The organism is Pseudomonas sp. NPDC088368, from assembly GCF_044753445.1.
In the GTDB taxonomy this organism is placed as follows: domain Bacteria; phylum Pseudomonadota; class Gammaproteobacteria; order Pseudomonadales; family Pseudomonadaceae; genus Aquipseudomonas; species Aquipseudomonas bambusae.
In genome coordinates this window covers 201268-257117 of sequence record NZ_JBIVNG010000008.1, presented here as the reverse complement: position 1 = coordinate 257117, position 55850 = coordinate 201268, and the positions used below count along the sequence as shown (strand labels likewise).

At 57.9% G+C, this 55850-nt stretch carries 52 protein-coding genes and 2 pseudogenes (2 of these 54 only partly in view); 27 read left to right on the top strand and 27 right to left on the bottom strand.

Features of this window, described 5'->3' with window-relative positions; genetic code table 11:
• Nucleotides 1-79: the final stretch of a ProQ/FinO family protein gene (locus ACIQAL_RS19245; protein ID WP_401148328.1), read on the top strand. It extends 431 nt beyond the left edge of the window; the window shows 79 of its 510 coding nt (coding positions 432-510); its start codon lies off the left edge, out of view; it ends in the stop codon at nt 77-79.
• 345 nt (nt 80-424) lie between these two features.
• Here ACIQAL_RS19245 and ACIQAL_RS19240 read toward each other — a convergent pair whose 3' ends face one another.
• Nucleotides 425-1309: a LysR family transcriptional regulator gene (locus ACIQAL_RS19240; protein ID WP_401148326.1), complete on the bottom strand. Its 885-nt coding sequence runs from the start codon at nt 1307-1309 to the stop codon at nt 425-427.
• 80 nt (nt 1310-1389) lie between these two features.
• On the opposite strand from ACIQAL_RS19240, the gene ACIQAL_RS19235 reads away from it, so the two are divergent.
• The 3 genes from ACIQAL_RS19235 to ACIQAL_RS19225 all read left to right on the top strand — a co-directional run bounded on the left by ACIQAL_RS19235 (nt 1390) and on the right by ACIQAL_RS19225 (nt 3703).
• Complete coding sequence (locus ACIQAL_RS19235; protein ID WP_401148325.1) at nt 1390-2100, top strand: SDR family NAD(P)-dependent oxidoreductase; 711 nt, start codon at nt 1390-1392, stop codon at nt 2098-2100.
• Nucleotides 2101-2152: 52 nt separating this feature from the next.
• Complete coding sequence (locus tag ACIQAL_RS19230; protein WP_401148324.1) at nt 2153-2407, top strand: 4-oxalocrotonate tautomerase family protein; 255 nt, start codon at nt 2153-2155, stop codon at nt 2405-2407.
• Between the two features lie 288 nt (nt 2408-2695).
• Complete coding sequence (locus ACIQAL_RS19225; protein WP_401148597.1) at nt 2696-3703, top strand: ATP-binding protein; 1008 nt, start codon at nt 2696-2698, stop codon at nt 3701-3703.
• 615 nt (nt 3704-4318) lie between these two features.
• Here ACIQAL_RS19225 and ACIQAL_RS19220 read toward each other — a convergent pair.
• Nucleotides 4319-4777, bottom strand: a complete 459-nt coding sequence (locus ACIQAL_RS19220; protein ID WP_401148321.1) for a winged helix-turn-helix transcriptional regulator — start codon at nt 4775-4777, stop codon at nt 4319-4321.
• Nucleotides 4778-4883: 106 nt separating this feature from the next.
• On the opposite strand from ACIQAL_RS19220, the gene ACIQAL_RS19215 reads away from it, so the two are divergent.
• Both ACIQAL_RS19215 and ACIQAL_RS19210 read left to right on the top strand, forming a co-directional pair.
• Nucleotides 4884-5822 carry an NADP-dependent oxidoreductase gene (locus ACIQAL_RS19215; protein WP_401148319.1) on the top strand — a complete coding sequence of 313 codons (939 nt, stop codon included), beginning with the start codon at nt 4884-4886 and terminating at the stop codon, nt 5820-5822.
• On the top strand, nt 5819-6202 hold the full coding sequence (locus ACIQAL_RS19210; RefSeq protein WP_401148317.1) for a hypothetical protein: 384 nt from the start codon (nt 5819-5821) through the stop codon (nt 6200-6202). The genes ACIQAL_RS19215 and ACIQAL_RS19210 overlap by 4 nt, the downstream gene beginning before the upstream one ends.
• 163 nt (nt 6203-6365) lie before the next feature.
• On the opposite strand, the pseudogene ACIQAL_RS19205 reads toward ACIQAL_RS19210, so the two are convergent.
• Nucleotides 6366-6906: pseudogene (locus ACIQAL_RS19205) on the bottom strand (SOS response-associated peptidase); the annotation flags it as partial.
• 99 nt (nt 6907-7005) lie between these two features.
• Here ACIQAL_RS19205 and ACIQAL_RS19200 point away from each other — a divergent pair.
• Genes ACIQAL_RS19200 through ACIQAL_RS19190 form a run of 3 tightly spaced genes read left to right on the top strand, consistent with a single transcriptional unit; the run spans nt 7006 to nt 8954 of the window.
• Complete coding sequence (locus tag ACIQAL_RS19200; protein ID WP_401148315.1) at nt 7006-7437, top strand: LexA family protein; 432 nt, start codon at nt 7006-7008, stop codon at nt 7435-7437.
• Complete coding sequence (gene umuC, locus ACIQAL_RS19195) at nt 7424-8704, top strand: translesion error-prone DNA polymerase V subunit UmuC (protein ID WP_401148312.1); 1281 nt, start codon at nt 7424-7426, stop codon at nt 8702-8704. The genes ACIQAL_RS19200 and umuC overlap by 14 nt, the downstream gene beginning before the upstream one ends.
• A 10-nt stretch (nt 8705-8714) precedes the next feature.
• Nucleotides 8715-8954 (top strand): hypothetical protein, encoded by a 240-nt coding sequence (locus tag ACIQAL_RS19190; protein WP_401148311.1) that lies wholly within the window; start codon nt 8715-8717, stop codon nt 8952-8954.
• 271 nt (nt 8955-9225) lie between these two features.
• Here the strand turns inward: ACIQAL_RS19190 and ACIQAL_RS19185 are convergent, their stop codons facing one another.
• Both ACIQAL_RS19185 and ACIQAL_RS19180 read right to left on the bottom strand, forming a co-directional pair.
• Nucleotides 9226-10125: an abortive infection family protein gene (locus tag ACIQAL_RS19185; protein ID WP_401148309.1), complete on the bottom strand. Its 900-nt coding sequence runs from the start codon at nt 10123-10125 to the stop codon at nt 9226-9228.
• Entirely contained in the window at nt 10122-11117 is a 996-nt protein-coding gene (locus ACIQAL_RS19180; protein ID WP_401148307.1) for a methyltransferase domain-containing protein, read from the bottom strand. The genes ACIQAL_RS19185 and ACIQAL_RS19180 overlap by 4 nt, the downstream gene beginning before the upstream one ends.
• 713 nt (nt 11118-11830) lie before the next feature.
• On the opposite strand from ACIQAL_RS19180, the gene ACIQAL_RS19175 reads away from it, so the two are divergent.
• Nucleotides 11831-13633: a patatin-like phospholipase family protein gene (locus ACIQAL_RS19175; protein ID WP_401148304.1), complete on the top strand. Its 1803-nt coding sequence runs from the start codon at nt 11831-11833 to the stop codon at nt 13631-13633.
• A complete protein-coding gene (locus ACIQAL_RS19170; protein WP_401148303.1) occupies nt 13624-14268 on the top strand; it encodes a hypothetical protein in 645 nt (214 codons plus the stop codon). The genes ACIQAL_RS19175 and ACIQAL_RS19170 overlap by 10 nt, the downstream gene beginning before the upstream one ends.
• A gap of 289 nt (nt 14269-14557) precedes the next feature.
• Here ACIQAL_RS19170 and ACIQAL_RS19165 read toward each other — a convergent pair whose 3' ends face one another.
• The gene (locus ACIQAL_RS19165; protein WP_401148301.1) at nt 14558-15013 is read right to left on the bottom strand and encodes an NADPH-dependent FMN reductase; all 456 of its coding nucleotides are present in this window, start codon (nt 15011-15013) and stop codon (nt 14558-14560) included.
• 69 nt (nt 15014-15082) lie between these two features.
• Between ACIQAL_RS19165 and ACIQAL_RS19160 the strand changes: the two genes are divergently transcribed.
• Nucleotides 15083-15577, top strand: a complete 495-nt coding sequence (locus ACIQAL_RS19160; protein WP_401148298.1) for a DUF1543 domain-containing protein — start codon at nt 15083-15085, stop codon at nt 15575-15577.
• Between the two features lie 235 nt (nt 15578-15812).
• Here ACIQAL_RS19160 and ACIQAL_RS19155 read toward each other — a convergent pair whose 3' ends face one another.
• Entirely contained in the window at nt 15813-16019 is a 207-nt protein-coding gene (locus tag ACIQAL_RS19155) for a hypothetical protein (RefSeq protein WP_401148296.1), read from the bottom strand.
• Nucleotides 16020-16700: 681 nt separating this feature from the next.
• Here ACIQAL_RS19155 and ACIQAL_RS19150 point away from each other — a divergent pair.
• Together ACIQAL_RS19150 and ACIQAL_RS19145 are read left to right on the top strand one after the other, a co-directional pair.
• Nucleotides 16701-17033 carry a hypothetical protein gene (locus ACIQAL_RS19150; protein ID WP_401148294.1) on the top strand — a complete coding sequence of 111 codons (333 nt, stop codon included), beginning with the start codon at nt 16701-16703 and terminating at the stop codon, nt 17031-17033.
• A gap of 86 nt (nt 17034-17119) precedes the next feature.
• Entirely contained in the window at nt 17120-17629 is a 510-nt protein-coding gene (locus ACIQAL_RS19145) for a ProQ/FinO family protein (RefSeq protein WP_401148595.1), read from the top strand.
• 215 nt (nt 17630-17844) lie between these two features.
• On the opposite strand, the gene ACIQAL_RS19140 is transcribed toward ACIQAL_RS19145, so the two are convergent.
• Nucleotides 17845-18144: a helix-turn-helix domain-containing protein gene (locus ACIQAL_RS19140; protein WP_401148592.1), complete on the bottom strand. Its 300-nt coding sequence runs from the start codon at nt 18142-18144 to the stop codon at nt 17845-17847.
• Between the two features lie 861 nt (nt 18145-19005).
• Between ACIQAL_RS19140 and ACIQAL_RS19135 the strand changes: the two are divergent.
• From ACIQAL_RS19135 to ACIQAL_RS19125, 3 genes and pseudogenes are all read left to right on the top strand, one after another.
• Nucleotides 19006-22728, top strand: a pseudogene (locus ACIQAL_RS19135) (RecQ family ATP-dependent DNA helicase); the annotation flags it as partial.
• 483 nt (nt 22729-23211) lie between these two features.
• Nucleotides 23212-23487, top strand: coding sequence for a hypothetical protein (locus tag ACIQAL_RS19130; protein ID WP_401148292.1), 276 nt, complete (start codon nt 23212-23214; stop codon nt 23485-23487).
• A gap of 216 nt (nt 23488-23703) precedes the next feature.
• Nucleotides 23704-25008: a tyrosine-type recombinase/integrase gene (locus tag ACIQAL_RS19125; RefSeq protein WP_401148291.1), complete on the top strand. Its 1305-nt coding sequence runs from the start codon at nt 23704-23706 to the stop codon at nt 25006-25008.
• 10 nt (nt 25009-25018) lie between these two features.
• Here the strand turns inward: ACIQAL_RS19125 and ACIQAL_RS19120 are convergent, their stop codons facing one another.
• Nucleotides 25019-26239 carry an MFS transporter gene (locus tag ACIQAL_RS19120; protein ID WP_401148289.1) on the bottom strand — a complete coding sequence of 407 codons (1221 nt, stop codon included), beginning with the start codon at nt 26237-26239 and terminating at the stop codon, nt 25019-25021.
• A 126-nt stretch (nt 26240-26365) separates the two neighbouring features.
• On the opposite strand from ACIQAL_RS19120, the gene ACIQAL_RS19115 reads away from it, so the two are divergent.
• Nucleotides 26366-27292, top strand: a complete 927-nt coding sequence (locus tag ACIQAL_RS19115) for a LysR substrate-binding domain-containing protein (RefSeq protein ID WP_401148287.1) — start codon at nt 26366-26368, stop codon at nt 27290-27292.
• A 100-nt stretch (nt 27293-27392) separates the two neighbouring features.
• On the opposite strand, the gene ACIQAL_RS19110 is transcribed toward ACIQAL_RS19115, so the two are convergent.
• The 5 genes from ACIQAL_RS19110 to ACIQAL_RS19090 form a co-directional block, all read right to left on the bottom strand.
• On the bottom strand, nt 27393-28430 hold the full coding sequence (locus tag ACIQAL_RS19110; RefSeq protein WP_401148286.1) for an XdhC family protein: 1038 nt from the start codon (nt 28428-28430) through the stop codon (nt 27393-27395).
• A gap of 11 nt (nt 28431-28441) precedes the next feature.
• On the bottom strand, nt 28442-29788 hold the full coding sequence (locus ACIQAL_RS19105) for a c-type cytochrome (RefSeq protein WP_401148283.1): 1347 nt from the start codon (nt 29786-29788) through the stop codon (nt 28442-28444).
• 17 nt (nt 29789-29805) lie between these two features.
• Entirely contained in the window at nt 29806-32055 is a 2250-nt protein-coding gene (locus ACIQAL_RS19100) for a molybdopterin cofactor-binding domain-containing protein (protein ID WP_401148280.1), read from the bottom strand.
• A complete protein-coding gene (locus tag ACIQAL_RS19095; protein WP_341957911.1) occupies nt 32055-32519 on the bottom strand; it encodes a (2Fe-2S)-binding protein in 465 nt (154 codons plus the stop codon). Before ACIQAL_RS19095 ends, ACIQAL_RS19100 begins: the two co-directional genes overlap by 1 nt.
• Nucleotides 32520-32797: 278 nt before the next feature.
• Nucleotides 32798-33742: an AraC family transcriptional regulator N-terminal domain-containing protein gene (locus ACIQAL_RS19090; RefSeq protein WP_401148277.1), complete on the bottom strand. Its 945-nt coding sequence runs from the start codon at nt 33740-33742 to the stop codon at nt 32798-32800.
• Nucleotides 33743-34036: 294 nt separating this feature from the next.
• On the opposite strand from ACIQAL_RS19090, the gene ACIQAL_RS19085 reads away from it, so the two are divergent.
• Complete coding sequence (locus ACIQAL_RS19085) at nt 34037-35095, top strand: NAD(P)-dependent alcohol dehydrogenase (RefSeq protein ID WP_401148274.1); 1059 nt, start codon at nt 34037-34039, stop codon at nt 35093-35095.
• A 186-nt stretch (nt 35096-35281) separates the two neighbouring features.
• Nucleotides 35282-36409: a metallophosphoesterase gene (locus ACIQAL_RS19080; protein WP_401148271.1), complete on the top strand. Its 1128-nt coding sequence runs from the start codon at nt 35282-35284 to the stop codon at nt 36407-36409.
• A gap of 112 nt (nt 36410-36521) precedes the next feature.
• Here the strand turns inward: ACIQAL_RS19080 and ACIQAL_RS19075 are convergent, their stop codons facing one another.
• A complete protein-coding gene (locus ACIQAL_RS19075) occupies nt 36522-36800 on the bottom strand; it encodes a DUF2790 domain-containing protein (RefSeq protein WP_166594469.1) in 279 nt (92 codons plus the stop codon).
• A 481-nt stretch (nt 36801-37281) separates the two neighbouring features.
• On the opposite strand from ACIQAL_RS19075, the gene ACIQAL_RS19070 reads away from it, so the two are divergent.
• Complete coding sequence (locus ACIQAL_RS19070; RefSeq protein WP_401148268.1) at nt 37282-38151, top strand: oxaloacetate decarboxylase; 870 nt, start codon at nt 37282-37284, stop codon at nt 38149-38151.
• 244 nt (nt 38152-38395) lie between these two features.
• Here ACIQAL_RS19070 and ACIQAL_RS19065 read toward each other — a convergent pair whose 3' ends face one another.
• Nucleotides 38396-39166: an SDR family NAD(P)-dependent oxidoreductase gene (locus tag ACIQAL_RS19065; protein WP_401148266.1), complete on the bottom strand. Its 771-nt coding sequence runs from the start codon at nt 39164-39166 to the stop codon at nt 38396-38398.
• A 142-nt stretch (nt 39167-39308) separates the two neighbouring features.
• On the opposite strand from ACIQAL_RS19065, the gene ACIQAL_RS19060 reads away from it, so the two are divergent.
• From ACIQAL_RS19060 to ACIQAL_RS19050, 3 genes are all read left to right on the top strand, one after another.
• A complete protein-coding gene (locus ACIQAL_RS19060) occupies nt 39309-39689 on the top strand; it encodes a RidA family protein (RefSeq protein ID WP_166594466.1) in 381 nt (126 codons plus the stop codon).
• Nucleotides 39690-39952: 263 nt separating this feature from the next.
• Nucleotides 39953-41947: a U32 family peptidase gene (locus tag ACIQAL_RS19055; protein WP_401148263.1), complete on the top strand. Its 1995-nt coding sequence runs from the start codon at nt 39953-39955 to the stop codon at nt 41945-41947.
• A gap of 171 nt (nt 41948-42118) precedes the next feature.
• Nucleotides 42119-42688, top strand: coding sequence for a GNAT family N-acetyltransferase (locus ACIQAL_RS19050; protein ID WP_401148261.1), 570 nt, complete (start codon nt 42119-42121; stop codon nt 42686-42688).
• A gap of 10 nt (nt 42689-42698) precedes the next feature.
• On the opposite strand, the gene ACIQAL_RS19045 is transcribed toward ACIQAL_RS19050, so the two are convergent.
• Nucleotides 42699-43028 (bottom strand): hypothetical protein, encoded by a 330-nt coding sequence (locus ACIQAL_RS19045; RefSeq protein ID WP_401148259.1) that lies wholly within the window; start codon nt 43026-43028, stop codon nt 42699-42701.
• A gap of 296 nt (nt 43029-43324) precedes the next feature.
• Between ACIQAL_RS19045 and pcsA the strand changes: the two genes are divergently transcribed.
• On the top strand, nt 43325-44044 hold the full coding sequence (pcsA, locus tag ACIQAL_RS19040) for a phosphatidylcholine synthase (protein WP_341957892.1): 720 nt from the start codon (nt 43325-43327) through the stop codon (nt 44042-44044).
• A 198-nt stretch (nt 44045-44242) separates the two neighbouring features.
• Here pcsA and ACIQAL_RS19035 read toward each other — a convergent pair whose 3' ends face one another.
• From ACIQAL_RS19035 to ACIQAL_RS19000, 8 genes are all read right to left on the bottom strand, one after another.
• The gene (locus tag ACIQAL_RS19035; protein WP_401148256.1) at nt 44243-44530 is read right to left on the bottom strand and encodes a DUF971 domain-containing protein; all 288 of its coding nucleotides are present in this window, start codon (nt 44528-44530) and stop codon (nt 44243-44245) included.
• Nucleotides 44527-45489, bottom strand: a complete 963-nt coding sequence (locus tag ACIQAL_RS19030; RefSeq protein WP_401148589.1) for a HEAT repeat domain-containing protein — start codon at nt 45487-45489, stop codon at nt 44527-44529. Before ACIQAL_RS19030 ends, ACIQAL_RS19035 begins: the two co-directional genes overlap by 4 nt.
• 5 nt (nt 45490-45494) lie before the next feature.
• Nucleotides 45495-46343 carry an ABC transporter ATP-binding protein gene (locus ACIQAL_RS19025; protein WP_401148255.1) on the bottom strand — a complete coding sequence of 283 codons (849 nt, stop codon included), beginning with the start codon at nt 46341-46343 and terminating at the stop codon, nt 45495-45497.
• The gene (locus ACIQAL_RS19020; RefSeq protein WP_401148253.1) at nt 46343-47125 is read right to left on the bottom strand and encodes an ABC transporter permease; all 783 of its coding nucleotides are present in this window, start codon (nt 47123-47125) and stop codon (nt 46343-46345) included. The genes ACIQAL_RS19025 and ACIQAL_RS19020 overlap by 1 nt, the downstream gene beginning before the upstream one ends.
• 18 nt (nt 47126-47143) lie before the next feature.
• Nucleotides 47144-48553, bottom strand: coding sequence for an ABC transporter substrate-binding protein (locus ACIQAL_RS19015; protein ID WP_401148250.1), 1410 nt, complete (start codon nt 48551-48553; stop codon nt 47144-47146).
• Nucleotides 48554-48844: 291 nt separating this feature from the next.
• Complete coding sequence (locus ACIQAL_RS19010; RefSeq protein WP_110950700.1) at nt 48845-49090, bottom strand: ferredoxin family protein; 246 nt, start codon at nt 49088-49090, stop codon at nt 48845-48847.
• Between the two features lie 59 nt (nt 49091-49149).
• Nucleotides 49150-50880: a fumarate reductase/succinate dehydrogenase flavoprotein subunit gene (locus ACIQAL_RS19005; protein ID WP_401148247.1), complete on the bottom strand. Its 1731-nt coding sequence runs from the start codon at nt 50878-50880 to the stop codon at nt 49150-49152.
• A 118-nt stretch (nt 50881-50998) separates the two neighbouring features.
• Nucleotides 50999-51460, bottom strand: coding sequence for an Lrp/AsnC family transcriptional regulator (locus tag ACIQAL_RS19000; RefSeq protein ID WP_401148245.1), 462 nt, complete (start codon nt 51458-51460; stop codon nt 50999-51001).
• Between the two features lie 206 nt (nt 51461-51666).
• On the opposite strand from ACIQAL_RS19000, the gene ACIQAL_RS18995 reads away from it, so the two are divergent.
• Together ACIQAL_RS18995 and ACIQAL_RS18990 are read left to right on the top strand one after the other, a co-directional pair.
• Nucleotides 51667-52824 carry an aminotransferase class V-fold PLP-dependent enzyme gene (locus ACIQAL_RS18995; RefSeq protein ID WP_401148243.1) on the top strand — a complete coding sequence of 386 codons (1158 nt, stop codon included), beginning with the start codon at nt 51667-51669 and terminating at the stop codon, nt 52822-52824.
• Nucleotides 52825-52903: 79 nt separating this feature from the next.
• Complete coding sequence (locus tag ACIQAL_RS18990; protein WP_401148240.1) at nt 52904-54049, top strand: MalY/PatB family protein; 1146 nt, start codon at nt 52904-52906, stop codon at nt 54047-54049.
• Between the two features lie 9 nt (nt 54050-54058).
• On the opposite strand, the gene folE2 is transcribed toward ACIQAL_RS18990, so the two are convergent.
• Together folE2 and ggt are read right to left on the bottom strand one after the other, a co-directional pair.
• On the bottom strand, nt 54059-54955 hold the full coding sequence (gene folE2 / locus ACIQAL_RS18985; protein ID WP_401148237.1) for a GTP cyclohydrolase FolE2: 897 nt from the start codon (nt 54953-54955) through the stop codon (nt 54059-54061).
• Nucleotides 54956-55137: 182 nt separating this feature from the next.
• Nucleotides 55138-55850, bottom strand: the 3' portion of a protein-coding gene (gene ggt / locus ACIQAL_RS18980; protein WP_341957867.1) for a gamma-glutamyltransferase. It continues 1012 nt past the right edge of the window; 713 of the gene's 1725 nt are visible here — the last part of the coding sequence; its start codon lies off the right edge, out of view — the gene reads right to left on this strand; its stop codon occupies nt 55138-55140.

Here is a 55850-nt window from a genome sequence, read left to right as displayed (position 1 = left end):
CCGACGAAATCGTGCGAAGTTGAAAGAGGGTGGTCAGGTTCTAACTGTCGTTGCTGCGGCGGAGCAGGCTGCGAACTGAATCCAGTCTAAGTGTGTTGGTGGAAGGCTCAGAGATATCCATGGAGATCATCAGCACGGCTTCAGGCAGCGCAGGTGACCAAGAGGGAGGGGCGGGCGCTGCCAACAGTTCTCGTGTAGGCCGCTTTCGCGGACGGCTGTCGTGAACCGAGCCTGCTCATTGCCGCTGGGTTTTGGCCCTGGCGGGCTTCCATCCTCCCACCTTCGGCCACGAGGTGCGCGCTCCGCTTGCGCATGGCGACGTCATTGTATTCAGAGGTTTGTTGCCCGGCTATTAGGCCGTTTGCCGGGAGCAAACAATACTTAGCTCCTAACAACGTACAACAGCTTTGTTCTCTTCTGAGATTCACGCGAACAAATCACGTTCCTGTTCGAACATACCCGCCACTGAGTCTGCGACTACTCGGATAGACGCATTTTTTCGATCGCGGCTTCGGGTAAGCAGGTAGACATCTCTGCTGGAGGGGAGCACACCGAGATCGCAGATCTGCAACGCTGGATCACTCCTGCCAATGTAGTGCGGAATCAAAGCCAGTCCGATGCCGGAGCGGGCAGCCAAGGATTGTAAAAACTGATCCTTGGCGCGAAATGCCACGCGCGCGCGAGGGAAGTGCTTCGTTAGCCAGGCCGCTTGCGTCAGGTAGGCATCGGCCTCGTTGAAACCGATGAACACTAGATCGCCTCCGGCTTCAGCCGTGCGACAGGCTTCTTCAGTGCCGTAGAAACCATAGCCAATGGTGGTCAATGGCCGCGCAATGATGTCGCCGTCTTTAGGGACATCCACGCGAATCGCGATGTCGGCCTCATGCCGTTCCAAGCTCACCGATCGAAGTGCTGGTGCAAGGTCGATGTTCAATCTGGGGTAACGGGCCGCCAATGCCGGGAGGCGGGTGATTAGAAAACCGTTGGAGAGGCCGGGGGATGAGCTAATCCTGATGAGGCCTGAGGGCGTTCCATCGTGCGTGCCATTGGTGAGCGCTTGGGCTGCGTCTTCCATTTCGCTGGCGGCCTGCAACGCGTGCGTGCCTGCCATCGTCAGGACATACCCGTCTGGGCGTCGCTCGACGAGTTTTTCTCCAAGGCTGTCCTCAAGAGAGTGGAGACGTCGGGCGATCGTTGCGTGGCTGACAGAAAGCATCCGGGCAGCTGCGGAAAGGCTGCCATGCCGGGCGAGGGCTAGGAAGACGCCGACATCTTGCCAATCGAGGGCTGTTCGTTTTTGATCAGTCATTGATCGAAGATAGGGAATTTTTGAACAGCTGACAACGCTTTATCTTCTGCTCAACCAACGAGCATTCAAGGAGTCAAGCCATGTCAGATTTCAAGAAAGTCGCCATTGTCACCGGCGCTTCACAGGGGATGGGCGAAGCGATCGTGCAGGCGTACCGCGCGAGAGGTTACGGCGTCGTCGCAACGTCCCGCAAAATGCAGCCATCCCATGACGCAGGTCTGGTCACAGTCGCTGGAGATATTGGTGATCCGAAAACGAGCAAGCGCCTGGTGGCGGCGGCCCTGGAGACGTTTGGCCGCATCGATACGCTGGTGAACAACGCCGGCATCTTCATTGGCAAAGCGTTTACTGACTACACGGAAGAAGACTACCGCCTGAAATTGAAGACCAACCTGGACGGTTTCTTCTTCGCGACCCAGGCAGTCATTCCGGTGATGCTGAAACAAGGCACTGGTCACGTCGTGCAAATCACGGCCTCCACAGCCGAGTTTGCCAGTTCGCTGTCCCCTGCCTTCATTGCCATGTTAACCAAAGGCGGCATGAACTCTGCCACTAAAAGCCTGGCCATCGAGTACGCCACAAAAGGGATTCGGGTCAATGCCGTTGCCCCCGGTGTTATTCGGACGCCGATGCACGATCCGGCGATTGTCGAGCAGTTGGCAGCGTTCCACCCTATGAAAAAGCTAGGCGAGGTCGAGGACATCGTCCGTGCCGTTCTCTATCTGGAGGATGCCGCCTTTTCGACCGGTGAAATCCTTCACGTTGACGGCGGCCTCATCGCCGGTCGTTGATCGTCGGCGGAGAGCGGTAACAACGCTCTCCGCATCATTTCGGAGAACGCTTATGCCGATCGTCAACATCTTGGTTACCCGGGAAGGCACCACGCCGGGTGCAGATCGAACCACCGCAGATCAGAAAGCAGCTGTCTACGAAGGCATTGCCGACTTGCTATTCCACGTCATGGGCAAACCCCGTGAAGACACCACCGTTATTTTCCATGAGCACGAGATCGAGGACATAAGCCAAGGCGGTGTGCCGTTGGAAATCTATCGTCAGCGGCGCAAGAAGGGAGCTGGGGTGATTGACGATAGCCTTTGATGGACAGCTAAATTGCGGGATGGGGTGGGGTTGAAGATACGAGGCTGCGGCGCGGAAGAGGTGCGAAAATATTATGGAACGCGGGTTGGCGAATCCTCTCAAAGGATCGGAACCAGGTACGCGCATTACAAATACAGTACCCAAGGATTCGCAACCTAAGCTTGTGAGCCCGAAACCTCCTGAGTAACCGTTGATGACGACATCCTCGCATTTCCAGTTAGGCTGTGCGGCCTGCAGGAACCTAATCCCATTCCGTAGCTTCTGGCCAGCCCACGGAGTTGGTTGAAGATGAATTTAAACTTTCACACCAGTCTCACTCAGGTGTTGCTAATCGAAGATCGAACTCAGGCGTCGTATGCGACGCGGAGAGTCCGGAGTGCGGCTGAGCGGATTGGATTTGATGCCAATGACACCAGCCGCATGGAGCTATGTGTTGATGAGCTCGCGAAGACCATCTTCACTGGCAAAAGGGGTGGTGAACTGCACATCCGCATTCTGCCGGGGGGAGGCCCCGGCCTCGAAATCGTCGCACTTTATCTCCCCTCAGCTGTAGAACTACAAAGCCCGATACTCGATGGCTTTGATACGCGTCTTCAGGGGGAAATGGCATATTCGATCCAGCACAACACTGAAGTATTCGACACTTATTCCGACCATCGTGGCACCGTGATTCTGGCGCGTTTCTATCCTCGTTCCGCGATTGTGAGAGATGTGCGCTTAGGGATCAGTCAGCATGCGCTGCGTGACGATCCGGCATGTGGAGACGTATGGGAGATAGCGATACAAGGCAAACGCGTAAGTATGCTGATGATTGACGGTCTAGGGCATGGGCCGGACGCCGAATCTGCGGCGATGGCCGGAGCAAGAGGATTCAACCGAGACCCCTTTGCCGAGCCAGTTTTGCTCCTAGAGGAGATTCACCAAGAGATGCATGGTACTCGCGGTGGGGTTGTGGCGATCGCCCAATTTGATGCTGCGCAGGACAGATTGCGATTCTTGGGGATCGGTGACATCGGGGCGGTATTGATCGGTCAGGAGAAGCCGAGGGGGTTGGTGTCATACCCTGGGATCGTTGGGCACCGTCACCGGAAGGGCGTTGTCGCGAACATAGATGGTTGCGCTGGGCAGTTACTGATTTTATTCAGTGATGGTTTGAAATCACGTTGGGATCTGCATGACTATCCAGGACTTTTGCATCGTCATCCGGCGGTGATCGCTGCAGTTTTGAATCGAGACTACAGCCGAGGCACTGATGATGTCACGGTAATGGTGATGACTCTAGAAACTGTATATTGAGTATCAAGCCTCCGAGGACTGCAAGATTACTGGCGGCATCGCCTCGATGGTGTGCTGCCAAAGTCTCTATACCAATGAGATGCAGTTGCTCGCCGTTCACTCAAAATAAACCCTGTATGTTCATTGTGCCTTGAGGAGTGATGATGTCGATTAAAAGCGACGGCAGCCAGCACAAATTTTCCATCTCATTCCCATAAAGTGGCCCTTGCACCATTTTTCTTGAGCCCGCCATTAGACATGGAAGGGTCGCTATAGCAGCCAGAAATGCCTCGCTAACCTCTGATGCGTCGACCAGTTGAAACCACAACCCCAACGCTGACCGTTATGACTAAACTTTTGCTGAGGTGCGGGCTTTTTTACAAACGCCGAACACATCCCTTGCAGCAAGCCAAATCCTGCACTCCTGTCTGAATTTTTACTGGGTGCGATCCGATACCCAATAGCGTTGTTTGGGAAGCGGAAAAATCGATGCTCAGCTGACTCCCAAACTGACTCCCACAATCTACGGTGAGCAAGCTCCAAGGATAAGGTCAACGACTCCCAGCCTAGGGTCAGCAAGCATTGCTTGCACTAGATAGCACGGCAAATGTGCGGATGGCTAAGGCGCTAAGTGGATTAGTGTCGTTCGTTACGCCGTTTCGCTGCGCTCGGGAGCGGTTGATACTCACGTTCCGCGCGTTTGTCGTAATCTAGCCGTGCCACCAATACCGGTTTCATGTTGTCCTGCGCCCAGAGGCACATCTGTTCGGTGATAGCGGTGATGCTGACGCCAAGCGGTGTCAGCGAATACTCCACACTGGGCGGCGCACTCGGATACACCTCTCTCAACACCAAACCATCCCGCTCTAGCAAACGCAACGTTTGAGTCAGCATCTTCTGCGTTACACCGCCCACTTGCCTGCGCAGTTCGCCAAATCTCATAGGCCCACGGGACAGGGAGTCGATCACCAACATCGTCCATTTATCCGCGAGCATCTGAATCACGCTTCGGGACGGGCAGGCGACATCGTACACATCACCTGCACGCAATTTGCTGATCCCGGAACGAGAAATATGGTTAAAGGTAGTATCCATCGGGTACCTATAGCACAGAAAGGTGCCTAATTTACAAAGGAGATCATGTCGCCGAGTATAGCTCTGTCGGCTCTATTACAGAGCTTTTATCTGGGAATTCGAAACCGTGAAGAGCCTGATTCAATACCGCGTAGGCGGCCCCGAGGTGCTTGAGTTGGTTAATGTTCCAAAGCCTGTGCGCAATTTCACCGAAGTGCTGGTGCGGGTGCATGCTGCTTCGATCAATCCGGTCGACCTGATCGTGCGATCGGGCGTATTCCCGTTGCTGGGCGATGTGCCCTTTGTGCCGGGTTGGGATGTGTCCGGTGTGGTCGAAGAAGTCGATGTTGGCTCTACTCGTTTCCAGGTGGGTGACGAAGTGTTTGGCATGCCGTTGTTCCCGCGCGCCGCCAACGCCTATGCCGAATACGTTGCTGCGCCATCGCGCCACTTCTGGTTAAAACCGGCGCGCCTGAGCCACGCGCAAGCAGCAGCGCTGCCACTCGTCGGACTGACCGCGCTGCAGGGGTTGGGTGAAATCGCGCAAGTTGAACCAGGCCAGCGCGTGCTGATCCTGGGCGGCGGAGGTGGTCTGGGGCACGTCGCGGTTCAGATCGCCAAAGCGTTAGGGGCATATGTCATCGCTACAGCCAGCGCGGGGAAACATGATTTCGTGCGCAGCGTTGGGGCCGATGAAGTGATCGATTATCAAACGGTCGATTTCACCACTGTACTCAGCGATGTCGATGTCGCGTTCGACACCGTAGGTCAGGGATACGCCGAGCGGGCGTTATCGGTGCTCAAACCCGATGGCATCGTCGTCACGGCATTGGGCCTAAGTCATGCTCACATGCCTGCCTTGGCAGCGGCTGCCGGACGACGTTTCTCCAGCGTTGCCGTTGAACCTGACAGCGCCGGAATGCAGCAACTCGCTGCGTGGGTTGAATCGGGTGAGCTGACGCCGCACGTCAGTTATGAATTTCCGTTAAGCGAAGGCGCGAAGGCGCACTCACTCGTGGGGCAGGGAAGCACGCAGGGCAAGGTCGTGTTGAGAATCGCGCCATGAGCGCGTCGTTTGCTCCATTGTTATCGCCACCCTGGCTGCATCAGTTGGCGCCAGATGCCATCCTCATTTCATCCGTGCTCAACCGTTCGTTGCAAGGCCGGGAAGCGATCATTAAAGTCGTACAGGCCGCAGGTGGGATGTATGAAAAACACACGGTGGTATTCCGGGCCACTTTTGCAGATAGAGAACTGCTCGAATACGACGCGCTGGCTTTCGGTGGAGTAGCCATCCACGGTGTTGTAACACTCAGCAGAAATGCGGCGGGCAACATTTCTGCTGTAGGTATTCATCACGGCCCATTAGGCGCAATCAACAAGCTTTCTGCTGCATTGAAGGAGCGCCTCAGAGGCGTGTTGGGCGCTGAGTATTTCGAGCTATGAGTTTAGTGAGGCTGGCGCTTGTTTAGCGCTAGCCGCACCGCTTATGTAGCCGATCAATCGAACCGAGCGGTATATGCAGACGGTCGTGTCATCCCGATCAAGGCCGGCAATGCTCGACGGCAATTTCCGCCGCGCGCTCGGGTGACGTCTCAGGGTCTACCTACTCCCTCGCATGCTCAGGTGCAAGCACCGGAGGCTTACGATAACGGATATCGACCATGCCTTGGTCACTTGCTGCCGTGATGATGACAAAGCCATCGCGGTCATCCGGCTCAAGGCCTCCATGCACCTCAGCTAGCCCGGCGAAGAACATCGGAGTCTGCTCTCTCAAGGTGATGAAGTAGGGCTGCTTCTTTTTGGGATCAACTGGATCCTTGACCCATTCATACCAGCCATTTGCAGGAGCCAGAACTCGGCCATTGGGCCAAAGCTGTTTGAAAAAACTTCCCGCTCATGACGGTCTCGACCCGAGCGTTGATCGGATCAGGTCGCTTGCCCTTGGCCCAGAACGGAGCCCATCCCCAGCGCACTTTGTCTACGCTCAAGCCATCCTCGACAGGGCGAATGATTTCAACACGAGTGGTCGGTGCGACGTTGTAGCGTTCAATAGGCCAGAGGTCGTAGCCATTGATCACCAGCTGCTTTGGAGCAAGCTCCTTGAGGTAGTGATCCATCGATTCATAGATCGAGTAGCGTCCGCACATGATGTCACCTGTCGAATTTCCTCTCTTACGAGATTGACCGCAAGCCGAGTAGAACGTTAACTGTATATACGTACAGTAACCCACAACAAGGTTTGCATCATGGGCATCACAATCCTCGGCCCACTGGAAAACGGCGGCGAAAAGCTGCCTCTCTACTCATTTAAGGTGCCTGCAGGTTTCCCGTCGCCTGCCGCCGATCACATCGAGAAGCACATCTCACTGGACGAGCTGTTCGATGTCCGCGCACCTCACGTTTATCTCGTGAAGATCGAGGGAGACAGCATGCAGGGGGCGGGCATCTACAACGGTGACATGGTGATCGTTGACCGCAGCCTGTATGCCGAGCACGGGGATATCGTCATCGCGGCCCTCAACACCGAGCCGGTCTGCAAGCGCCTGGACATGCACGGTAACTCGGTGATCCTGAGATCGGAGAACCCGAAGTACCCACCTCGCCATGTGATGGAAGGCGACGAGTTGGTGATCTGGGGTGTAGTGAAATACAGCATCCGCGATCATGACAATACCTGAGCCTGTCTTCGCGCTGATTGACTGCAACAGCTTCTACGCGAGTTGTGAGCGGGTCTTCAGGCCGGATCTCGCCCGCACTCCCATCGTGGTGCTTTCGAACAACGACGGCTGTGTAATCGCTCGGAGCTACGACGCCAAGCCTTTCGTGAAAATGGGGCAGCCGTACTTCCAGATCAAAGATCATCTGCGACGTAATGGCGTGGTTGCCTTCAGCAGCAACTACGCCCTCTACGGCGATATGAGCGAGCGCGTGATGACCATCATCGAGTCGATGGTGCCGGCGCTTGAGGTCTACAGCATCGATGAGGCGTTCGCTGACTTAACGGGTATCCCTGGTGATTTGACGGCCTTTGGGCGAAATCTGCGCTCGACGATTTTCAAACACACCGGCATACCTGTCGGGGTCGGGATCGCTCGAACCAAGACCTTGGCCAAGCTTGCGAACCACACCGCAAAACGCTTGATCGATCAGACTGGCGGCGTGGTCGATCTGTGCGATCAATTCAAGTGCGACTGGACGCTGCGCAATACCGAGGTTGGTGAGGTCTGGGGCGTTGGCAAGCGGATGAAGGCGCATCTCGAAGTTATGGGGATCAAGAGCGCGATGGACTTGGCCAAGGCCGATGCTTGGACGCTCAGGCAGAAATTCAGCGTAGTGATTGAGAAGACTGCTCGTGAGCTCGCCGGCACTCCATGCCTGGAGCTCGGAGAAGCTGATCCGCCCAAGCAGGAGATTTGCTGCAGCCGGATGTTCGGCAATCGCTTGACCGACATTGAGCCGATCAAAGAGGCCGTGGCCACGTATACCCAGCGGGCAGCAGAGAAGCTTCGGGCGCAGAACTCTCTGTGCAAGAAGATCCGCGTGAGCATCCGCACAGGCATGTTCAATCCGGAGGAAGCGAAGTACGCCAATGGGGCGCTGGTCGAGTTGCCGTATCCCACCAACGACGTGCGGCTCATGACCAAGGCGGCGACCGAAGCGGTGAATCGCCTCTTCAGGCCTGGCTTCAAGTACAGCAAGGCCGAAGTCCTCCTCTTGGATCTGCGGCAGCCAGGCGAATTCACGGAAGACCTCTTTGCTCACTCACAGCCGGCTCTGGCCGATACGTTGATGGGGGTCTTGGATGAGATCAATGACAGATGGGGGCGAGGAACACTTCGAGTGGCCAGTGTTCCCAAAGACCCAGGCTGGGCGATGCGCAGAGATTTGATGAGCAGAAGCTATACGACCAAGATCGATCAGCTTTGGACTGTTAGAGCGATATAGGAATAGGAACATGAATAATTTGACCCAAAACCTTCGTAGAGACCTTCAAGGAGTCGCTGCTGATTTGAAGTGGTCAGCAGTAGAGTTGGTGAGGATTGCCGACCGTTTGAGTCAGGCCGGGAACGAGCCAGATGCCCAAGCCCTCCACCGGATGATTAAGGTGTTCCAAGATGGAGAGGAGAAGGTGAGCGCCATCGTTGATGGGATCAATGTCGGCAGAATCGTGCGGCAGGATTCAGTCTCTGCGTAAGTCGCCTAGACATGAGGGACGGCTGTCAACCACGCTCCTCATCAAGAATCTGATGCAGTTCTGCCCATGGCTTCGAGGCCACCTCATCTTTGACGGCACAGCCTGGATCATGAGGGAACGGCTCTTCGGCTTTTGAAATCGGTTGGCTCTGCATGCAGCCAGTGCAGGCTACCACTCCACCGATTATTGCCCACGCTGCATAAAGGCGCTTCAGAAGTAGCTTGGTTTGACGTGTGAAATGCGGGAAAAATCGGGATGAATTGCAGCACCTCTAGCTAGCACTCATGTGAACTTTGAGCCTCTGCAAGATGTAGATAGCAACAGCTCCCGCCAGGTTGTTGGAGAGCCGCGCCTCGTCCGCATTGGCAGTCTTGTTTCCACCGTGTGCTGTGCCAAGATGAGTTCTCAAGGTACCTGTTCCCTGGGCGATGGACTTTATTCCGCCCAATAGGGATCGGATGTCACCTGAGTAATCTGTCCCATCGGGCAGGGTCAGAGGGGGGAAGTCATCTGCTACCGCGTTGATGAATTCCGAGATCGTTTTCCTGTTTCCCAAAGGGATTTTTCGCTTTTCGAGATAGTGCCGACAAACAGACTCTAAGAATTGTGTAGTGCGAGTGAGGGAGTCACTGGCGTCAATGTCGATGGCCAGCCGAGCTCCCGCCCACTGCTTTTCGAAGTAGTCGCCATGCATCAAGCCAGAGAGATCCCGGTGAATGCCTTCGCTTTCACCCTCCGAAAACTCGGACAAAAGTCTTGCAGCGCTTTTGGCTTCGCCGAGCATTTCCCTGATTTTTTCTTCGATCGCGATCCAAATGGAATTAATCGATTCTGACGACGCCAGCTTGATGATTTTATCATCATCTTTGATGTCGCTGATGTAACTGATTGTCATCGAGCCTTCGTAAGGCGTTCCATGATTCTGGGCATCCTCAATCGTATCTGATGTCAAAATTCTTAGGTTTTGCCCATCGAAATTCAGCATGCCGTATGCCCACTCGTCCTCGTCGATTTGCCCCAACGTGATCTTCATTCCGGAGACGTAGATACTCAGACCATTAACGCTTTCCCGCAGATCTTTTTCGACGACTTCCAGGCCTGCGCGGATTTCGCTTCGTGTCTCTATCACCAGCTTTGACAAGCGAGATAAGGCTTCTTTTCTCGTACTCATGGTGTTTGATCTCTGAGCGCGGCAGGGTTAAGAGGTTTGCGTGCAAGCACGGCGGCATAGGTAAACGTGCAGCGCCTCAGACCGATAAGCGGAGTCAGAAATGATGCAACGATGTGTCTCCAGCGCCAAAGTGGAAGAAGGCCGCGAGCCTTTACAATTTCTCTCACCGCAAAATACGATGCTAGGACGGGAACATGGGCGACGGAGGGGGCGACGTTCCAAGACCAGTCTTCGATATTTATGGTCTCAAAGCCTTGCTGTTCCATCTCGCGGGGTAGCAGGTCTTGGCGGCACATCTCTGGGACAGCCCAAGAAAGGCACCATCGTCGGTAGGCATAACCCATCAATCGAGAGATCAGACCCGATTTCGGGATCTCACGCAGTAACATCGCATCGACCATGAGGAAGTATCCACCCGGCTTCAGCAGCCGATAGGCTTCGGCGAGTACCGTCGCTTTGGTGGGGCCTTCGGCGTGACAGGCACTCTCAATCATGCACACGGCGTCTGCTGACCCGGCTGGCAGGTTCGTGAAGGCGAAGTCCACACAATGCATCGTGATCGCGTCCCCGCGCAAGACCTGCCGGTTCAGTTGCCGACCCATCTCAATTTGCGTTGGCACAATAGTAACCACATCCACCTTGACGTTTGAGTAGGCCGCAACGGCTGCTCTCGCGGTGGCGCCCGTCCCACCTCCAAGGTCAATCAATCGAACAGGCTGATCCCCTGACAGGCACAAGCGCTGCAGTACTTGTTTGTTAAGTTCCTGGAGCATTGATTCCCGTCGAAAGGGATTCATGCCTGCACGCCAATAACCGAAGTGCATGTTGAGGCCTTTGCTCCACGTCCGGTAATCAGCGGTCGCCGCCGTATAATACTCCAAGACCTGCCTTCGGATATCAGCCTGCGCAGGGGTGAGGTTCGTCGGTTCACTCAGGCTAGCGGGGAGGGAGGAGGTGGAAGACTCAATATCAATACTTGGCTGATCGCTCATTGAAGTTTCCTACTGCAGGAAGGAATGCGAAACGGATAGTTCGAAATTTTATGCGATTGAGTTTTTTTGATTTACCCATTTCTCGGGAGCAGCTACCTGATCATCCACATTGCTGAGATTTGAAATGAGGAAGTCGGGAGGAGCATGCTGGGCCTGTGGCTACATTAATGTCCCTTCGAAAGCATGTCTATGCCCGTGCTGAGCTGGCTTTTCCGATTTCACTACCAATGCCGAACGTTTGCGTCGTTTCAGGCGAAGGCGCCCCCCAAGAACACGGCTTTGGATGCTCAACCCAGTCGTCAAAAGCTCAAGCGCTGGATAGAAATTGCGGCGGCCATCCTTGATGTCTTCGTACAGAAATTTATTATGTACTTTTAGTCGCTAATCTGACTGCATTGGAGGTACTAGTGCTCGTCCCTGTTCCAGTGATGAGTACGTGGTCAGTGGGGGCATCCAGGCTTGGCAGCTGGGGATTGCCGAGTGGCTTAATGGCCCCTAAATCACCATTTTAAATCTAACTATCCGTCTATCCGTTCCCATAGGTTGGTCATATGATATGGGCCGACTTAGGCAGTGCGCCGAAACGACAGCATCGATGATTGCGCAGCTCATGGAGCTGCACGGTTCGAGTACGCCTCGGTGGCACGGCCTGCGTACTTGGCGTAGGTACGCGACGCTTATGCGCACCATGAATTAGGGAAGAAAACGAGCGAATGAAATCAACTGCAAAATCCGGTGCTTCGGAGCAGGGCGACAGAACTGATACCAGGGAGTCCCAATCACCGAAGCGCCCTGTCTTTCTCGCTTTGCAGGGTGGCGGGGCGAAAGGTGTCGTTCATGTGGGAGGACTTCTGGCGGTAGAGGCTCTATATTGCGATATACGCGGGGTTGCCGGTACGTCGGCGGGATCGATTGTCGCCGCGCTGGTTGCTGCGGGTTATGGCGCCGATGACTTGGTGAACCTTGAGACTAGAACCCACATCTTCGAGAGTTTCGGCGCGAAGTATGGGTATCACCGACCGACTGACCTATTTACTCGGACAGGGTGGTTTATCCTCAAGTCAGTACGAAATTGCTCCGCGGCTGTGGGCAAGGCTCGTGAGCAGCTAAATGTGGCGACCAATCGCCTGACGTCTTCCAAGATCTGCAAACGACTTCGTACCTATTTCCCTAAACAAATCCCAGGAGTGAAGGCGCGAGCTTTGGTTTATAAATGGTTTATCAGACTGCTGATCGCGCTGATGGCCTACTTCTTCATTACGGCATTTCCCACCGTGACATTTGTTTTGCTGGTCATGGCAGTAGTTCTTGCTGTATGGATTGGGAACGGGATTACGGGGGTGGAGCGCGTTCGTAAACTGATAGACAAGGCTATAGCCGATAAGCTGACGGAGAACGGATATCCTGTCAGCAAGAATGTCACATTCGCTGATATGGACAACGCGAGATGCGTGCCACTGAAGATAGTGGCGACCAATGTTGCCTATGAATGCCTGGAACTATTTTGCTTAGATCGGACACCGAACGTGTGCGTGGCGGATGCCGTTGCCGCCTCTATCTGCCTGCCGTTTATATTTCGTCCGTGGCCGGTCTCTTTTGATCGCCACTCGGCCAATGCTATTGAATTCATTGATGGCCGATTCCTGGACGGAGGCATCGTTTCAAATTTACCAGCATGGCCATTCGATGAAGAACGTTTACTTGATCCTAGTATCTCCACCATTGCGTTGAGCATTGATGCCGGCGTAATCGATGTCACCAAGCATTGGATGAAAGGGATTGCTGGAACCGTGGTGAACGGCTCGGGTGTGATCCACACCCGTGCCGCTGGCAAGATCGTTACAGTGCCCTTGAAAACGAAGCTTGGGATGCTTGCCTTCGACGTGTCTGCCGATGACGTCTACGACCTGGTCGGCAAGACTGCGGTCGATGCCAGCACGCACCTCTCCACAGCACTTGTCGAAGGGCCTGCTCTTATGCGGGAAGCTGCCAAGGCTATCCAAGACTGGTTTTTCCGGGAGCTAGAGTCGGCCACCGCGGAATGGCACCGCGGCCACCCTGCGCTAGTGGTACGAGTTGCGATTGCCGCGGAGCGAGGCGCTGGCGTGAACACGCTTTCAAACGTATTCACAGCGGGCTTTGAAAATTCGCATCTTGACGGCGACGCGACCCGTCGAGCTAAAGGCTGGCTTTTTGATCAAGCACTCAAGACAGGTCAGCCGAGTCTGCACATTATTGAAAACGGTGTGCCCTCACATGCTCTTGATCCAGGCGAGCGGATCTGGAACGAGGTACGGTGGATTGCGTGCTTCCCTCTGTCATATGTTGCGCCACAGAACTCACGCTCAAGGAATTGTGTAGTGGTGGTCGACTCCAATGTGGAAATCGACTTCAACATTTCAATCGCAAAAGAGCAGTTGACATTATTTCTTGATCGTGCGTTCGAGTTTGTGACAGTGTATGATGAAGAGATAGGCCTGATGAAAACTGTCCAGGGGGCAAACACATGGCTATAAGCATTATTGATTCCAAAGGTAATACCACGATCGTCGCCACGCGCTCACGTGAACAGATCCTTGAGGAGCATCGGCAAAAGGCAGGCTCCGCAAGAACAACTGGTGCAGTGCCAGATTTGAATTCGAGTACCAGCTCAAAAGGAGCTGGGTTTCAAAAACGTTGGGCGAAGCGCGCCCGCCTACTAGCCCAGCTGAAGCAGGACGGCTGGGTAAAGTGGGTTGCTGGGGGACAAAAGCGTGAGTTCGATCAGCTGATCCAGCTGGCGAACGAAATCCCCTATGATGGAAATATCACAGATTACGATGCTTGGGCTCGACGTTACGGGGATGTGCTTGGAAGCGGATTGCAGCAGGCTGGAGTTCCTAATGCAGACCCTCCTCAGAAAGCCAGCGTGATGCAGAGCGTCAAACAAGATAGAGGCTTATTCCCGGACGGCTTCATTCAACGTACGGTAGTTACCGCCGCTGGCCTGGAGACGAGCAATGATGAAGCCGCCTCTGTCTCCGAGAGTAAGTATTACCCGATCGAGACTCTCAAGAGGTCTCATGGGCTACATGCAACCACCCATACAGACAGCGATGGTATCGCAAGTGTTGGGTTTGAGTTGGGTTCCGATGGCATCGCTCATCACTAAACGACAGTCCCAATTTCATCTATTTACTCGGTTGCCCCTCGCAGTCCCTCATTCTTTCAGAGGTAGCTGGGGCAAAGGCTTGCCGTAGCCAGCGGCTGAAGACTCCACTACCGGTGGATGAAGAGAATCATCTGACGAGGCAAGGCTTTGATTGACGAGAAGTAAATTCCGGATTCAAACTGTCAATCATCCGATCATCCAGAATTTGTGCCGTATAGGCGCCCGTTTCAGTAGTGCTCAGGCTTAGGGATCTGCTGAGAAGCTGAACAATTCAATGTGTGATGACGGATCAGTAGGGGGTGCCACCCTCCATCTGATGCCGGAGTGCATGGGCATACCACTCGAACTCGTCCAAGAATCTGTCCATCTGTTTGGTTATGCGCTCGTCTCTGGGCTGACCGTCTTCAGCCAAAGCATCATTGATATGCGGAACAGAGAAGATGCTGGGGATACTTGGCATGCCTAATTCACCCAGTATCATCCGCAGCTGCATAGCCGCCCGGACTCCGCCAAAACCTCCAACCGAGTAACAAGCAATCGCAGAAGGGCGCCACATGTCTTCTTCGAGAAAATGATCGAGAAGGTTCTTCAGCGCTGGCGGCACCCCATGATTATATTCCGCGCTCACCAAAAGAAATCCGTCAGCTCTCCGGTAGAGCGTCGCGAGATCTTCGAGTCCGGTAGGGGCAGATCCTTTCGGATACTCTTTGTACATGCGATCCAGCAAGGGCAAGCGGATCTGCACCGGGTCAACCCGGCAACAAGATCGCGGTGTTTTTCAACGAGTGACGAACGTATTTACGGATGGGCATTGATGCTTTTTGTGGTGATGCTTGGCGGGAAACATCCTCGCGCAAAGATCGAGGTGCACGACGTGGTTTTTGTCGTCGCTGATTCACTGGAACAGGCATACCCGCAGCTTCGTGATGGCTGGTTCGGCAGCCCTAAGGGCGTTCATATCGACTCCTGGATGGCTGTCAATGGCGTTGAAAACTCGCGTGTGGAGTTCAGCTCACTGGCTCCATCACCTGATTCACCTCGTCTGTACTTCATCAACCTGGGTGGCTACGAATCACAGACCTTTGGCGAAGCGCACCACTATCTGCTAGTGGTGGCCAAGGACAAGCGAGAGGCCATGGCGAAAGGTAAGCGACAGCCTTTGTCGCATTGGACTCAAGCACATACAGATACAGTGCTGGACGTGGATGATTGCTTACCCATTGATGAGGTCAGTGGACGGTATGTGCATCTCATCGATGGGCCACATGCTGGGATAGTCCAGCGTAACGATTACATCTTGCTTTCCTGATCTCTGCCGGGGGTTGGTGTACTGCCTCATGCGCAAACTGGTTGGTATTCGGGTGTGCCGCCTGCGACGGACGGCTGTCGTGAACCAAGCAGCCTCGCTAAGCGGGCGTCTTGGCCCAGCGCGCTTCCCTCTTAAGACCTGCGCTCTCCGCCTGCAGAGCCCTAATCTCAGTTCAGAAGTCGAGTCGTGATGGCGTCCCATCAAACGCTTTACCCGCTTGTCTTACAGAGGTGGGCTAACTTTTGTCGTGAAGAGCTGCTAACCGCTTGGCCGACTGGTTCAACTTTGCGTTGAATGCTTCCAGCATCTGTCCGACCTCTGTGATCTGGTTTGCGGTGGCTTTACTCGATGCCGCTTCGGCAAGAACCGATTCGATGGACGAAGTGAGCTCGATCTGATTTTGAATCAGGTCAGAGTGGGCGGCGGTGAAAGCATCTTTCATATCAAACTTCGGTGTTATGAAGCCTGTGTGAAGCTCAGTGCGAGTCTTTTCGAAACGCAGAGCCCCTTTGACTGTACCCACGGATTTCCCGGATATATGCCCGAGCTTCACGAAAGTAATAGCGTCTCCAGTACGGTCGCACGTTCCTTCTCAGTCGCCACACACCGAAGGCTCCTGCACCAAACATAAAGGGGAGCATGAGGGCGGGATGGATGCCTGATAGAAATATGGCGGGGGAGTAGATCGCGATGAACATCGATTGGTCTTGGAGGGTAAGCCATTCCGTATGAAAGCTTTGCCGCAGTGTCCCGAGATGGGCTCTGTAGATGACAAAAAAGCATCCACCTAGGAAAAGAAAAAAGCCCCCCAATACACCGCCTCCTGACGTTGACAGCACGCACAGGCGAATCCCGAAGCCCACCAGGATGATGCTAGCGGAGAAGCATGCCAGGAGGGCGTCCCACTGCTGGTCAACCGAGCGATAAAAGCGTTTCTGAATTTGAGTTCTATGTATCTCATGGAAACGTGGGTTCATAGGCACTCCGTTGCACCTGGGTTGCAATCCGTCCGCGTGAAGTATTGTCGAAGAAGTAATACTGCGCTGGCCTGTATCCGTTAGGGATACTCCAGCGCTGCTGATAGAATCGAACCAGCTGAATGTAGCTCTCTCCGAGATTTTGCATGAATCCTGAACTGACTGAAGAAGAAATGCGCCGCGCGCTTTTCGGTAACGCTGAGTCTACACCGCAGGTTGCCGCTGCCCCGATTCCAGAACCCGCCCCCGAAGTGGTGTTCGTAAAGCCAGCGCCGCCGACAGCGAAGAAGAAAGCGGCGAAGGCATTCACTCCGCGACTTCGAGTCACGCTCCGCGTGGGGAACGAGTTTGAAGGCAAAACATTTGAGCTGATCCACGAAGCCGACACACTCAGCAAGCTCTTGGCGGAGCAAGAGGCGGTGAAGGCGGCGAGGAAGAAGTACCGGTATGTAGAAGTTGTTTCAGTCAAGTCTATGTAGTCGAAGTATCCCGTCTCAGATGATCCCAAGCGCCGTATGGATTACTCTTGCACCTCGCAATCAACCTTCAAGCAGTGAATAGAACGATGGGATTTGAACAACTGGCTGAGCTACGTGACCGCTTGCGGGCTGAAAAAGAGCCGCCAAAGGCCGATAACGCGAAGCATTTTAAGCGTAAGTCCTCTCCGCACGCGAAGCCACGTAATCAGGATCCGGCTGTGGAAGCGATCTGGCCTCTGCAGAAGCATTTTCCGCTGGCGTTCCCTGTTAACCCACCCCCGAAAGTTCCGCTCAAGGAAGGCATTCTCAAAGATGCTGAGCAGCACCTTGAACTACTCGGCTTGACCAGCGAGCAGCTGAAACTGGGTATCTCGACCTGGTGCAGAGGAACGCGGTACTGGGCAAGCATGGTCGAGAACGCGCCCCGCTTGGATTTGAGTGGTCAGCCAGCCGGCGTTGTGACTGCAACTCAGGCTACGCATGCGAAGCAGCAGGCTTCGCGGCAACGCGGCCAAGACAGACGAAATCGTACGAAGTCAAAAGAGGATGAAGGGATCCTTGGTGCTCGAACAAGCCAAACGAGACGTACCTTGTAGGAATAGATCCAGCCAAGGCAAAAGTAGAGAGTTATGTGATTAACAAGATGACGAAGGCCTTCCGGCGATATCTGAGGGGCGCGGCCAATTAAGGGGGACTGTCTTTCTGCTTAACGACCTTACGGGAGCGGCTGCCGTAGGCCAAACCCGACAAAATCATCGGTTTGGGCTCTGTCGGCTTCCGTCCTCGCGTCTGCGTGCTCCGCTTGGTGATCTTATCTTCCGTCACTGGTGGGAATGGGGCAGTACTGGTTCTGCCACCGCCGAGGGCTAACGCCCTTTGACCGCGTGAACACACGCGTAAAATATGATTGATCTGAAAACCCACATTCTTGAGCCACGAGACTGATAGGAAGTTGCCTCGTTCTCAGCAACTCTTCAGCCCTCAGAATTTTTTCTTGGCGCAGCCAATCGTGGGGAGCCAAACCGGTGGCGTTCTTAAAGGCCCGGGAAAAATGGCTTCTCGATATTGCACATTCATTCGCCACCCTTTCAATCGAACAGCCCTGGGCCATTAGACCTATCATCAACTCTTTTGCTCTTTTAACCCGCCAGGGGGCCAGATTCTCGTGCGGGCGCTTCGGCGAACATCGGCGACTTGCGTCGGAAGAATATCTTGTATGTTGAGCGTTGTGTCTGACGGGCACAGGGAAGGTAAAAGGTATGAGTTCTGACAAATCGTCATTTATAACTTTGCGTAGCTCATTTTTGGACAGCGCATACTCTTCGTAGTCGAACCCGCTATCGGTTGTGCTCACACTCTGCTCCTAGTGGTATTAATAATTGTGTTGCCAGGGTGCGACTTTTCGTAGGCGCTTGAGCCTGCATCACGGCTTTGCGGGGTATCTCATCGTTTGGCCATTGGATCTCTCGCACGTCCAACCCAAGCGAAGCTCATTGATTGGGTGTCCGATTGATGATTCCGTTGCGTGAGCTTTCTCGATGGCCTTTTGCTGCTGTAGTATTGCGGTCGACATATTTAGATTCAAGCTCGCTTTCCGAATCACTCAAAAAAGATGCGAGTCTGTGAAACCTGAGGAGCAGAAGTCGACAAGACTGAGACTCGGGGACGTTTGGGCGAACCGGCACGGTGGATTGTTGTTGCCGCGGATGGACACGTTGTTGTTCACGGCGATGGCAGCGCAAAGGGAGGCTTTGTCCCCCCATTTACTCGCGTCCAGTGCTCACGCTATCTAGTGATCGGACAAGGTGGGGTCGCATCGATGCTGTCGATTTGCCATCTGGATTACAGGAAATCATAATCCTGGTGTTCCTTTTTACCCTGGGGCCTCGGCGGCATCGATTCGCGTGCGGATTGAACTAATGAGCTGCTTGAGAGCCGATGCGGTTGATTTATTGGATGGATTCTTGATCGCATGGCCGTATCTTCTGCAGTAAGCGCTTTGATTTTTGATTTGGAAGTCGTACCCGCTTCCGACACCAGCGCTGAAAAAATCATCAAACTCGGCGCTATGAGGCCCGATAGCAATGAAGAGGTTGAGCTCAATACCACCCACAACCTAGCGCAAGCGTTGCAGCGAATGGATTCCCTTGTGCGGGGCGCTGAGTGGGTGCTTGGCCATAACGTGTTGTTGCATGATCTGCCGTTACTTCGGAGAACGGCGCCCGATCTGAAACTCCATGAGCTTCCGGTGATTGACACGTTAATGCTCTCACCGCTGGCGTTTCCTCAAAATCCCTACCATCGACTGATCAAGGATTACAAATTGATCAGGGATACCCTCAACTCGCCTCTGGCCGACTGCCGCTCGACTTTCACGTTGTTCAACGATCAACGAGGTGCGTTCGCGGTGTTAGGAGCGTCGAGTCGGGCGGAATTACAATGCTATCAAAGCTTGATCGCTCCTCCCGGAAGTGATCTGGAGCCGTTGTTTTACGAACTCACCAATGCCTCTGCGATTGCCCCTGAACTGTTGGGGCCTCAGCTAAGGCATTTGTTGCAGGAGACGGATCCGACGCTTCAGAGGAAGCTGAAGGTTTGCTCGACGCGGCTTGATCACTTGATCCGAGCGGAGCTTGAAAAAAAAGACCTGCATTGGCCTCTGGCTTATACGCTGGCTTGGCTTCGTGTTTCAGGTGGTAACTCGGTGCTGGCGCCATGGGTGCGGTACCAGTTCCCGCGGGTGGGCGAATTGATCACTCAACTGCGAGATGTTCCCTGTGGAGAACCCTCGTGCGGGTATTGCCGGACGACGCATGATCCTCGACATGAGCTGCAGCGGTATTTCGGGTTCGAGGACTTTCGCTACGAGGAGGAAGGTAAAAGCCTGCAGCACGATATCGTTTCTGCCGGGATGCGAGGGCGTAACGTGCTTGCGATTCTTGCTACGGGCGGAGGCAAATCGCTGTGCTACCAGTTACCGGCGCTCAACCGATACCACCGCAACGGGAGCCTCACTGTAATCGTCTCTCCGCTGCAGTCGCTGATGAAAGATCAAGTCGATGGGTTGCTTGAGAGGAACGTTCAGTGTGCTGCAGCGCTCAACGGCCTACTCACCATGCCAGAGCGTTCCGATGTCCTCGAAAAAATCCAGATGGGCGACATCGGCATATTGCTGGTTTCTCCCGAGCAGTTCCGAAACAAGTCATTCCGTCGCGCAGTCAAGCAACGCCAGGTTGGTGCGTGGATCTTTGACGAGGCGCACTGCCTGTCCAAATGGGGCAACGATTTTCGCCCGGATTACCTCTACGCGTCACGCTTCATTCGGGATTACCACGGTGATCGACCTCTTGCTCCCATCGGCTGTTTCACTGCCACAGCTAAGCCCGATGTTCTGACGGACATCCGAGCACATTTTGCCGATCGCTTAGGCATCACGTTCGATGAATTTTTAGGTTCTCACGAGCGTACAAACTTAAGCTTCGAAGTCATCCCTTGCACCAAAGCTGAGAAATGGCCCAGAACTCACGAGTTGCTCGACGACAATCTGAGTTCGGGCAACGGCGGATCCGTGATTTTCGTATCCAGTCGAAAAGGAGCAGAGGAGCTTTCTGAGTTCTTAATCGCCCAGGGATGGCCGTGCAAGCATTTCCATGCTGGGCTACCACCAAGTGAGAAAACCGACATCCAGAACTCCTTCAAGAACGGTACGTTGAAGGTGATTGTGGCCACCAACGCATTCGGCATGGGGGTCGATAAGGCTGACATCCGGCTGGTGGTTCACGCTGACATTCCAGGTTCTCTGGAAAACTACCTGCAGGAGGCTGGGAGGGCCGGTCGAGACCAGGATGATGCTCGCTGCGTTCTGCTGTATGACCCTCAGGACATCGAAACTCAGTTCGGTATGAGCGAGCGGTCTCGACTAGGGCTTCGGGATATCCAGCAAATACTCAAGAAACTCCGCACTGAAAGCGGAAAGCGTAAGGGGCGGGAGCTAGTCATCACGGCAGGGGAAATTCTGCTAGATGCCGCTGTAGATACGAGTTTCGCCGCGGACGATCGAGACGCCGAAACCAAGGTTGTCACTGCTGTAGCTTGGTTGGAGCGTAGCGACTTTCTCAAAAGAGAAGAAAACCAGACGCGGATTTTTCCAGCACGACCCGCACTAACGCTGGAGGAAGCTAATCGCCGCCTCCAGCTGGCTGGTTTATCCCTGCGCCGCCTCGAAGAATTCAAGGCGATCGTTGGATTCATATACGGTGCGGGAGCGGATCAGAGGATCAGCACAGATGAGCTGATCGCTTTGACGAGCCAGTCTCAGGAAGAGCTCGCCGGTGCGTTAAAGCAGATGGAGGAGATGGGAATCCTTATTAACGACTCCCAGTTGACTCTCTATGTCCGCCATGGGGTGGTCGGTGCATCTAACCAGCGGCTCAAGGATGCACTAGAGCTAGAAGAAGCGCTTTTCAATGTGTTACCAGAGTGGTCGCCAGAAGCAGAAAATGGGGATTGGCAAGACGTAAATCTTCCTCACCTGACGACCGTTCTGCGCGCGCATGTGGATCGCAAGGATGTCCTTCCTTTACATGTGGCTAGGCTGCTACGCAGTCTTGCTCAGGATCGTGATGGAGAGAGCCAGCAGCGCAGCAGCTTCGAGCTTCGTCAGCTCAACCGAGACCAGTTGAAGCTGCGGATTATCGGCGGCCATTCGTGGCGTAAAATCAGCAAGTTCGGAGAGAAACGACGTGCCATCGCACATAGCTTGCTGACGTTTTTTATCTCACTTCTCGCCCCGGGGGCGCGCTCAAAAGACCTTCTCATAGAGACCACCTTCGGCCAATTGATCGGGGTGATCGAGGGTGATCTGATCCTCGCCCAAACAATCCCGCCCGATCAGCGCCGACGCGCGATTGAACACGTCCTGTTGTACCTCCATCAGCAGGAGGTCTTGATCCTGAACCATGGCATGACTGTCATGCGCCGAGCGATGACGATTGAGGTTAACGCAGATAAGAAGGCTGGTTATCTGAAGGAAGATTTTCAGCGGCTTGACGAGCATTATCGCGAGAAGTGCATTCAGGTTCACGTGATGCGTGAGTACGCCGAAAAAGGCCTCAAGGACATGGCTGCTGCGTTGCGGCTGGTGTTTGATTATTTCAGCAATCCCAAGCGCGATTTCATCCAGGAATACTTCGGCGGCCGTGAGGAGGTGCTAAAGCTTGCAACCAGCGAGCAGTCCTGGAAATCCATCGTGCATTCGCTCAGTGGAACCCAGCGCCTGGTGGTTGCCGATAATGACGATATCAATCGCCTCGTACTGGCAGGGCCAGGTTCAGGTAAGACACGGGTTATCGTCCACCGCATCGCGTACCTTCTTCGAGTACGCCGTGTTCCTGCGAGTAGCATCATCGCACTTACATTCAATCGACATGCTGCCAATGAAATTCGACGCCGCTTGCTTAGCTTGGTAGGTGTGGATGCTTACGGTGTGAGCGTCATGACTTACCACAGCATGGCGATGCGGCTGACAGGCACTCGTTTTGAGCGAGGAGAGGTCGTTGACGAGGCTCGTCTTACCGCAGTGATGACAGCCGCGGTGGAACTGCTGGAGGGCGGTGCTCAAGGCTCTGCAGAAGACGATGACATCTGCGAGCAGCTACTGCGAGGCTATCGATACATCCTTGTAGACGAATATCAGGGTACGTATACGTGTAGCAGAGTGATTGAGGTACGGCCAATCTGATCGTGACATGCGGTGCTAACCGGCGATTAGTGAAACAGCAGCGGGAAGCGAACATGAGACAGGGGATGAGGATGAGCTTTCAAATTGCTGATTTTTCGAGAAACGGGGTTTTGTGCAAACGTGAACGGAGGTTAGTGACATTGAACAGGACCGACCGGTTCCGTTCCAGTTACAGGATTTAACATAATATACATTATACGTAACAGCCTGTGTCAGCACTGGGTGGTGAGTGTGACGCTTTGCAACGCTCAAAACCCCAAATTCCATCCTTGGGCGTCCAGTCTTCAAATCGCTACCTCGCCGTCTATCCTCAAGCCGATCCAGTCACCACCCTCATTCTCCATCCCGATCTTCCCATCACGAATGCCTCCACGCCTCACATCAAGCTGAGCAACATCGACTCAGCACCAATGCTCACGCCCAGATCAAGGATGAACAATGAACCGCGCATTCGCCGCATTACTCATCTGCGCAAGCTTCAACGCTTGGTCTGCAGACTCCATTGCACAAACGATCGCCGGTCAGGCGTCAACATTCGCCAACGCAACGCTGTGCGAATCTCTAAGGTTGATCATTCTCCGTTCGGCCTGGCACTGGACAAACAATGCCGAAACAGACAACGGGCCGAGTTCGATGAGCTTCAAGACCGTAAGCCGCTTCGGGACTGCATCAAGCCAGGGAACGTCATTGATGACGATGTCCGGAAATGCGTGAAAGGGATTTGAGCACACAGTGATTGCTTATCGGATGCAACGACGCATGCCAATAAGCGGTTGGGCCAGATATTGCGGAAATTCGCTGGAATCAGCATTTGGGTAGCCGGATTGACGCGTTTGTAATATCCGATAACTGTCAGACCCGGATATTGCACAATACTGCTCCGCATAGGATCATCACGACCATTCCAAAGCCTTCTGCAAGCGATTTTCAATGTCCACGCCTTCGACACCGCATCCGTTATTCGAGACTTTTGCCCGTTTCGTCGAGCTGAATTTCAGTTCGCTCAAGGAGGAACTGCCCGCCGTCACCCGCTATCTGGAGCAATTTCCCGCCGAATTGCAGGCCCTTGAGGGCTATCGCGCCGTGCGGGGTTTCTTGAAGTCCTATGCCGGCAACGAGTCTACGTTCAATTCCTACCGCACGCACGTCGAGCGCCTGTTGCTATGGACCCTGCTGAAGTCTCGCGTTTCCCTTTTGGACATGCGCCGTACACACGCAGAGTCGTTTCTGGAGTTCTGCCTCGCACCCGATCCCGCCTGGGTCGGCCCTGTCGTGAAATCGCGCTTCTTACGGGTCGGCGGTCGCAAGAAGCTGGCCAGTGATACGTCTGTGTTGAACCCTGATTGGCGGCCTTTCAGTCAGTCGGCTTCCAAAGAGGAACGCAAGCGCGCCAACGAGGACAACCGCCCTCTCCTTCAGGACCATTACAAGCCTGCGCAAGGCTCGATCGCGCAGATATTTGCGGTCTGCGGCAGCTTTTTTCAACATGCCATCGATGAGGGTTTCTGTGAGCACAATCCGTTCAAGGCAGTTAAACAGAAGAGCAAGTACAAGCAGCGCACCACGGGCGACGCCGACACGCGCATTCTGACCTCATTGCAGTGGGACTTTGTGCTGGAAACAGCCGAGTTGCTGGCCTCCCAGGATGCTAGATATGAACGCACGCTGTTCATCGTGGCGACGATTTTTGCGATGTATTTGCGGGTCTCCGACCTGGTCGGCCGTGAGAACTGGACGCCGAGCATGGGCGACATGCGCAAGGATGGCGCGGGCAACTGGTGGTATCACGTGGTTGGCAAAGGCAACAAGGCCGGGAAAATCAGCGTGCGGGACGACTATGTCGAGAACTACCTCAAGCGTTGGCGGGTGCATCAGGGCCTGTCGCCGTTGCCCGGTTTCCGCGAAACCACCCCGTTGATCGCGACGCAACGAGGGCGCGCCGGGTTGTCGGATCGACATATCCGGGTGTTGCTCCAAGAGGTATTTGACCGGGCACTGGAACGGATGCAGGCGGAAAACTGGGCAGATGAAGACGTTGGACGCTTGCGTGCGGCATCTTTGCATTGGTTGAGGCACACCTCGGCGACGTTCGATGCGCCCCATCGCGACATGAAAGACCTTCAGGTCGATTTGCGGCACAACAGCCTCAGTACGACCCAGAACGTCTACTACAACTCCGAGGACGAAAAACGCGCGTATTCGGCAAAACGGCTGCCCATGAGGGAGCGTGATTAAGCCTTTATGTTCATCGCGATTCACCCACCCCTTCAGGATGCCGGAGGGTCGCAAGGGTGACCGGCAAAAACGACACGGCCGCCGTGACCGCTATGACGATGACAGCCGCCGCGATACCTGCGTGATCACCCACGTAGCCATACAGCACCGGGGCCAGCGCGCCGGCGCCAATGGTTCCGGTGTAAAACACTGAAAAAGCTCGGGCGTGCCCGGGTGTGTCGACCACGTCGGTGACCGCGCCGTACAACACGGAAGATGTGCCATTCAACACCACTCCCAGGAACGGCAGTGTCAGCATGGCGATCGTCAGCGGTGTCGTCAGCACCAGCACGATGAGCAGTGCGGTCGCGACCTCCGTCAGCATGATTGCCCTGGTGCTGCCGAGTGACTCCGCCATCCAGCCGCAACAAAATTTGCCGACGGCGCCGCCGATGAAGACCAGCGTCAGGCCAACGCCCGTTTGAGCCAACGAGCCGCCGCTGGACTTGATGATGAACGGAAGAAAGGTGAGAAATCCCATGCGCACAGCACTGTCCAGTATCGCTGTGGCGAGCAGTGCCCGAAAGGCGCCCGGTGTCTCGGCCACTCCGTTGATATCGTCTGCCGGGTGACTCGGCTCAGGCGACGCGTGAACGGTGTCAGTCCTCTTAAGGAGCGCTCCGATCAATAACGCCGCGAGCACGCCCACGCCTGCGTAGACAAAGATCACATTACGATACGAGCCATAGGTGAGCAGGACCGCCGCTGAAGCGGGCAGCACCGATTTGCCGACATCCCCCGCGAAGTTGTAGATCCCCAGCGGCCGCTTGGCCCCGCTGCCGTACGCCCGAGACACCATGGCGGACGCCACGGGGTGTTGCACGCTCGCGCCGATCCCGGCGACCACCAGTGCAGCACCCAAACCGACGGCGCTCCCGGCCAGCCCCGCCAGTAACCAGCCGAGCGCGGTGACAGTGGTCGACCCGACGAGCAAATGGACCGGACGAACGTTTGATGTCAACGAGGTCACCGGTATTTGCAACACGGCCAGCGTCAAGGCATAAGCGCTTCTGAGCACACTCAGCCACACATAGCCGAGCATGAACATGTCCTGCCAGACCGGCAGGAACACATACACCAGATCGCACAAACCATCGTGTGTGGCATGGGCCGCGCAGGCGGCGGTGAGCGCATTTTTACGTGATGTTCGTTTAGTATGCGGGACGTCAGGCGCGGGAGCTGATGAGGTCATGGTGAGTGTTCGCGGCAGGGAAAAGCTATTCTGTCCCGACGCGGGAAACGGTCGTTAATGAAAGGATTTTATGCCCTATGAATGTCCAGTTGAGGCTCGGCAATGGCCGCTAGGAAATTCCCCTCGATGGCTGCGCTCAGGGGGTTTGAGGCCTGCGTTCGGCACCTGAATTTTTCGCAGGCGGCGTTGGAGTTGCATGTCACGCAAAGCGCGATCAGCCACCAGGTCAGACAACTGGAGGAGATACTGGGCGCCGAGCTGTTTGATCGCAGTGCCGGTGCGATGGTCGTGACGCAGGCTGGCATCGAACTGCTCCCTGTCGTGCGCCAGTTCCTGAAGGATTTTGCCGCCCTCGCCACGCGCTTCGAGCGAAGTGCTCAGGGCGCATCGCTGATCGAGCTCTTCGTTCACGACTCGTTCGCCAACACCTGGTTGATCCCTCGCCTGCCCGCCTTCTACGCCAGGCATCCCGACATCCGTATTCAGCTCAACACCGAGGATTTCTCGCGATTCGATAATGCCAGCGGACAAGCCGCCATACGCCTGGAAACCCGCGACGCCACATGGCCGGGCTTTTACGCGGAGTTCGTGCTTCCTGAACGGATTTTCCCGGTGTGCAGCCCTGCCCTGATCGATCGGATCGGCCCTCCCGCAACCCCCGAAGACGTGATCAAGTTCCCGGTCATTCTGCGTTCCCGGAACATGGCCAATGGCGAACAGATATCGACGCCTTCCTGGGATTACTGGCTAGAAAAAAACGCACTGGCACCCTCCTCGCTCAATTGCGTGCTGGTCGTGCCTCACTCCAACATGGCCGTCTCGGCGGCGATTCGAGGACTTGGCGTCGCGATGGCCAGGACATCGCACATCTCTGATGAACTGCGCACCGGCACGCTTCGCAAACTGCTGGATGAGGAAATGGAAAGTGACACGGGTTATCACTTTCTCTGTGCCCCAGGCAAACAGAGCTCGCCTGAGATTCGCGCCGTTCTTGACTGGCTCAAGGCAGAAAGCAGAGAGGCTGACAACCCTGACACAACATCGGCAGATTGACCCGGCGCGACACACGCACACACGCTTGTTCACCGACGCAGTCTGCGCGGGCTTCGAGGCGCCGTGAGATGCGGGTGTCGTCGCCCGCGCGTGAAGCCCCTCAGACCAGTTCTTTCTCCAGCTCCAGCGTCACTCGGTCTTCCAGCGCCTTGGCCTCGGTCACGCTGACGTCCCGAGGCAGGACGACGCCGTTTTTGGCGGCGAGGATTTCAGCCATGACGCTGACGGCAATTTCCGCCGGGGTCTTACTGCCGATATAAATGCCAATGGGGCCGCGCAGTCGCTGAAGTGACACTTCGGTTTCGCCAAAGTGTTCGATCAAGCGCTCGCGGCGCTGTTGGCTGTTGCGTCGCGAACCGATGGCGCCGATGTAAAACGCCGGACTCTGCAAGGCCTCCAGCAAGGCCAGGTCGTCGAGCTTGGGATCGTGGCTCAAGGCGACGATGCAGGTTCTGAGGTCAACCGAGAAATCCCGGACGACATCATCCGGCATGCCGACGATGCGCTGGACACCACTGACTGACCAAGTTTCGACGTACTCGGGACGCGGATCACAGACCGTGACTTTGAAGCCGTTGAACAACGCCATCGTGGCCAGGTACTCGGCCAGCGCACCGGCGCCGATCATGAGCAGGCGGTACCCTGGGCCCAAGGTGTTGAGCATCTGTTGGCCGTCAAAGCTGAACTGCTCCGGCGCAGGGCTGTGTTCGAGGCTTACCTCGTTGCTCGCCAACACCAGGCGCCGACGCACCAAGTGCCCCGAGTCGAGCTGGCCCAATACTTCATCCAGCGATTGCCAGGAGGGGTTGAACTCGAAGACCAGCTCCAGGGTTCCGCCACATGGCAATCCGAAACGATGGGCTTCGTCGGCCGTGACGCCGTAACGCACCACTTCTGGGTGCCCTCCCCTCAAACCCTCACCTCCGTAGGCGGTGGTATAGCGGTGGATGAGATCGTCTTCGATGCAGCCCCCCGACACGCTGCCCACCACGCGACCGTCGTTACGCAGGGCCATCATCGAGCCGACGGGCCTCGGCGAGGAGCCCCAGGTCCGGGCCACGGTCGCCAGCAGCACGTGTTCTCCTGCCGCGAGCCAGTCACGGGCGGTGCGCAACACCAAAAGGTCAATGCTTTCCATCAGGCGTCTCCTTACCGCATTTGCAGAATGATCGGGCTGCTACTTGCCGGGTCTGTGTGTTCACGTAATTTGCTGACTGCCTGCGCATCCACGGGTTCACTCTGATTGCCCCACGTGCTGCGCACGAAAGACAGGACTTCGGCGATTTGCTGATCCGACAGCTGTTCGCGGAACGCCGGCATGCGATAGGCGTCCGGGACGCCAGCCGCGACCACGCGCTGCGATCCGTTCAGGGTGATGTTGATGGCCGAAGCGTTTTCTTTCGCCAGTGCCGACGTCGCCCCGGCCAAGGGCGGCATCCACTCCGACTGCCCTTTTCCATCGTCCCCATGACACGACGCACAGCGGGTCACGTACGTGTGGGCGCCTGGAACGTCCAGCCGGGCAGCGGCGGACACTGCTTGATACTGCCAGGGTGCGCCGTCGCGTTGGCCATCGCCAGGCAATGACTTCAGATAACGCGCAATCGCCGCCAGGTCTCCGTCGCTCATGAACTGCGTGGAGTTGTTGAAGGCTTCGGTCATCGAACCGAAGACCACCGCGTGTTTGTTGCGTCCGGTCTTGAGGAACTGCACGATTTCCGGCTCGTCCCAGCGACCCAGCCCGGTGTTGTGATCGTTGCGCAAACTCGGCGCGTACCAGCCATCGAGCAACGCACCGGCCAGGAACGGTGTACCGGAATCGTCGAGCGCCTTTTCGTTGAACGCCAGTCCGCGCGGCGTGTGGCAACTGCCGCAGTGGCCAGCGCCTTGAACGATGTAGGCACCGCGATTCCATAGCTCGTCTTTACCTGCCTTGGCCGCATACGGCGCGGCATCGGTGAACACGCCGTTCCATAACGCGATGGGCCAACGCATGTTCAGCGGCCACGGAATCGCGCTCGCGATGTTGGCCTGTTTGACCGGCGCGACCCCTTTCATGAAGAACGCATATAACGCGCGGACGTCTTCGTCCGTGAGCTTGGCGTAAGACGGATACGGCATGGCCGGGTACAGACGACGTCCGCCGGGGGCGACGCCATGTCGAACGGCCCTGTCAAAGTCCGCCAGGCTGTAGCCGCCAATGCCGGTGTCCCGGTCCGGGGTGATGTTGGTGGTATGAATCGCGCCCAGTGGCGTGGCCATTTCCAGCCCACCGGCAAACGGCGCACCCCCAGGCACGCTGTGACACGCCACGCAATCACTGAGCCGGGCGACATACTCACCTCGGGTCACCAGCGCGGGCGCCATGTCAGCGGTCTGATCAGCTTGCAGATGCGAGACGGGCTCGCGGGTAACGTACCAGGCCAGCAGGCCCACCGCGACCAGGCACGGCAACGCCAGCCAGCCAGCGGTTCTTGCGAATCGGCTGTTATTCATAAAGGCTCCGGCGCAGGTCAGGTAAAGGTGTATCGGCTCAAGGGCATGCTGCGAGGCCGTTGCCCCGTCAATGCCGCGACCGCGTTGGCCACGGCAGGCGCCACCGCAGGCAGCGGCGGTTCACCGATGCCACCCATTTTTTCCCCGCTTTCGACCACCTTCACATGCACCCGTGCCATCCGCGAGGGCGGCAGAATCGGATACAAGTCGTAGTTGCGCGCACGGGGCTTACCGTCGACGTACACCGCTTCCTCCACCAATACCTGAGACAACCCCAACGACACCGCGCCATTGACCTGAGCCTCGACAATCGCCGGGTTGACGATGCTGCCGGGGTCGATGGCTTGCCAGATGTCGTGCACCTTGACCTGGCCGTGCTCGATGGACACCTCGGCGATCACGGCTGTCTGCGTGCCGAACGGCGATGCCATGGCCACGCCGCGAGCGCGTTTGCTGCCGTCCTCAGCGGTGAACGGACCGCGCTTCCAGCCCCCCGAGAGTTCACCGACCGCGTTCAACAAGGTCGTCAGGCGTTTGTTGTCGCGCAGCAGGTGCAGGCGCAATTCGAACGGGTCTTTGCCGCCTTTGTCCGCCAGCTCGTCGAGAAAGGACTCATAGAAGAAGTCGTTGAGCGAATTACCCACCGAGCGCCAGTAGCCCAACGTGACCGAGCCTTTGACGTAGATCTGCGCAATGCGCTTGTTGGGAATCGCGTAGGACTTGCCAGACAGTCCCTCAAGGGCCGTCGGGTCGATCTTGTCGCCTTGCTTGCCGGCCAGTCCCTCGGTCGGCCCTTCTGTCGCGCTGATCGCTTCGATTGCAACAGGCCAACCGTCATTGTCCAGAGCGCCGCGGAAATTGACCGCTGCACCGGGTCTCAAGACGTCACGCAAAAACTCTTCTTCACGGCTCCAGATCATTTTTATCGGACGCCCGACCGCTTTCGCCAATTCGATGGCCTGCGGGTACGGACTGGCCGAGTCGTACAGGAAATGCCGACCGAAGAAGCCGCCCAGCAACGGCGAATGCAGGGTGATCCGCGACGGGTTCAGCCCGAAGCGCTTGGCAATGTCGGCCTGGAACATTTCTGGCGCCTGGTTGGGCAGCCAGATTTCCAGCGACCCGTCCGGGTTGAACCGCGCCAGGGCCGATGGCGGCTCCAACTGGGCATGGTGCAGGTATTGGTTGTTGTAGGTCGCTTCGATTTTGCTCTTGGCGTTGGCCAGCGTACCGGCCACATCGCCTTCGTTTTCGTCATCGCGAGCCGGGCCTTTCTCAGCGGCCAGTCGTTTGAAATAGGCGTCGGTCGAGAAATCAGCGGGCATCACGCGCATTGTCGAATCGGCGGGTGCTTCCTGCCAGTCCACTTGAATCGCTTCCACGGCACGCTTGGCATGCCACCAACGCTCGGCGACCACCGCCACGGCGCCGGGCAGACGGTGCACCGAATGCACGCCTTTCATGGCCTTGACCTGGTCTTCGTTGCGCAGGGTGCCCACGGTCATGCCCAGGCGCGGCGCGTGTTGCACCGCAGCGTGAAGCATGCCGTCGACTTTGAGGTCGATGGTGTAGAGCGCCTTGCCGGTGGACTTGTCATAGGCATCGAGGCGTTTCACCGGTTTGCCGATCCAGCGGAACTGGCTCGGGTCGCGCAGCGTGACGCTGGCGGGGTCCGGCACCGGCAAGTCCAGTGCGCGGCCCGCCAGTTCACCATAAGGAATGGACCGACCCGAGGCCGCGTGCACCACTTTACCGGGCTCGGTGGTCAGTTCGCTGACGGGCACGTTGAGCGCCTCAGCCCCTGCCTGAAGCAGCATGGCGCGGGCCAGCGCGCCCAGACGGCGCATGGTCGGGTAGCTCATCCGGATCGACATGCTGCCGCCCGTGATGCGGATGCCGTTTTCCATCACGTAATACGCTTCACCCGGCGGAGCGCACTCGACGATAAAGGTGGCAGGGTCGGCATCGAGCTCTTCGCCGACGATCTGCGCCATGGCCGTGAACGTACCCTGCCCGCCCTCGATGAACGGAGACAGCAGCCGCACGGTGTTGTCCGGGCGAATTTCCAGAAACGCAGGCACTTGGGTGCCGCGCTCTGCGGCGCCCCCAGCAGCGGCCTGAACGCGAGACGAACCGAGTGGCAAGCCAAAACCCAACACTAACGCGCCCACGGCGGTGCCGGTCAGGAAGCGTCGGCGGGAAAAGTTGACGGGGTCGGTCAGGGGTTGCCCCATGAGATGGGCGACGGCATCGAAACGAACGTTCATCAGGCATCCCCCTTCACGGTTTGTCCGGCGAGGTCATGGACAGCGGCATGAATCGCGTTATAGGTCCCACAGCGGCACAGATTGACCATGGCGGCTTCGATCTGCGCGTCGCTGGGTTTGGCCGTGTGTTTGAGCAGCGCTGTGGCGGCCATCACTTGCCCGGACTGGCAATAGCCGCACTGAGCGACTTGATGCTCGACCCACGTGGCGACCACACGCTTACCGACTTCATCGGACTCAATCGCCTCGATGGTCGTCACCTCACGGCCTACCACACCGGCCACCGGAGTCACGCAGGAACGCACGACGTTGCCATCCACCAGCACCGAGCACGCGCCGCACTGTGCGAGGCCGCAACCGTATTTGGTGCCCGTCATGCCCAGGTCGTCGCGAATCACCCACAGCAAGGGCGTATCGGCGTCGGCATCGACTTGATAGGTCTTCTGATTAATGCGTAATTCCATGGCTCACCCGCTCATCATCGGTTGATTATGCTTTTTGATTTTTTAAACGGCGGCGCTGCGGGCAGCGATGACAGGCGGGGTCTCCCGGCTGCGTAGACGCGTGTCGAAGGCCGGCGCCAGGTGCGATGCCTGGCAGGGAGGAGGTTTTTTGAAACAGGCTCCCGGTGGCCCAACTTTAGCCTTTGGTTCTGACAGTTTCTATCCATACCGTGAAAGGTCGGAGGATTAGGCAAGTATTCAGGAGGATTGCACTCCAGAGACGCGCGTGAGGACCTGATTCACTCCGTCGCGCGGCTCCCCGCCGCCAGAGACGATTGGATATCGCGCATAGGTGGCGCGCCGAAACTGCGTTTGTATTCCCGGTTGAACTGGGTGGCGCTTTCGTAGCCGACACGCACGGCGGCGGTCGTGGCATCCACGGCTTCGGTCAACAGAATCCGGCGAGCCTCGTGAAGACGAAGGTGTTTCTGGTACTGCAACGGGCTCATGGCGGTCATGACCCGAAAATGGTGATGCAATGTCGATACGCCCATTCCCGCCAGCGTCGCGAGGTCTTCGATCCGCAGAGGCTGCATATAGTGGTCCCGCAGCCAGGCGATGGCCTTGGCGATGCGCTGACTCTGTGTTCCGGCGATGATCGTGTCCCGAAAGCGAAGCCCCGCCGAGCTCACCAGAATCCGATAAATGATCTCGCGCTGAATGAGCGGCCCGACATGCAGCAAGTCCTGTGGGTTGTCGATCAGTTTGATCAGCCGCCCCACAGCATCGAACAGCTCGACCGTCGCCGGTCCGAGGGCCATGCCGATGCCGGTAGCAGCGCCGCCCGAACCGGTGGTTCCCACATCGGCCATGACCTGGCGCGCCGTCTGCAAGTCGAGTCGCATCAACAGCGAGACGTAAGGCGCTTCGGGGGTCGCGTCCAGCACTTCAGTCACCGTTGGCAGGTTGACAGCGGTGAGCAGGAATCGGGACTCGTTATAGATGTAGGTGGTTTTTCCGAGGTGCAGGCGCTTGCGCCCCCGAAGGATCAGGGAAATGCTCGGTTCGTAGACATATGAGCTGGGCACGGTCGGCCTCAGAACCGTGGCAACGCTGAGACCGGGCAACGAGGTCATGCGCTCGGCATCGTTTTTCAGAAACCTTTCAATGCGGTTTGCCAGTTCCTCGCGAATGCCGGCGGTTTCGGCACGCCGGATATCATCCGCCTCGTTTAATTCAATCATGATGAGGGACCTGAATCACCGTGTTCATGGGGAGACGTTGCGTTCATGACGACTGTAGAGGCATGCGCCGTTTTCAAGTTAGCCCATTTCTATCGAGGGATTGCCTGATTCTCTGGCTCGCCATTCCGTGGGAATAGTGGCGCGTTCCCTATTTCCCGCCGGCGCACTCTGTCAACTCCCTCTTCCAGCCCCGTCATCCAAGCGGATCGGGCAATGACCCGGGAGTATCGGGCTGACCGGCGGCTGACATTCAGCCGTATGGTCATTGCTCCTCCCTACCAGGACATTCGACCGATGAAGACTTATGGATACGCTGCACACAATGCCAGCAGCCCACTGACTCATTTTTCCTTCGAACGCCGCGAATTGCGGCCGGATGACGTTGCTATTGAAATCCTCTACTGCGGGGTGTGCCATAGCGACCTGCATCAGGCACGCGGCGATTGGAGCGCCTTCCAAAAGACGCACTACCCCTGCGTGCCGGGCCACGAGATCATTGGCAAAGTGGTCGAAACGGGCCGCGACGTCAGCCCGTTCAGCGTTGGGCAGCACGTGGCGGTCGGGACCATCATCGACAGCTGCTCGCACTGCGATCAGTGCCGACTCGGCGAAGAGCAAATGTGCCGCGAGTACCCGACCGTGACCTATAACGGACAGGACCGGATCACCCACGACGTCACCCTGGGCGGTTACGCCAAACACATCGTCGTCAAAGACCATTTCGTGCTCGCGCTTCCCGAAAAGCTCGATCCAGCCCTCGCGGGCCCGCTGCTGTGTGCCGGGATCACCGTTTACTCCCCGCTGCGCACATGGAACGTCGGCCCCGGCAGCCGCGTAGGCGTCATCGGCATCGGCGAACTGGGGCATCTGGCCGTGCGTTTCGCCGCAGCGATGGGCGCCAACGTAACGGTCATCACCCGCACGTCCGGGAAGGCCGACGAGGCGTACGCATTGGGCGCTGACAATGTGCTGCTGTCCACCTCGGACGAGGCCATGACCAACGCCGCGTCAGCCTTTGATGTGATCATCGACACGATTCCCGTCGCCCACGACTTGTCGCCTTATCTGGGCCTGCTGGACGTGGCCGGCACGCTGGTCATCGTCGGCAATCTGGGTGACATGGAAGGCTTTAGCACCTTGCCGTTGATCATGGGTCGCAGACGCATCACCGGGTCGCCCTCCGGCGGCATTGCCCAAACCCAGGAAATGCTCGATTTCTGTGCGCGTAAAGGCATCGTTCCGGACTGCGAAACCATCGCGATCCAGGACATCAATCACGCCTTCGAACGTATGGAGCGCGGCGACGTCCGCTACCGGTTCGTGATCGACATGGCCTCACTGACCGCGGCCTGATCCTGCACTGCGAGGACACACATGATGTGGCGTACCTCCTCTCACAGCAGGAAGCACATGCCATGAATAAAACAGGGGCTTCTGAACGTATCGCCTTGGCCGTTGATCTCAACCTCTCTGGGCTGGCGCTTTCACAGCATTTAGCGAGGTAGGCGCACAGGCCATTACGGACACAGGAGCCACCTGATGTTTCATCTTATGTTCAGCACGCCTTGCCTGTATGTGATCGTTCGATTCATCTGGCCCCTGCCGTGGCCCCTGCCCGTCAGAGTCGGGGCCGCGCTGGTGCTGTTGCTGGCGTCGCAGTACCACCTGTACGCGAAATTCTCCTCCGGCAGCGTGTTCTCGCCGGAGTTTCCCCGTGGGGTGGTGATTCTTTTCAACTGGGCATTCGGCGCGATTCTGCTGATCGCGGTGTTGCAGCTCGTCGTTGATCTGGGCGCCCTGCTCACCCTGATGGTTCGTCGCCGCTGGCTGGAGATTCCCGTCACGCTGCGCTATGGGATAGGGACTGCGGCGCTGTTACTGGCGGCTGTCGGCGTGCACCAGGCGATACGGGTCCCGCCGGTCAAGGACATCGATGTGGCCATTAAAGACCTGCCGCCGCAATTCGACGGTTATACCGTTCTGCAATTGACCGATATGCACATCAGTCGCCTCTTTAATCAGCCGTGGGCGCAAGCGGTGGTTGATCGTTCAAACGCGCTGGGGGTCGATCTGATCGTGGTCACCGGCGACCTCATCGACGGCCCGCTCAGCGCACGAAGACAAGACGTCGAACCGCTGCGCAATCTGCACGCTCCCGACGGGGTGTATGTGATTCCCGGCAATCACGAGTATTTTTTCGATCACGAAACGTGGATGCGCTACTTCGCGTCTCTGGGCATGATCCGCCTGAACAACAGCCATGCACTCATCGAGCGCAACGGCGCTCGTTTAGTCCTCGCTGGCGTCACCGACCTGAGCGCTCCACGGGCCGGTTTGCCGGGTCCAGACCTCAAGCAGGCGCTGGCAGGCGCGCCCGACCACACGCCGATCATTTTGCTGGACCACCAGCCGCGCAACGCTCGGCTCGCCGCGAGTCAAGGCGTGGCGTTGCAGTTGTCGGGGCATACCCACGGCGGCATGATTCGTCCGCTTGACCTGATCATCGCCCGGGCCAACGAAGGTTTTGTGTCAGGGTTCTATGACGTTGACGGCCTGCAGCTCTACGTCAATAACGGCACCGCGCTCTGGCCAGGCTTTGCCTTGCGGCTTGGCGTGCCTTCGGAACTGACTCGCATCACGCTCAGGCGAGCAGCCGAACCGGGATGATCAAGGCGCGAGTCATAACAGAGGAAATTTATATAACGCACACAAAAACGCTGCGTCATTAGCGCAGCGTTTTTCTTATTGCACGTGAGCATATAAACATCGCCCAGCAAGATCAGCCGTTTTGACGGCCATAACCCATGGTGGTGTATTCCAGGTTATGGGTGACGCCGTTGCTATCAACATACGTCAGATCGGTTTTTACCAGGCCGTCAAACTTTTCAGGGTCTTGAGCGGTTTTAACGCTGGTGACCTTGGCGACGTCGAGGCCTTTGTGACGGTTGTACTGTTCGGTTTGAGACACTGGCTGCGCGCTGGCCTGGGTGTTCGACAGCTCATTGGCCGAGGCGAAGACACTGAACAGCGAGAGTGCGGCGAAGGCTACGTATTTCATGTGATTCTCCAAAAGTCGGTAAGGATCATTAAGTCGTCATTAGCAAAGCGGTGGTTTCGTTTGCTGTTGGGATCATTCTTCCCGAATAACGATGAGAAGATAAATACTCAGCATCGATAGGCGACATTACTGAAATCGATGATGTGTATTATCTTATATCCTGCAACGGTCTTTTACGCATGAAGTCATCATTAAAGTAAGTTCATCGACTTATTAACGTTTAATTTAACTATTGCGTTAACTTTGCCTTAATCAACGCAGCAAATAACACCTGTTATGCCCATCAGGAAGCGTCTGGCCTCTGGGTTACAGGGGTGGAAAGCCCCAGGTCGCGCTTCTCGGCGCGGTGGGAGGTATGTATCTTAGGCATGGCCCATGCTCAAACGACATAACCTGCGGTTTTTCGGCATGTTAGTCTCGCCGCTCATTTTAAATTGGCGTAGATCGTTTCATCGATGATGGCCAGCACCAGGAAACGTCAATGTCCAGAATCTCTCACTCCGCGCTGCGCCGTAATTTCCGTGAACTGCTGGCGTCCAGCAGCAGCTTCGAAACCGCTTCCGTGTTTGATCCGATGTCAGCCCGTATTGCCGCTGACCTGGGGTTCGAAGTCGGGATTCTCGGCGGCTCGGTCGCTTCGCTGCAGGTCCTGGCGGCACCGGACTTTGCGTTGATCACACTGAGCGAGTTCGTTGAACAGGCCACGCGTATTGGCCGTGTCGCTCAACTTCCTTTTATCGCCGACGCCGACCACGGCTATGGCAACGCGCTGAACGTCATGCGCACCGTTGAGGAGCTGGAGCGCGCGGGCGTTGCGGCATTGACCATCGAAGACACCTTGCTGCCTGCGCAATTCGGTCGCAAGTCCACCGACCTGATCACCATTGAGGAAGGCATCGGCAAGGTCAAGGCTGCACTGGAAGCGCGGGTTGATCCGGAACTGTCGATCATCGCCCGGACCAATGCGGGTGTATTGCCTGTGCAAGACATCATCGAGCGAACCCAGGCGTATGAAAAAGCCGGTGCGGACGGCATCTGCATGGTGGGCATCAAGGACTTCGACCACCTCGAACAGATTTCGGAAAAACTCACCGTGCCGCTGATGCTGGTGACCTACGGCAATCCGAAACTCAGCGACAGTGACCGTCTGGCCAAGCTGGGCGTGCGTATCGTCGTAGCCGGGCATGCCGCGTACTTCGCGTCGATCAAGGCGACCTATGACAGCCTGCGTGCACAGCGCAAGGTCACGCACAGCACCGAAAATCTCAGTGCCACCGAACTGACTCACACCTATACCCTGCCGGAAAGCTACGTGGCCTGGGCCGAGGAGTTCATGGACGTCAAGGAGTGATCGACGTCTTCACTCGACACGGCGAGCGGTAAATCGCAGGCAATAAAAAACCCGCCTGGGCGGGTTCTTTTCTATCAAGACCATTCCAACGTCCTGTCGGTAGCGTTCCGGGCAAATGGCAGATCATCCGTGACCTCTGAAGCGCTTCCTGCGCTTCAGTCGATGGATCCAATCTACGGCTTTCCCTGAGCGGCGTATACGGCACTTTCGCTGAACTGCGTGTAAGCCTTTGGCTATACCCCGCTCAGATAACCGGAAATTCCGCACCGTCCATGGCGATCACCGTGCCAGTGATATAGCGCGCCTTGTCGGACGCCAGGAACAGCGCCAGATCGGCGATTTCTTCCGGCTGGGCCATGCGCCCCATCGGAATTTTCTGCACGCTGCGGGCGATGGCGGCGTCCATGGAAATACCGACGTGGGCGGCGTCCGCTGCCATGCCTTCGGCCACGCGGCCCGTTTCGGTGAGGCCCGGGTTGATGCCCACCACCCGAACGCCCGTCCCGGCGTAAGCGTTGCCTAATCCAGACGTCGCCAGCATCAACGCCGCATTCGCCGAGCCGCCTGCCAGGTGAATCGGCTTGGCGACTTTTCCGCCGACGCCGATGATGTTGACGATCACGCCCTGCCCTCGCTCGGCCATGAGCTTGACCACCGGATCGACGACATTGATCGTGGAAAAGAACTTGGCGTTCATGGCCTCGCGCCAGAACGTCGGTGTGAGCTCCTGCGGCGGGGAGCGTTTTGCCGCGCCGGCCGAATTGACCAGCACGTCAATAGGCCCAACTTCCAGCACCACTCGCTGGACCAAGGCCGCCGCGAAAGCCTCGTCGGAAACATCGGCCGCGAAACCCACCGCCCCCGGCAGTGTCTTCAGCGCCGCGTCGATATTGGCCTGGGCCCGTGAACTGATCACGACCCGGGCGCCCTGAGCCGCGAACTGCTGCGCGCAGGCCAGGCCAATGCCTTTGGAGCCACCGGTGACGAGAACGATCTTGCCTTCGAATTCTTTCATTGCTGTCTCCCTGGGGTGGGCGTTTGAGTGCTGATCGAAACGGGCGACGTTACACCATTTCGCGACTGCTTTATCATCGGCCCCTTCACAACGGCTGCGCTGCCTCAGGCGTGCCGTTTCGTTTCCTCATCAGAGAGCGCTCATGTCCAGCCAGCACGTCACCTTCCTGCCCGATCCAGACGCGGATTCCATTTCTTCTGACGTTGCGACGTTCGGCGGCATCATGGTCTCCACGCAGATCCCAACCCGTGCTGACGGCAGCCTGGAACTGGGCACGATCACGGCTCAGAGCGAATGCACCCTTCAGGCGCTGAAAGTCGCGCTGGAACGTGCGGGCAGTTCGATGGACCGCGTGATGCACCTGACCATCTACTTGACCGACATGGCCGACCGGGCTGCGTTCAATGAGGTGTACAAGCGCTTCTTCGCGAAGCCCTGGCCCGTGCGTGCAGCAGTAGGCGTTGCGGCGCTTGCCGTGGAAGGCATGCGCGTGGAAGTGACGGCGATGGCGGCCAAGGGCTAACGTTTCGAGGCAGGATTTATCCTTCCCGGGCGAACCGGCATCCCTGTAGGAGCGAGTTCGTTCTGGGCGGCATTCCGACGAAGGGCCGGCACAGTCCATACACCTCTGTCGCCTGACCCATTTTTCGCGAATGAATTCGCTCCTACAGAGAATTGGGTCCGCCGGGGCGTTCTGTTTTCCGCCATCGGGCAGTCCATGGATGCCCCTCGGGCGTTTCGCCGCTACAATGCGCGCCTTGACCGTGACGATCCGACTAAAAAAACATGTCCCTACCCAAGCATCACCTGGAATTGCTCAGCCCGGCCCGCGATGTGGCGATTGCCCGCGAGGCCATTCTGCACGGCGCTGACGCCATTTATATCGGTGGCCCGAGCTTCGGCGCACGCCATAACGCTGCCAACGAAGTCAGCGACATCGCCGAGCTGGTCGAATTCGCCCGTCGCTATCACGCGCGGGTTTTCACCACGATCAACACGATCCTGCACGACAACGAACTGGAGCCAGCGCGCAAGCTGATCCACCAGTTGTACGACGCAGGCGTGGACGCGTTGATCGTTCAGGACCTGGGCGTCATGGAGCTGGATATTCCGCCCATTGAGCTGCACGCCAGCACCCAGACTGACATTCGTACGCTGGAGCGAGCCAAGTTCCTCGACCAGGCCGGTTTCTCGCAGTTGGTACTGGCCCGTGAGCTGAATCTTCAAGAGATTCGCGCCATCGCCGACGAAACCGACGCCGCCATCGAGTTCTTCATTCATGGCGCCCTGTGCGTGGCGTTTTCCGGCCAGTGCAACATTTCCCACGCCCACACCGGACGCAGCGCCAACCGTGGCGACTGCTCCCAGGCCTGCCGCCTGCCCTACACATTGAAAGACGATCAGGGCCGCGTCGTGGCCTTTGAGAAACACCTGCTGTCGATGAAAGACAACAACCAGAGCGCCAACATCCGCGCCCTCGTCGAAGCCGGCGTGCGCTCGTTCAAAATCGAAGGCCGCTACAAGGACATGGGCTACGTGAAGAACATCACGGCCTATTACCGCCAGCGCCTGGACGACGTGCTTGAAGACCGCCCGGACCTGGCCCGCGCCTCCAGCGGCCGCACCGCGCATTTCTTCCTGCCCGACCCGGAAAAAACCTTCCACCGCGGCAGCACTGACTATTTCGTCACCGACCGCAAGATCGACATCGGCGCCTTCGACACCCCAACCTTCACGGGCCTGCCCGTGGGGATCGTCGAAAAAGTCGGCAAGCGCGACCTTCACGTCGTGACCCATGACCCGTTGACCAACGGCGACGGCCTCAACGTGCTGATCAAGCGCGAAGTGGTAGGCTTCCGCGCCAACATCGCCGAGCCAAAAGGCGAATTCGAAGAAGACGGCGAAAAGCGCTACCGCTATCGCGTCGAACCCAACGAAATGCCAGCGGACTTGCATAAAGCCCGTCCGAATCATCCGCTGAATCGCAACCTCGACCACAACTGGCAACAAGCCCTACAGAAGACCTCTGCCGAGCGCCGGATTGGTGTGTCGTGGCAGGTGCAGCTGCTTGAATCGCGTCTGGACGTCATCGCAACCAGTGAGGAAGGCATCAGCGCCAGCGTCTCGCTGGACGGCCCATTCGGCATCGCCAACAAACCGGAACAGGCACTGGATCAACTGCGCGACCTGCTCTGCCAGCTCGGCACCACCCAGTATCACGCCGTCCACGTCAAACTCGACGCGCCCGAGGCTTTCTTCATTCCGAACTCGCAGCTCAAGGCCCTGCGCCGCGAAGTCATCGAAACCCTCACCGTTGCCCGCGTCGCTGCCCACCCACGAGGCGGTCGCAAGGCCGAAACCAGTCCGCCGCCGGTCTACCCGGAAGCACACCTGTCGTTCCTTGCCAACGTCTACAACCAGAAGGCCCGCGACTTCTACCACCGCCACGGCGTGAAGTTGATCGACGCCGCGTACGAAGCCCACGAAGAAGCGGGCGAAGTACCGGTGATGATCACCAAACATTGCCTGCGTTTCTCCTTCAACCTGTGCCCGAAACAGGCCAAGGGCGTCACGGGCGTCAAGACTAAAGTGGCACCGATGCAGCTGATCCACGGCGACGAAGTCCTGACCCTGAAATTCGACTGCAAGCCGTGCGAAATGCACATCATCGGTAAGATGAAAGGCCACATCCTCAACCTGCCACAACCCGGCAGCGCACCGGTGGTGGGGCACATCAGCCCCGCCGACCTGATGAAAACCATCCCTCGGGCACCGCACTGAGTCAGCACGTAGGGCGCGCCGCAACGGCGCGCCCGATCGCTTCTCCCCCATCTCTCGCCCACCAATAGCGACAGCCGTCAGCCTGCCTGCGACGTGCCCACGTCTGTCATTGGCGAGCCTTTCAACATCCACGCTATAACAGGCGCCCCAATGTCTTGTGGAGCCTTGTGAATGACTGTCGAGTTTCGTCCGGCCACGGCGGCGGATGCCCGTGAGATTGCCCGTTTGTTTCAGATCACGTCGGAGGGGGCTTCGGATTACATCTGGAGTCAGTTGGCGGAGCCCGGTGAGGCGTTGCTGGACGTAGGGACACGGCGTTATGCCAGGGAGGGCGTGGACTTTTCCTTTCAGAACTGCCTGATTGCCGAGGCCCATGGCGAGGTCATTGGCATGATGCACAGCTATGCCATGCGCGAAGACCCGAACCCGACACCCTCGACTGACCCGGTGCTGGCGCCCTACGCAGACATGGAAATCCCTGACACGCTGTACATTTCGAGTTTGGCGTTGCACGAAGGCTGGCGCAGCAAGGGACTCGGTTTGCGGTTTCTGGAAAGCGCCCAGGCCCGCGCCGCCGCCATGGGGCTGAGTGGATTGAGCCTGATCGATTACGCCGAGAACACCGGCGCTCGACGCTTCTACGAACGTCACGGTTTCAGCGTGGTGAAGACCTGTCAGATCACGCCTCACCCGATGATCAGGGTCACTGGCGAAGCGTATCTGATGCAGCGTTTGAGCTGAACGGTCTAAATTACCGGCGCGCCAGTTCGTGCCGGGTGCACCCTTCGTAATACACCTGTCGAACGCCTTCGGGGCGCATGCGCGAATCGCTGTCGTACGTCTGTTCGGTGATGCCCAATGCGCTCATGCGCATCCATTGCTGAGGAAAGTGCCGGGCCTGAAACTTTTTCCGGGCCCCGTACAACGTCAGCCCCGCTAGTTTGTATTGCTGTGCCGTGCTGGCGATGCCTGCGCCCCACGTGCAGAGATCACGTTCGTTTTTGCTCAAATCCCGTGCAAATACGTGGCTAGGAGCGGCTGAAAGAACACAGAACGTCACAAACCACTTGATAATCCGCATGCAAATCCCTGGCTAAGTCACTGATCAGACGCGGATTCTGCCGAGAATTTTCTGCAAAAGGGGCCAGCATAGTGCCTCTTTCCGCCCGCAGCCGACCAATGACCCGGTAAGGGGTGTAAATCCCGAGCCGGGATGTGAAAATTGCGTCACGAAACCCCGCGCCGCCTGCTACCGTGTAGAGGTGACAGGTGAACCTTATGGACCGACAACCGGTCGATAGTTGCACCTCTGGCCAGGTCTACGGTCACCGCCACGGTGAATCGATCCGGCCAGCTTTATTTTCAGAAGGACCGTCCATGATTCCAATTCAACGTATCGCCTGGCTCAAAGCGTGGGGTGCCCATGGTTTTACGGCCACCGGCGTCGTCCTCGCGTTCCTCGCGACCATCGCGCTGTTCGATAACCAGCCCAAGGCGTGCCTGCTGTGGCTGGGCATCGCGCTGATCGTGGATGGCCTGGACGGCTCGCTGGCGCGCAAGGTCAACGTGCAGTCGGTCCTGCCGCATTTTGACGGTTCGGTGCTGGACCTGGTGATCGACTACCTCACCTACGTCTTTATCCCTGCCCTGTTTATCTACCGCTACATTCCCCTCCCCGACTACACCCTGCTGCTGACGATTTCGATCATTCTGGTGTCGTCGCTGTTTTGCTTCTGCAATACCGAGATGAAGAGCAAGGACAATTATTTTGTGGGCTTCCCGGCGGCATGGAACGTAGTCGCGCTGTGCGTTTACATCCTGTCGCCCGCGCCGTGGCTGACATTCATCACGGTGATCTGCCTGGCGCTGCTGACCGTCACCCGCATGAAGTTCCTCCACCCGTTCCGCGTACGGCGCTTCATGCCGCTCAACATCGCGGTGACCAGCGTATGGTTCTTGTGCAGCTTTTTGATGGTGATCAACCATCCCTACAACGGCTCGTGGGTGCTGAGCGTGTGGCTGGCAATGTCGGCGTATTTCCTGGGGATTTGTATCTGGCGCACGTCGCTGGAATGGATTGATAAAGCGCGGTATTGACCCATCGGCGCTGACTGCGCTCTGCCTTTGATTCTGGCCGGAGGCCGTGGGAGCTGGCTTGCCTGCGATCTGGCGTGCAGCGGCAGCAAAACCCGGCACCGCAGTCATTCTGATACAACCGAGGGAGGCCGATTTACTGCCGGTTCCCGGCAGATCGCAGGCAAGCCAGCTCCCACGAATCAAAAGTGGCTCCGCGGCCTACGCCCCGCTCAACCCCGCCAAGTACGCCCACGGGTAAATCCCCCGCTGATGCCCGTCGCTGAACACCAGTTGCAACCCGTAACCCTGTGGATTGATCTCAACCAGACATAACGAAGACGCAACCACCGGTTTCATCCCTTTCAAACGAAACGCCCGGCATTGCGAGCACGGACATTGCTGACGCAACAGTACGTGGCCGATGTGCTGCTCTCGGCCATCCGGCCAGTTCAGGCGCAATCGTTGGCGGTCCAGGGAATTGCCGATCCAGACCGGGGCCGGGATCATGGCAGTTGCGCCAAGGCGATGCGCACGGCCTTGCGCACCTCGGGGTCGCCGTCATGTTCCAGGTGCAAAAGCGCCGGTCGCGCACGGCCGTCGCGCAATTCGCCAAGGGCCAAGGCCGCTTCTTTGCGCAGGTTGCTGATGCCGTGAGTCAAGACTTCCACCAACGGCCACAACGCCTCGACGTGACGCAAACGCCCCAGGCTGCGAGTTGCACGCAACCGCACTTGCCAGTACTCATCCGCCAAGGCGTCAATCAACGCCGGTCCGGCATCCTGTTGCCCCACCTTGCCCAACGTCGTGGCCGCCTCTTCGCGCACTTGCCAGGCGTCGTCCTGCAAGGCTTTACGCAAAGCAGGCAACACGTCGGCGTTGCTGGCCAGCCCCAGCGCCCCGGTGGCGGCGCGGCGCACTTCACTGTCAGGGTCCTGGCTGGCCAAGGTGGCCAAGGCAGCCAACGCATCGGTGTTCTTCAGCCAGCCCAGCACCCCAACAGCCTCGCGACGCACGCCAGCGTCCTCGTCGGCCAACGCGTGAAGTGCGGCAGGCGCGGCGTCTTCAAGGCGCAATTCACGCAGCGCCCGAAACGCCGCGGTCCGCACACTGACTTCAGCGTGGGCCGCCCACGGCAGAATCACCCGGCCCGCCTCCACTGTCTTCAACACGCTCAGGCTCTGAGCCGCCGCGTCACGCACCGCAGGCTCGGCGTCGGTCAAGGCTTCACACAGGGCCTGCACCACGTCCGGCTCTTCCCAGGCTTCCAGCAGTGCTGCAGCTTGCGCACGCACATCGGTTGCCGGGTCTGACGCCAGCCGGTTTGCCAACCAGTCCAACCCCTCCGGCTCTTCAAGGTCCGCCAGCTCGATCAGCGCGATGCGTCGCACGCCAGCGTCCATATGTTCGAGACGGCTTCGCAGGGCGAGAATCTCCGGGTGGTCGATGTCTTCAAAATAGCTCGTCAGGTCAGTCATAAGGCCAGTCGCAGTCCGTCGTGTTCGTTAGGAAGCCCGAGGGGGTTCAGCCGTGGCAGCTGCCGACCGTCCTCGTGGTGCAGCAGTTCGAGGCAATGCCGTTTCAGGCGCGAAAATTCCGGGCGGGTCACCAGCTCAGTGCTTCTCGGGCGCGGAAAATCCAGTTGCAGGTCTTCGATGAAACGCCCTGGCCGAGGGCTCATGACCAGAATCCGGTCAGCCAGGAATAGCGCCTCGTCGATGTCATGGGTCACGAACACCACGGTGGTGCGTATCCGCGTCCAGATGTCCAGCAACAGCGCCTGCATCTTCATGCGGGTCAAGGCGTCCAGCGCACCAAAGGGCTCGTCCATTAGCAGCAGACGCGGGCGATTGATCAGCACCCGGGCGATTTCCACCCGCTGCTGCATGCCGCCCGACAGCTGATTCGGCCAGTGCCCGGCAAACCCTTCGAGGCCCACCAGGGCGAGCATTTCATCTGCGGCCGACAGGCGCTCGGCCTTGTCCACCCCGCTCATCTTCAAGCCAAAGGCGACGTTCTCGCGAACGGTGCGCCAGGGAAACAACGTGTGTTGCTGAAAGACCATGCCCCGTTGCGGCGACGGCCCATTGACCGAAGCGCCATCGACACTGAGGTTGCCAGCGACCGGCTGCAGGTGCCCGGCCAGCGCGCCGAGCAGGGTCGACTTGCCACAGCCGGACGGCCCGAGAATGCAGACGAACTGCCCTGACTCGATCTGGCAATCCAGCGCCTGCACGGCTTGAAAGGCGTTCTGCCCTTCACCCAAAGAAATCGTGAGACCGTGTATGTCCACGCGGCCTGCGGGGTGGGTCGCGACATTCATCAGGCTTTTCCTCGCGGTCGGTGCCAAGGGGTGAACAGTTGCCCCAAACGCTTGATCAGCAGGCTGCTGCCCATGCCCAGCAGACCGATCAGCAGCATGCCGACGACGATGTCGGCGTAGTTCTGGATGGTGTACGACTCCCAGGTGTAATAGCCGATGCCGAACTGCCCGGAAATCATCTCGGCCGTCACCAGGCAAAACCACGAGGTGCCCATGCCGATGGCCAGACCGGTGATGATGCTCGGCGCGGCGCCCGGCAGAACGACTTCCAACAGAATCGCCCGCCGCCCTGCCCCCAGGCTTTTTGCCGAGGCGATCAGTCGCGGATCGACGCCTTCGACACCGTGCACGGTGTTGAGCAGGATCGGAAACAGCGCGCCGGTGAAGGTGATGAACACCATCGACAGTTCGGAAGACGGAAACATCAGGATCGCCAGCGGAATCCACGCCACGGCCGGAATCGGGCGCAGCACTTCCAACGGCGGCAGCAGCACGTCTTCCGCCCAGCGCGAACGGCCGATGATGACGCCCAGGCCAACGCCGATGATCAAGGCGGCCAGATACCCCGCGAACACTCGGCTGAGGCTGGCGGTCAGGTGCTGCGTTAGCCGACCAGAATCCACCAGGCCGGCCGCTGCCTCGATCACCGACAGCGGCGTCGGGACGTTGGCGAACGTCACCAGCCCCAGATTCCAGTGGTTGCTCGCCGCCAGTTGCCAGAACAGCAGGCAGAGCAGCACGGATGAAAGGCGCGGCAGCCAACGGAGTGCAGGGTTGGACATCATCGTTCTCCGTCGCCCTTAGCGGCTGGCCACAGCAACTTGAGTGCTGGCGTCCTGGAAGTTCAACACCTTGCCCCCCTGCGCCTGAGCGAATTGCTGCGCCTGGCCTTTGAGGAGGAAGGCACTCAACCGACCTTTGCTGTCACTGGCAAACCACGCCTGACTGGCCAAGAGCTTGATCCCGCTGTCTTCGGCCTGGGCGTACACAGCGCGGATCGGCTTGCCTTCCTTGTTCAGCGCCTGCAGGGCCGTGAATGCCGATTCGGCCGAGGCGTAATGGCGCACTGTCGGCTCACCTTTGACCCATATCTCGGCGACGTGGCTGAAATCGGTGATCGGCTTGCCCGTCAGCGCGTCGTTGGCCTTGAGCGGCGACTGGGCGTAGTTCGCCAGTTGCGCGTTATAGTCCACGCCCGACGCCTTGTACGCCGCACGGACGTACTGGTCGTCGATGAAGGTGTTCAGGTCCAGCCCACGGTCGGCTTTCTTCATCAGTTTGAGCGTGTCGATGGCGGTGCCGACGGCTTGGCGGTATTCGGGTTTCCAGGTCTGATCCCGGGTCTGCAAGCCCAAAGGGCCATGGAACAGGTAATTGACTTCTGCCTCGATGCCGGTGACTTTTTCGATCAGCTCGCTGTATTTTTCGGGCTCGGCCGCCAGCAGTTGATTGGCTTCGATGCCTGCGCGCAGGTAGGCGACGACGATTTCCGGGTATTTCTTCGCGTAGCTCTCGTCCACCAGCGCGCCGTGGAACGTCGGGGTGTTGGATTGGGAGCCGTCATAGATTTTGCGGGCGAAGCCACGGTTCGGGAACAGTTCACCGAAGGGCACGAAGTCGGCGTGGGCGTCGATCTTGTCCGCTTGCAGCGCAGAACCTGCGACTTCCGGCGCCTGGGCGATGATGTTGACGTCTTTCAACGGGTCCCAGCCTTGAGCCGCGACGGCGCGCAGCAGCATGCCGTGGGCAGTGGACGCGAACGGCACGGAGATCGTTTTGCCCTTCAAGTCGGCCAACGACTGCGCCGTGGACGAGGTTGGCACCACGATGCCGTTGCCGCTGCCCTTGATGTTGCCCGACAGCACGCTGATGAACAGGCTGTGCTTGCCTGCGGTTTCGAACGCGACGCCGTTGAAGGCGCCGGGGAAGTCGGCCATCGCGCCGAAATCCAGTTTGCCCGCGACCATCTCATTGGTCAGCGGCGCGCCACTGGTGAAGTTTTTCCACTCGACCTGGTACTGCGCGTCTTTGTATTGGCCGTCATGGGGCAGGTATTTGTCGAGCAGCCCGAGCTCGCGAATCAGCAGCCCGCCGGCCGCGCAATTGATGGTGGTGTCCTGGGTGCCGATGGCAATCCGGATGGTCTCGGCCTGAACCGACAGACTCAACGAAGCCAGTACGAAACCGGCCAGCGTGGCGCGCAATAACATGGATGTATCCCCTCGCATCATTGATAGGAAGTGTCGTCTCCGCCGCGATCGGGCGCGGTGGGAAACGAGGGGTGCTGCGTGAATCAGCGTCCGTCGTTGGCGGATGGCGTTTTTGTTGCGGTCACGAATCCCTGTGGGAGCGAATTCATTCGCGAAGACGTTGGCACCCGCAACACTGAACTCGCCTGACACGCTGCTTTCGCGAATGAATTCGCTCCCACAGGGTCCGGTGTTTACTGTGCAACGGTGCATCGCCAACGCGGCGGGTTACCTCACTCGCAATTGTTGGCGTCAGCGCAACAGGTACGGAATCTCGACCTTCACGGCGCCGGTCGGGCAGTCCTTTTCGCAGGGCATGCAATACCAGCACTCGTCGAACGCCATGTAGGCTTTCTGCGTTGCAGGATTGATCGCCAGCAGGTCCATCGGGCAGACGTCGACGCACACCGTGCAGCCCTTGTCGGCGATGCACTTGTCCTCGTCCACGGTGACCGGGGCGTTGGAGCGGAAGAAGATTTCCTGGGGCTGGTAAGCCATTTCACGGTGTCCTTGGCGCGTATCGCGCTCTCTGTCTAAAAGGTGCAGGCGACGCCGGATCAGGCAGCGTCAGCCCCCACGCGCAGGCGGTCATAGGCGAGCATTTCGTCGGCGTCCAACGCCACGATGTAAGGCTCGACCGGCTTCTTGAAACTGACCATGCGGCCGTCTTCGTCTTTCTTCAGGTGCGCATGGCAGAACCAGTCGCGGTCGTTGCGCAGTGGATGATCGACGCGGTGGTGGTAAAGGCCCCAACGGCTTTCAGTGCGATACAGCGAAGCCCGGGCGGCCATCTCGGCGCAGTCACGGATCACGCTGACTTCCATGGCGCGCATCAATTCGTGGGCGTTGTTGGCTTTCAGTTGGTCGAGATCGCGCCCGATGTCATCAAAGCGCTGCAAGCCGATCTGCATCTTTTTGGTCACTTTTGGCGGTTGCAGGTAGTCGTTCACAAAGCGCCGCAGTTTGTATTCGACCTGCGCCGGTGGCAGGCCGTGTTCGCGATCCAGAGGCGCATAGACCCGCGCCTTTTCGCGTTCTATCTGTTGCGCACTCACGCTGCTGAAGTCCCGCTCCGCGACGTAATCCGCCGCGTTGTTGCCGGCGAACCAGCCATAAGTGAACGCGCCGAGCATGTAATTGTGCGGGACCGCTGCCATGTCGCCCGCTGAATACAGGCCCTTGACCGACGTTTCCGCACGTTCGTTGACCCACACCCCCGAGGCGGAATGCCCGCTGCAAAAGCCGATTTCCGAGATGTGCATCTCCACCATCTGGCTGCGGTAATCGGTGCCGCGATTGGCGTGAAACTGGCCGCGGCTGGGGCGTTCGTTGCTGTGCAGGATCTCTTCGATGTTCTGGATGGTTTCTTCAGCCAGGTGATCGAGCTTGAGAAACACCGGACCGTTACCGCTTTCCAGCTCCTGATGGAACTCCCACATCATCTGGCCGCTCCAGTAGTCGCACTCGATGAAGCGGTCGCCCTTGTTGTTGGCCGTGTAGCCGCCCAAGGGGCCGGTCACGTACGCGCAAGCGGGGCCGTTGTAATCCTTGATCAGCGGGTTGATCTGGAAACACTCCAGATTCGCCAGTTCTGCACCGGCGTGATAGGCCATTGCATAACCGTCGCCTGCGTTGGTCGGGTTTTCGTAGGTGCCCATCAGATAACCCGATGACGGCAGGCCCAAACGGCCGGCGGCGCCGCAGCAGAGGATCACGGCCTTGGCTTTGATCACGTAGAAATCGGCGGTGCGACAGTCGAACCCCATGACGCCATTCACTGCACCTTCCTCATCGGTGAGCAAACGGGTGCAAACCACGCGGTTGGTGATGGTCACCCTTGCCCGCTTCAACTGGCGGTACAGCACTTTCTTGATGTCGTGGCCCTCGGGCATCGGCAACACGTAGGCGCCCATGTGGTGGACTTTCTTGACCGCGTAATCGCCGGTTTCGTCCTTCTCGAACTTCACGCCCCAGCGGTCCAGTTGCTCGATGGTTTCGTAGCTGTGGGTCGCATAAGCATGCACTGCCGCCTGATTGACGATGCCGTCGTTGGCGATGGTGATTTCCTTGGTGTACTGCTCAGGCGTGGCGTGGCCGGGAATCACGGCGTTGTTCAAGCCGTCCATGCCCATGCTGATGGCGCCGCTGCGCTTGACGTTGGCCTTGTCGATCAGCAGCACGCGCAGGTTGCGATTGCGTTCCTTGGCTTTGATCGCCGCCATCGGTCCGGCCGTGCCGCCGCCAATCACCACGATGTCGTATTCCTGTTCCAGCACTTGGCGCGTCATCACTGAGCCTCCGGGTGATGCTTGATCGCACCACTTGTCATAACGAGTTATGCCGTGAGGATAAAGAGCTTAAGCGCGGATGTAGAAATACCGTTTGGCTATAAGGTTATTCGTGAGCTCAGCTGGCGTAGGTCAACGGCAATTGGGTCGTGGACTTGATCTGCTCCATGGCGAAGCTCGAACTGATGTCGGTGATGCCCGAGAGTTGGATCAGCTTTTTATAGACCGCGTCATAGCCGGCAATATCAGGTACAACGATACGTAACATGTAATCCGTATCTCCTGCCATTCGGTAACATTCCACCACCTCGGGCAGCGTGGAGATCAGGTCGTGAAAGCGTCCAAGCCATTGGGCGTTGTGCTGATTGGTACGTATCGCAGCGAATACGGTGACATTGACGTTCAATTGACCGGGGTCCAGCAATGCAACGCGCCCCCTGATCATCCCCTGCTCTTCCAGTTTCTGAACCCGCCGCCAACACGCGGTGCTGCCCAAGCCAATGGCGTCGGCGATTTCTGCGATGGGACGGGTACAGTCGGCCTGAAGAATGCCGAGAATGGCCTGATCGAATTTATCCATCGTAGGGTGTCTACTCGAGTGAAGGTTATGACCAATGGCGATAAAGATAAGCCTAATCTCGCAGTCCACGAAACTTTATTCTCCATAGCGCGGGCAGATACGAAAAATATTCTAACCAGCCGCCCAATCAGCGTTCAGTAATCAATTTTTTTTCAGGTCCGCGCAGGTAATATTTTTCCCATTACGGACAGCGCGGATTTCTCCCCATGAGCACACTTCCTTGTTACTTCGATTACGCCGCCACCACCCCTGTCGATGACCGTGTCATCCAGGCGATGATCACCTGCCTCGGTCGCGAAGGCACCTTCGGCAACCCCGCCTCCAATTCCCACGCCTATGGCAATCTCGCCCGCCAGTCAGTCGAACTCGCTCGCCGTCAGGTCGCTGAGCTCGTCGGCTGTTCAGCCGATGCAATCATCTGGACCTCCGGGGCCACAGAATCCAACAACCTCGCGATCAAAGGGATCGCGCAACGTGCGCAGGGTCAGCGCCGTCACCTGATCACCAGCCGCATCGAACATAAAGCCGTGGTCGATACCGTACGCCAACTGGAACAGGCCGGTTTTCCCGTGACCTGGCTCGAACCCGACAGCGCCGGTTTGATCCGCCCCGACGCCGTTCGCGATGCCCTGCGGGATGACACGCTGCTGGCGTCGCTGATGCTGGTGAACAACGAACTCGGCACGCTGACCGACATCGCCACCATCGGCGAGATGCTCCGTGCTCAAGGCGTGCTTTTCCACGTCGACGCCGCACAAGGCGCAGGCAAGGTGGCCATTGATCTCAACGCCCTGCCTGTGGACCTGATGTCGTTCTCTGCTCACAAAATCTACGGCCCGAAAGGTATTGGCGCGCTGTACGTCGGCGAGCGTGCCCGTCCGTTACTCGAAGCGCAAATCCACGGCGGCGGGCACGAGCAGGGTTTCCGCTCCGGGACGCTGGCCACCCACCAAATCGTCGGCATGGGCGCCGCCTACGCGTTGGCCGCCGCTGAAATGCACGAAGAAGTCGCACGCATCGCCGCCCTGTCCGAACGTTTGCGGGAAGGCCTGCTGCAATTGCCCGGTGTCAGCCTGAATGGTGATCCGGATCAACGGGTCCCGCACACGCTCAACGTGTGCGTCGACAAACCGGGCTTCAACGCCTTGAGCCTGTCGAGCGACCTTGCAGTCTCGTCGACCTCTGCCTGCAATTCGGCAAGCAGCGGCGCCTCCCACGTCCTGCTCGCCATGGGCTTATCGCCTGCGCTCGCCAGCAGCAGCTTGCGCCTGAGCCTCGGTCGCTACACCGACGCGGCCGACGTCGACAAAGCCATCGCGGTCATTGCCGGGCGGGTCAACAGTCAGGCGACGACGTTCTGGTAAGACTTTGCGCCACGGCCATGCCTTCGCGCCCTCGTCTCTGGCACAATCGCCCATCGTTTTAGTCGAGACCGTCACGAGCATGGACCTGAACAGCGTTTATCAGCGCCTGAACACCGGCAGCAAGAAGTGGAGCCAGTACCCGGAAGACGTGTTGCCGATGTGGGTGGCAGACATGGATTTCCCAGTGGCCCCGCCCATCATGCAGGCGCTGAAGAACCGGCTGGAGCACCCGCTTTTGGGGTATTCCGTGGCGCAGGACACGTTGCGTCAGACGCTGGTCGAGCACTTGGCGCGTCAATACGGCTGGCACGTTCAGCCGCAGGATCTGGTGTTTTTGCCCGGTGTCGAACCGGGTGTGAACATGGCGCTGAACACGCTGGCGCCTCCGGGCAGTGGCGTAGTGGTGCAGACGCCCAATTATTCGCCGCTGCTCAGTGCTCCGGCGAACTGGAAACTGCCACGGGTAGACCTGCCTTTGCAGGCCGATGCGAACGGCGAATACCGGACTGACATCGGGGCACTGCACCACGCCCTACTCAGTGCCCGTACTTTTCTGCTCAGCAACCCGCACAACCCCATGGGCAAGGTCTTCGACCGCGAAGAACTCCAGGCCATCGGTGATGCGTGCGTGCGGCATGACGTGCTGATCGTTTCCGATGAAATTCACGCCGATATCCTGTTCGACGGGCGTCGCCACACGCCTATTGCGTCCCTGAGCGCCGAAATCGCTGATCGCACCGTGACGCTGATGTCGGCCAGCAAGGCGTGGAACATCGCCGGGATGAAAACCGCCTTCGCCATCATCCAGAACGCCGATCTACGCGAGCGCTTCAATGCTGGCCGACTGGGGCTGGTGGACAGCGTCAACGCCTTGGGGCTCGAAGCGACTCAGGCGGCCTACGGCCAGGGCGAAGCGTGGCTTAAGCAGGTCAACGCATATTTGCAGGACAACCGCGATTACCTGGTCCACGCCATCAAAAACCGTTTCCCCGGCATTCGCATGCACCTGCCGCAGAGCACCTATCTGGCCTGGCTCGACTGCTCGGCACTGGACATCCAGCATCCACAGGCATTCTTTCTGCGCGAAGCGAAAGTCGCGCTCAGTGACGGTCTCGAATTCGGCGAAGACTGTGGTCAGTTCGTGCGCCTGAACTTCGGCTGCCCTCGGCCGATGCTGGAAGAAGCGTTGGCGCGCATGGAGCGCAGTCTGCTGCCGCGCGCCTGAACTTCAAGGCTATCGGTTGGACGAGAACGCGACGGCATCGTGAGGATGCAGGCTTTCGAAGTGGCGCACTGAGACGCTGCTGGCGGCAAAGCGCCCCGCCAGCGCCTGCTGAACCTTTCGCGCGGCATCTTCGACGTACATCAGGTTCTGCCCGTTGAGACGGGCGAAGGCTTGCTCGTCGGCGCGCTTCACGGCGGTCTGCACCGGCGTGCCCAAGGCGTCTTCGATGACGTCGATCAACCCAAGCAGCCCCAGGCGCTCGGCGTCCTCATCGACATTCACCTGAACCCGCGCCACGCTGCGCTGGCTGTGCGGTGTCGCGTGGGAGCCATTCCGGCGAAGCCAGGTCGCCACGGCGTCGGCATCCACTGACCCTGAACCGAAATGCCCGGTGAACGCTTGCTCCAGCAATTGCCGCGACAGCGCCGCCGAGCACGGGCAGGTCGACGAATAGGTGACGTCCACGCTGACCGTCAGCGCGAGCCGCCCTTCCCTCCACTGCGCCTCAACCACCACCGGATAGGACTTCCATCCGCTCAACCCCTGCGTGATCAAGGCAGGCCGTTTGCTGAGCAATTCGAAGGACAAACACACGCTCGCCTGCGAGGAATGGCAATCGGCGTGACTGGACACCATCAATTGCAAGAGTGCGGCGAGGCTCGCCGGGCTGACGGCGTGGTGCTCGGCAAAGCGGTCGAGCAGCGTGTACAGCCGTGACATGTGAATGCCCTTGATCTGTGGCATCGGCAAATCCACCTGCAAATCCGCACGGGCATGAATCGGCGCGTTAATGCCAGGCTCATCGAGGATCAAAGGGATATCAATGCCTCGCATGCCGACCCAGTCCAGCGGCAGCAGCGATTGAGAGAATTCGGAGGAGGCAACGTCGGGAAGCGGAGTGTTCATGTAAGACAGGTTCTCGCAGCATCAGGACAACGCGAACCGGAGAAGGCTCGCCGCAAAGAGTTATAACATAACACTCGCGACATGCCCGATGACAACCAAAATCTGTGCATCAAACAAACGGGCGAGGCAACTGTGCTGCCTCGCCCGTATTTACTGTGTTTTTACTGTGTGACCCTTACACCTCAATACCCCAGCGAAAGACCGGTATTGCGACGCGGATCGTTCGCACCGTAGAAGCGGTTGTTGCCCACCGGCTTGCCACCCAGCGAAGGCGCGCCGACCAGAATGGCGGCCAAGTGGTTGGCGTCCTGTGGTGCGCCAAATTTGTGGCCCCAGCTTTCGAGGATCTTCTGCGTGTCAGGGCTGACGGCGAAGTTTTCGAGGTTGGTGGTTTCCGGCATCCATTGCTGGTGGAAACGTGGCGCGTCTACCGCTTCCTGGATGTTCATGCCGTAGTCAATGACGTTGAGCATGGTCAGCAAAGTCGCCGTGATGATGCGGCTGCCGCCCGGCGTACCGACGACCATTACGGCCTTGCCATCCTTGGTGACGATGGTCGGGCTCATCGACGACAGCGGCGTCTTGCCCGGGGCAATCGCGTTGGCTTCGCCCTGCACCAGACCGTACATGTTCGGCACGCCGACCTTGGAGGTGAAGTCATCCATTTCGTCGTTAAGGATCACGCCGGTCTTGCTCGCCATCACGCCCGCGCCGAACCAGTCGTTGAGGGTGTAGGTCACGGAAACCGCGTTGCCCCACTTATCGACGATGGAATAGTGCGTGGTGTTGTTGCCTTCGTGAGGCGCAACGCCCGGTTTGATGGCTTGGGAATCGCCGGCTTTTTGCGGTTCGATGGCGGCGCGCAGTTTCGTGGCGTAGTCACGGTCCAGCAGGT

Excerpts from the sequence above, each read along its gene's own strand:
- ACIQAL_RS19005 (WP_401148247.1), bottom strand. The coding sequence starts at position 50,880 with ATGACGCGCCAAGTGCTGGAACAGGAATACGACATCGTGGTGATTGGC.
- ACIQAL_RS19065 (WP_401148266.1), bottom strand. The coding sequence starts at position 39,166 with ATGAAAGAATTCGAAGGCAAGATCGTTCTCGTCACCGGTGGCTCCAAA.
- ACIQAL_RS19125 (WP_401148291.1), top strand. The coding sequence starts at position 23,704 with ATGTCCACGCCTTCGACACCGCATCCGTTATTCGAGACTTTTGCCCGT.
- ACIQAL_RS18995 (WP_401148243.1), top strand. The coding sequence starts at position 51,667 with ATGAGCACACTTCCTTGTTACTTCGATTACGCCGCCACCACCCCTGTC.
- ACIQAL_RS19175 (WP_401148304.1), top strand. The coding sequence starts at position 11,831 with ATGAAATCAACTGCAAAATCCGGTGCTTCGGAGCAGGGCGACAGAACT.
- ACIQAL_RS19230 (WP_401148324.1), top strand. The coding sequence starts at position 2,153 with ATGCCGATCGTCAACATCTTGGTTACCCGGGAAGGCACCACGCCGGGT.
- ACIQAL_RS19220 (WP_401148321.1), bottom strand. The coding sequence starts at position 4,777 with ATGGATACTACCTTTAACCATATTTCTCGTTCCGGGATCAGCAAATTG.
- ACIQAL_RS19095 (WP_341957911.1), bottom strand. The coding sequence starts at position 32,519 with ATGGAATTACGCATTAATCAGAAGACCTATCAAGTCGATGCCGACGCC.
- ACIQAL_RS19240 (WP_401148326.1), bottom strand. The coding sequence starts at position 1,309 with ATGACTGATCAAAAACGAACAGCCCTCGATTGGCAAGATGTCGGCGTC.
- ACIQAL_RS19010 (WP_110950700.1), bottom strand. The coding sequence starts at position 49,090 with ATGGCTTACCAGCCCCAGGAAATCTTCTTCCGCTCCAACGCCCCGGTC.
- folE2 (WP_401148237.1), bottom strand. The coding sequence starts at position 54,955 with ATGAACACTCCGCTTCCCGACGTTGCCTCCTCCGAATTCTCTCAATCG.
- ACIQAL_RS19185 (WP_401148309.1), bottom strand. The coding sequence starts at position 10,125 with ATGAGTACGAGAAAAGAAGCCTTATCTCGCTTGTCAAAGCTGGTGATA.
- ACIQAL_RS19150 (WP_401148294.1), top strand. The coding sequence starts at position 16,701 with ATGAATCCTGAACTGACTGAAGAAGAAATGCGCCGCGCGCTTTTCGGT.
- ACIQAL_RS19105 (WP_401148283.1), bottom strand. The coding sequence starts at position 29,788 with ATGAATAACAGCCGATTCGCAAGAACCGCTGGCTGGCTGGCGTTGCCG.
- ACIQAL_RS19115 (WP_401148287.1), top strand. The coding sequence starts at position 26,366 with ATGGCTGCGCTCAGGGGGTTTGAGGCCTGCGTTCGGCACCTGAATTTT.
- ACIQAL_RS19160 (WP_401148298.1), top strand. The coding sequence starts at position 15,083 with ATGCTTTTTGTGGTGATGCTTGGCGGGAAACATCCTCGCGCAAAGATC.
- ACIQAL_RS19070 (WP_401148268.1), top strand. The coding sequence starts at position 37,282 with ATGTCCAGAATCTCTCACTCCGCGCTGCGCCGTAATTTCCGTGAACTG.
- ACIQAL_RS19225 (WP_401148597.1), top strand. The coding sequence starts at position 2,696 with ATGAATTTAAACTTTCACACCAGTCTCACTCAGGTGTTGCTAATCGAA.
- ACIQAL_RS19170 (WP_401148303.1), top strand. The coding sequence starts at position 13,624 with ATGGCTATAAGCATTATTGATTCCAAAGGTAATACCACGATCGTCGCC.
- ACIQAL_RS19000 (WP_401148245.1), bottom strand. The coding sequence starts at position 51,460 with ATGGATAAATTCGATCAGGCCATTCTCGGCATTCTTCAGGCCGACTGT.
- ACIQAL_RS19120 (WP_401148289.1), bottom strand. The coding sequence starts at position 26,239 with ATGACCTCATCAGCTCCCGCGCCTGACGTCCCGCATACTAAACGAACA.
- ACIQAL_RS19130 (WP_401148292.1), top strand. The coding sequence starts at position 23,212 with ATGAACCGCGCATTCGCCGCATTACTCATCTGCGCAAGCTTCAACGCT.
- ACIQAL_RS19075 (WP_166594469.1), bottom strand. The coding sequence starts at position 36,800 with ATGAAATACGTAGCCTTCGCCGCACTCTCGCTGTTCAGTGTCTTCGCC.
- ACIQAL_RS19035 (WP_401148256.1), bottom strand. The coding sequence starts at position 44,530 with ATGATCCCGGCCCCGGTCTGGATCGGCAATTCCCTGGACCGCCAACGA.
- ACIQAL_RS19090 (WP_401148277.1), bottom strand. The coding sequence starts at position 33,742 with ATGATTGAATTAAACGAGGCGGATGATATCCGGCGTGCCGAAACCGCC.
- ACIQAL_RS19235 (WP_401148325.1), top strand. The coding sequence starts at position 1,390 with ATGTCAGATTTCAAGAAAGTCGCCATTGTCACCGGCGCTTCACAGGGG.
- ACIQAL_RS19200 (WP_401148315.1), top strand. The coding sequence starts at position 7,006 with ATGGGCATCACAATCCTCGGCCCACTGGAAAACGGCGGCGAAAAGCTG.
- umuC (WP_401148312.1), top strand. The coding sequence starts at position 7,424 with ATGACAATACCTGAGCCTGTCTTCGCGCTGATTGACTGCAACAGCTTC.
- ACIQAL_RS19055 (WP_401148263.1), top strand. The coding sequence starts at position 39,953 with ATGTCCCTACCCAAGCATCACCTGGAATTGCTCAGCCCGGCCCGCGAT.
- ACIQAL_RS19110 (WP_401148286.1), bottom strand. The coding sequence starts at position 28,430 with ATGGAAAGCATTGACCTTTTGGTGTTGCGCACCGCCCGTGACTGGCTC.
- ACIQAL_RS19025 (WP_401148255.1), bottom strand. The coding sequence starts at position 46,343 with ATGAATGTCGCGACCCACCCCGCAGGCCGCGTGGACATACACGGTCTC.
- ACIQAL_RS19190 (WP_401148311.1), top strand. The coding sequence starts at position 8,715 with ATGAATAATTTGACCCAAAACCTTCGTAGAGACCTTCAAGGAGTCGCT.
- ACIQAL_RS19180 (WP_401148307.1), bottom strand. The coding sequence starts at position 11,117 with ATGAGCGATCAGCCAAGTATTGATATTGAGTCTTCCACCTCCTCCCTC.
- ACIQAL_RS19085 (WP_401148274.1), top strand. The coding sequence starts at position 34,037 with ATGAAGACTTATGGATACGCTGCACACAATGCCAGCAGCCCACTGACT.
- ACIQAL_RS19015 (WP_401148250.1), bottom strand. The coding sequence starts at position 48,553 with ATGTTATTGCGCGCCACGCTGGCCGGTTTCGTACTGGCTTCGTTGAGT.
- ACIQAL_RS19210 (WP_401148317.1), top strand. The coding sequence starts at position 5,819 with ATGAGCGCGTCGTTTGCTCCATTGTTATCGCCACCCTGGCTGCATCAG.
- ACIQAL_RS19100 (WP_401148280.1), bottom strand. The coding sequence starts at position 32,055 with ATGAACGTTCGTTTCGATGCCGTCGCCCATCTCATGGGGCAACCCCTG.
- ACIQAL_RS19145 (WP_401148595.1), top strand. The coding sequence starts at position 17,120 with ATGGGATTTGAACAACTGGCTGAGCTACGTGACCGCTTGCGGGCTGAA.
- ACIQAL_RS19155 (WP_401148296.1), bottom strand. The coding sequence starts at position 16,019 with ATGAAAGATGCTTTCACCGCCGCCCACTCTGACCTGATTCAAAATCAG.
- ACIQAL_RS18990 (WP_401148240.1), top strand. The coding sequence starts at position 52,904 with ATGGACCTGAACAGCGTTTATCAGCGCCTGAACACCGGCAGCAAGAAG.
- ACIQAL_RS19080 (WP_401148271.1), top strand. The coding sequence starts at position 35,282 with ATGTTTCATCTTATGTTCAGCACGCCTTGCCTGTATGTGATCGTTCGA.
- ACIQAL_RS19050 (WP_401148261.1), top strand. The coding sequence starts at position 42,119 with ATGACTGTCGAGTTTCGTCCGGCCACGGCGGCGGATGCCCGTGAGATT.
- ACIQAL_RS19140 (WP_401148592.1), bottom strand. The coding sequence starts at position 18,144 with ATGGCCCAGGGCTGTTCGATTGAAAGGGTGGCGAATGAATGTGCAATA.
- ACIQAL_RS19045 (WP_401148259.1), bottom strand. The coding sequence starts at position 43,028 with ATGCGGATTATCAAGTGGTTTGTGACGTTCTGTGTTCTTTCAGCCGCT.
- ACIQAL_RS19060 (WP_166594466.1), top strand. The coding sequence starts at position 39,309 with ATGTCCAGCCAGCACGTCACCTTCCTGCCCGATCCAGACGCGGATTCC.
- pcsA (WP_341957892.1), top strand. The coding sequence starts at position 43,325 with ATGATTCCAATTCAACGTATCGCCTGGCTCAAAGCGTGGGGTGCCCAT.
- ACIQAL_RS19020 (WP_401148253.1), bottom strand. The coding sequence starts at position 47,125 with ATGTCCAACCCTGCACTCCGTTGGCTGCCGCGCCTTTCATCCGTGCTG.